The 56418-nt window shown below is 65.5% G+C and carries 55 protein-coding genes and 1 tRNA gene (1 of these 56 only partly in view); 30 read left to right on the top strand and 26 right to left on the bottom strand.

Annotated features, from left to right (window positions below; translation table 11 throughout):
* A protein-coding gene (locus tag G3446_RS13610) for a mannose-1-phosphate guanylyltransferase/mannose-6-phosphate isomerase (protein WP_164453378.1) crosses the window boundary here: on the bottom strand, positions 1-1101 show its 5' portion. The gene continues 402 nt to the left of window position 1, outside the view; 1101 of the gene's 1503 nt are visible here — the first part of the coding sequence; the start codon lies at positions 1099-1101; its stop codon lies beyond the left edge, outside the window.
* 103 nt (positions 1102-1204) lie between these two features.
* On the opposite strand from G3446_RS13610, the gene G3446_RS13605 reads away from it, so the two are divergent.
* From G3446_RS13605 to G3446_RS13595, 3 genes are all read left to right on the top strand, one after another.
* The gene (locus G3446_RS13605; RefSeq protein ID WP_164453377.1) at positions 1205-2023 is read left to right on the top strand and encodes an inositol monophosphatase family protein; all 819 of its coding nucleotides are present in this window, start codon (positions 1205-1207) and stop codon (positions 2021-2023) included.
* Positions 2024-2225: 202 nt separating this feature from the next.
* The gene (locus G3446_RS13600; RefSeq protein WP_164453376.1) at positions 2226-2669 is read left to right on the top strand and encodes a tetratricopeptide repeat protein; all 444 of its coding nucleotides are present in this window, start codon (positions 2226-2228) and stop codon (positions 2667-2669) included.
* Positions 2670-2753: 84 nt separating this feature from the next.
* A tRNA-Leu gene (locus G3446_RS13595) sits at positions 2754-2840 on the top strand.
* 70 nt (positions 2841-2910) lie between these two features.
* Here the strand turns inward: G3446_RS13595 and G3446_RS13590 are convergent.
* From G3446_RS13590 to G3446_RS13580, 3 genes are all read right to left on the bottom strand, one after another.
* On the bottom strand, positions 2911-3621 hold the full coding sequence (locus G3446_RS13590) for a hypothetical protein (RefSeq protein WP_164453375.1): 711 nt from the start codon (positions 3619-3621) through the stop codon (positions 2911-2913).
* Positions 3622-3639: 18 nt separating this feature from the next.
* Positions 3640-4086: a hypothetical protein gene (locus G3446_RS13585; protein ID WP_164453374.1), complete on the bottom strand. Its 447-nt coding sequence runs from the start codon at positions 4084-4086 to the stop codon at positions 3640-3642.
* Between the two features lie 173 nt (positions 4087-4259).
* Positions 4260-5036: a lytic transglycosylase domain-containing protein gene (locus G3446_RS13580; protein WP_245232490.1), complete on the bottom strand. Its 777-nt coding sequence runs from the start codon at positions 5034-5036 to the stop codon at positions 4260-4262.
* Positions 5037-5191: 155 nt separating this feature from the next.
* Here G3446_RS13580 and nth point away from each other — a divergent pair, with 155 nt between their 5' ends.
* From nth to G3446_RS13555, 5 genes are all read left to right on the top strand, one after another.
* Positions 5192-5836, top strand: coding sequence for an endonuclease III (gene nth, locus G3446_RS13575; protein WP_164453372.1), 645 nt, complete (start codon positions 5192-5194; stop codon positions 5834-5836).
* 103 nt (positions 5837-5939) lie between these two features.
* On the top strand, positions 5940-6365 hold the full coding sequence (locus tag G3446_RS13570; RefSeq protein WP_164453371.1) for a DUF1841 family protein: 426 nt from the start codon (positions 5940-5942) through the stop codon (positions 6363-6365).
* 431 nt (positions 6366-6796) lie between these two features.
* Entirely contained in the window at positions 6797-7228 is a 432-nt protein-coding gene (locus tag G3446_RS13565; protein WP_164453370.1) for a host attachment protein, read from the top strand.
* Between the two features lie 331 nt (positions 7229-7559).
* Entirely contained in the window at positions 7560-8957 is a 1398-nt protein-coding gene (gene sthA / locus G3446_RS13560; protein ID WP_164453369.1) for a Si-specific NAD(P)(+) transhydrogenase, read from the top strand.
* Between the two features lie 414 nt (positions 8958-9371).
* Positions 9372-10016, top strand: coding sequence for a hypothetical protein (locus tag G3446_RS13555; RefSeq protein WP_164453368.1), 645 nt, complete (start codon positions 9372-9374; stop codon positions 10014-10016).
* Between the two features lie 369 nt (positions 10017-10385).
* Here G3446_RS13555 and gshA read toward each other — a convergent pair whose 3' ends face one another.
* From gshA to rluD, 6 genes are all read right to left on the bottom strand, one after another.
* On the bottom strand, positions 10386-11990 hold the full coding sequence (gshA, locus tag G3446_RS13550; RefSeq protein ID WP_164453367.1) for a glutamate--cysteine ligase: 1605 nt from the start codon (positions 11988-11990) through the stop codon (positions 10386-10388).
* 2 nt (positions 11991-11992) lie between these two features.
* Positions 11993-14092 (bottom strand): carboxy terminal-processing peptidase, encoded by a 2100-nt coding sequence (locus G3446_RS13545; RefSeq protein WP_164453366.1) that lies wholly within the window; start codon positions 14090-14092, stop codon positions 11993-11995.
* A 186-nt stretch (positions 14093-14278) separates the two neighbouring features.
* The gene (gene def / locus G3446_RS13540) at positions 14279-14782 is read right to left on the bottom strand and encodes a peptide deformylase (RefSeq protein WP_164453365.1); all 504 of its coding nucleotides are present in this window, start codon (positions 14780-14782) and stop codon (positions 14279-14281) included.
* A gap of 3 nt (positions 14783-14785) precedes the next feature.
* Complete coding sequence (locus G3446_RS13535) at positions 14786-15307, bottom strand: glycine cleavage system transcriptional repressor (RefSeq protein ID WP_164453364.1); 522 nt, start codon at positions 15305-15307, stop codon at positions 14786-14788.
* 40 nt (positions 15308-15347) lie between these two features.
* Complete coding sequence (gene pgeF, locus G3446_RS13530) at positions 15348-16079, bottom strand: peptidoglycan editing factor PgeF (RefSeq protein ID WP_164453363.1); 732 nt, start codon at positions 16077-16079, stop codon at positions 15348-15350.
* A complete protein-coding gene (gene rluD / locus G3446_RS13525; RefSeq protein ID WP_164453362.1) occupies positions 16060-17040 on the bottom strand; it encodes a 23S rRNA pseudouridine(1911/1915/1917) synthase RluD in 981 nt (326 codons plus the stop codon). The genes pgeF and rluD overlap by 20 nt, the downstream gene beginning before the upstream one ends.
* Before the next feature lie 166 nt (positions 17041-17206).
* Between rluD and G3446_RS13520 the strand changes: the two genes are divergently transcribed.
* Positions 17207-18034, top strand: coding sequence for an outer membrane protein assembly factor BamD (locus G3446_RS13520; protein ID WP_164453361.1), 828 nt, complete (start codon positions 17207-17209; stop codon positions 18032-18034).
* A 134-nt stretch (positions 18035-18168) separates the two neighbouring features.
* Here the strand turns inward: G3446_RS13520 and G3446_RS13515 are convergent, their stop codons facing one another.
* The 4 genes from G3446_RS13515 to sucC all read right to left on the bottom strand — a co-directional run bounded on the left by G3446_RS13515 (position 18169) and on the right by sucC (position 22350).
* On the bottom strand, positions 18169-18507 hold the full coding sequence (locus tag G3446_RS13515) for a P-II family nitrogen regulator (RefSeq protein WP_164453360.1): 339 nt from the start codon (positions 18505-18507) through the stop codon (positions 18169-18171).
* Between the two features lie 86 nt (positions 18508-18593).
* Entirely contained in the window at positions 18594-20177 is a 1584-nt protein-coding gene (locus tag G3446_RS13510; protein ID WP_245232492.1) for an NAD+ synthase, read from the bottom strand.
* Positions 20178-20290: 113 nt separating this feature from the next.
* Positions 20291-21163, bottom strand: a complete 873-nt coding sequence (gene sucD / locus G3446_RS13505) for a succinate--CoA ligase subunit alpha (protein WP_164453358.1) — start codon at positions 21161-21163, stop codon at positions 20291-20293.
* The gene (gene sucC, locus G3446_RS13500) at positions 21160-22350 is read right to left on the bottom strand and encodes an ADP-forming succinate--CoA ligase subunit beta (RefSeq protein WP_164453357.1); all 1191 of its coding nucleotides are present in this window, start codon (positions 22348-22350) and stop codon (positions 21160-21162) included. Before sucC ends, sucD begins: the two co-directional genes overlap by 4 nt.
* Positions 22351-22766: 416 nt before the next feature.
* Between sucC and G3446_RS13495 the strand changes: the two genes are divergently transcribed.
* The 4 genes from G3446_RS13495 (at position 22767) to G3446_RS13480 (ending at position 31590) form a co-directional block, all read left to right on the top strand.
* A complete protein-coding gene (locus G3446_RS13495) occupies positions 22767-24449 on the top strand; it encodes a sensor histidine kinase (protein ID WP_164453356.1) in 1683 nt (560 codons plus the stop codon).
* 530 nt (positions 24450-24979) lie between these two features.
* A complete protein-coding gene (locus G3446_RS13490; RefSeq protein WP_164453355.1) occupies positions 24980-26347 on the top strand; it encodes a sigma-54-dependent transcriptional regulator in 1368 nt (455 codons plus the stop codon).
* Positions 26348-26617: 270 nt separating this feature from the next.
* Positions 26618-27961 carry an amino-acid N-acetyltransferase gene (argA, locus tag G3446_RS13485; protein ID WP_164453354.1) on the top strand — a complete coding sequence of 448 codons (1344 nt, stop codon included), beginning with the start codon at positions 26618-26620 and terminating at the stop codon, positions 27959-27961.
* Between the two features lie 29 nt (positions 27962-27990).
* Positions 27991-31590 (top strand): mechanosensitive ion channel domain-containing protein, encoded by a 3600-nt coding sequence (locus tag G3446_RS13480; RefSeq protein ID WP_245232489.1) that lies wholly within the window; start codon positions 27991-27993, stop codon positions 31588-31590.
* Positions 31591-31706: 116 nt separating this feature from the next.
* Here the strand turns inward: G3446_RS13480 and G3446_RS13475 are convergent, their stop codons facing one another.
* The gene (locus G3446_RS13475; protein ID WP_164453353.1) at positions 31707-31922 is read right to left on the bottom strand and encodes a PA3496 family putative envelope integrity protein; all 216 of its coding nucleotides are present in this window, start codon (positions 31920-31922) and stop codon (positions 31707-31709) included.
* A 365-nt stretch (positions 31923-32287) separates the two neighbouring features.
* On the opposite strand from G3446_RS13475, the gene G3446_RS13470 reads away from it, so the two are divergent.
* The 5 genes from G3446_RS13470 (at position 32288) to G3446_RS13450 (ending at position 37009) form a co-directional block, all read left to right on the top strand.
* Complete coding sequence (locus G3446_RS13470; RefSeq protein WP_164453352.1) at positions 32288-34066, top strand: DUF1538 domain-containing protein; 1779 nt, start codon at positions 32288-32290, stop codon at positions 34064-34066.
* Positions 34063-34449: a P-II family nitrogen regulator gene (locus tag G3446_RS13465; RefSeq protein WP_164453351.1), complete on the top strand. Its 387-nt coding sequence runs from the start codon at positions 34063-34065 to the stop codon at positions 34447-34449. Before G3446_RS13470 ends, G3446_RS13465 begins: the two co-directional genes overlap by 4 nt.
* A gap of 15 nt (positions 34450-34464) precedes the next feature.
* Complete coding sequence (locus tag G3446_RS13460) at positions 34465-34806, top strand: hypothetical protein (protein WP_164453350.1); 342 nt, start codon at positions 34465-34467, stop codon at positions 34804-34806.
* A 90-nt stretch (positions 34807-34896) separates the two neighbouring features.
* Positions 34897-36417: an exopolyphosphatase gene (ppx, locus tag G3446_RS13455; protein ID WP_164453349.1), complete on the top strand. Its 1521-nt coding sequence runs from the start codon at positions 34897-34899 to the stop codon at positions 36415-36417.
* A 172-nt stretch (positions 36418-36589) separates the two neighbouring features.
* A complete protein-coding gene (locus G3446_RS13450; RefSeq protein ID WP_164453348.1) occupies positions 36590-37009 on the top strand; it encodes an SCP2 sterol-binding domain-containing protein in 420 nt (139 codons plus the stop codon).
* 179 nt (positions 37010-37188) lie between these two features.
* On the opposite strand, the gene G3446_RS13445 is transcribed toward G3446_RS13450, so the two are convergent.
* The 4 genes from G3446_RS13445 to gltS all read right to left on the bottom strand — a co-directional run bounded on the left by G3446_RS13445 (position 37189) and on the right by gltS (position 40560).
* Positions 37189-37956, bottom strand: coding sequence for an SDR family NAD(P)-dependent oxidoreductase (locus tag G3446_RS13445; RefSeq protein WP_164453347.1), 768 nt, complete (start codon positions 37954-37956; stop codon positions 37189-37191).
* On the bottom strand, positions 37953-38654 hold the full coding sequence (locus G3446_RS13440) for an SDR family NAD(P)-dependent oxidoreductase (RefSeq protein WP_164453346.1): 702 nt from the start codon (positions 38652-38654) through the stop codon (positions 37953-37955). The genes G3446_RS13445 and G3446_RS13440 overlap by 4 nt, the downstream gene beginning before the upstream one ends.
* Positions 38651-39145 carry a 6-pyruvoyl trahydropterin synthase family protein gene (locus G3446_RS13435; protein WP_164453345.1) on the bottom strand — a complete coding sequence of 165 codons (495 nt, stop codon included), beginning with the start codon at positions 39143-39145 and terminating at the stop codon, positions 38651-38653. Before G3446_RS13435 ends, G3446_RS13440 begins: the two co-directional genes overlap by 4 nt.
* Positions 39146-39333: 188 nt before the next feature.
* A complete protein-coding gene (gltS, locus tag G3446_RS13430; RefSeq protein WP_164453344.1) occupies positions 39334-40560 on the bottom strand; it encodes a sodium/glutamate symporter in 1227 nt (408 codons plus the stop codon).
* Between the two features lie 171 nt (positions 40561-40731).
* On the opposite strand from gltS, the gene G3446_RS13425 reads away from it, so the two are divergent.
* Positions 40732-42639, top strand: coding sequence for a glycerophosphodiester phosphodiesterase (locus G3446_RS13425; protein WP_164453343.1), 1908 nt, complete (start codon positions 40732-40734; stop codon positions 42637-42639).
* A 22-nt stretch (positions 42640-42661) separates the two neighbouring features.
* Here G3446_RS13425 and G3446_RS13420 read toward each other — a convergent pair whose 3' ends face one another.
* Together G3446_RS13420 and G3446_RS28055 are read right to left on the bottom strand one after the other, a co-directional pair.
* Entirely contained in the window at positions 42662-43789 is a 1128-nt protein-coding gene (locus tag G3446_RS13420; protein ID WP_164453342.1) for a calcium/sodium antiporter, read from the bottom strand.
* A gap of 198 nt (positions 43790-43987) precedes the next feature.
* Positions 43988-44230, bottom strand: coding sequence for a DUF3299 domain-containing protein (locus tag G3446_RS28055; protein WP_245232488.1), 243 nt, complete (start codon positions 44228-44230; stop codon positions 43988-43990).
* A 413-nt stretch (positions 44231-44643) separates the two neighbouring features.
* On the opposite strand from G3446_RS28055, the gene G3446_RS13410 reads away from it, so the two are divergent.
* The 3 genes from G3446_RS13410 to blaOXA all read left to right on the top strand — a co-directional run bounded on the left by G3446_RS13410 (position 44644) and on the right by blaOXA (position 47644).
* Complete coding sequence (locus G3446_RS13410; RefSeq protein ID WP_164453341.1) at positions 44644-45942, top strand: methyl-accepting chemotaxis protein; 1299 nt, start codon at positions 44644-44646, stop codon at positions 45940-45942.
* A 74-nt stretch (positions 45943-46016) separates the two neighbouring features.
* Positions 46017-46553 carry a GNAT family N-acetyltransferase gene (locus G3446_RS13405; RefSeq protein ID WP_164453340.1) on the top strand — a complete coding sequence of 179 codons (537 nt, stop codon included), beginning with the start codon at positions 46017-46019 and terminating at the stop codon, positions 46551-46553.
* A 314-nt stretch (positions 46554-46867) separates the two neighbouring features.
* On the top strand, positions 46868-47644 hold the full coding sequence (blaOXA, locus tag G3446_RS13400) for a class D beta-lactamase (RefSeq protein ID WP_164453339.1): 777 nt from the start codon (positions 46868-46870) through the stop codon (positions 47642-47644).
* 90 nt (positions 47645-47734) lie between these two features.
* On the opposite strand, the gene ilvE is transcribed toward blaOXA, so the two are convergent.
* The gene (ilvE, locus tag G3446_RS13395) at positions 47735-48634 is read right to left on the bottom strand and encodes a branched-chain-amino-acid transaminase (protein WP_164453338.1); all 900 of its coding nucleotides are present in this window, start codon (positions 48632-48634) and stop codon (positions 47735-47737) included.
* A gap of 193 nt (positions 48635-48827) precedes the next feature.
* On the opposite strand from ilvE, the gene G3446_RS13390 reads away from it, so the two are divergent.
* The gene (locus tag G3446_RS13390; protein WP_164453380.1) at positions 48828-50267 is read left to right on the top strand and encodes an aminotransferase class I/II-fold pyridoxal phosphate-dependent enzyme; all 1440 of its coding nucleotides are present in this window, start codon (positions 48828-48830) and stop codon (positions 50265-50267) included.
* Positions 50268-50424: 157 nt separating this feature from the next.
* Here G3446_RS13390 and G3446_RS13385 read toward each other — a convergent pair whose 3' ends face one another.
* The 3 genes from G3446_RS13385 to G3446_RS27475 form a co-directional block, all read right to left on the bottom strand.
* Positions 50425-50649 (bottom strand): hypothetical protein, encoded by a 225-nt coding sequence (locus tag G3446_RS13385; RefSeq protein WP_164453337.1) that lies wholly within the window; start codon positions 50647-50649, stop codon positions 50425-50427.
* Positions 50650-50865: 216 nt separating this feature from the next.
* Positions 50866-51420, bottom strand: coding sequence for a MerR family transcriptional regulator (locus G3446_RS13380; protein WP_164453336.1), 555 nt, complete (start codon positions 51418-51420; stop codon positions 50866-50868).
* Positions 51421-51490: 70 nt separating this feature from the next.
* Positions 51491-51658, bottom strand: coding sequence for a MerR family transcriptional regulator (locus G3446_RS27475; RefSeq protein WP_167757081.1), 168 nt, complete (start codon positions 51656-51658; stop codon positions 51491-51493).
* Between the two features lie 213 nt (positions 51659-51871).
* Between G3446_RS27475 and G3446_RS13375 the strand changes: the two genes are divergently transcribed.
* From G3446_RS13375 to G3446_RS13350, 6 genes are all read left to right on the top strand, one after another.
* Positions 51872-52684 carry a methyltransferase gene (locus G3446_RS13375; protein WP_164453335.1) on the top strand — a complete coding sequence of 271 codons (813 nt, stop codon included), beginning with the start codon at positions 51872-51874 and terminating at the stop codon, positions 52682-52684.
* 139 nt (positions 52685-52823) lie between these two features.
* Entirely contained in the window at positions 52824-53519 is a 696-nt protein-coding gene (locus tag G3446_RS13370; RefSeq protein ID WP_342450113.1) for a helix-turn-helix transcriptional regulator, read from the top strand.
* Positions 53473-53886 (top strand): type II toxin-antitoxin system HicA family toxin, encoded by a 414-nt coding sequence (locus G3446_RS28050; protein WP_245232487.1) that lies wholly within the window; start codon positions 53473-53475, stop codon positions 53884-53886. The genes G3446_RS13370 and G3446_RS28050 overlap by 47 nt, the downstream gene beginning before the upstream one ends.
* Positions 53887-53889: 3 nt before the next feature.
* Positions 53890-54168, top strand: a complete 279-nt coding sequence (locus tag G3446_RS13360; protein ID WP_164453333.1) for a type II toxin-antitoxin system HicB family antitoxin — start codon at positions 53890-53892, stop codon at positions 54166-54168.
* A gap of 84 nt (positions 54169-54252) precedes the next feature.
* The gene (locus G3446_RS13355) at positions 54253-54543 is read left to right on the top strand and encodes a type II toxin-antitoxin system TacA family antitoxin (protein WP_164453332.1); all 291 of its coding nucleotides are present in this window, start codon (positions 54253-54255) and stop codon (positions 54541-54543) included.
* A complete protein-coding gene (locus G3446_RS13350) occupies positions 54540-55052 on the top strand; it encodes a GNAT family N-acetyltransferase (RefSeq protein ID WP_164453331.1) in 513 nt (170 codons plus the stop codon). Before G3446_RS13355 ends, G3446_RS13350 begins: the two co-directional genes overlap by 4 nt.
* Before the next feature lie 128 nt (positions 55053-55180).
* Here G3446_RS13350 and G3446_RS13345 read toward each other — a convergent pair whose 3' ends face one another.
* Positions 55181-55426, bottom strand: coding sequence for a BrnA antitoxin family protein (locus tag G3446_RS13345; protein WP_164453330.1), 246 nt, complete (start codon positions 55424-55426; stop codon positions 55181-55183).
* A 541-nt stretch (positions 55427-55967) separates the two neighbouring features.
* Here G3446_RS13345 and G3446_RS13340 point away from each other — a divergent pair.
* On the top strand, positions 55968-56418 hold a 451-nt coding region (locus G3446_RS13340), incomplete at its 3' end, for a helix-turn-helix domain-containing protein (RefSeq protein WP_209262406.1).

Raw genomic sequence — 56418 nt, 5'->3', positions numbered from 1 at the left:
GGCCTTCACCTCTTGGGCCGCATCCTTGGTCGTCACCAGAACGGCATCGGGCGTTTCGACGACGATGAGGTTGCTGACACCCACGGCAGCCACCATGCGCGACTGCGCGACGATGAGGTTGTCCGCGGCATCATGCACGAAGGCGTCACCATCCAGCACATTGCCGGCCGCATCCTGCTCGCGCACCTCCCACAGTGCCGACCAGGCCCCAACGTCCGACCAGCCGACATCCAGCGGGACGACCACGGCCACGGGCAGCTCTTCCACGCCCCCCGCCTGTCGAGTGCCGGACAGACGCTCCATCACCGAGTAGTCGATGGAATCACTCGGGCAAGCCTCAAAAAGACCTGTGTCCAGGCGCAGGAAGTCGCCATCCAGGGTCGCGCTCGCGAAGGCATTGCGGATCGCGCCAGCGATATCCGGACGGAAACGCTCGATCAAATCCAGCCACACGGACGCCTTGAGCACGAAGATGCCGCTGTTCCAGGCATAGCCTCCGTTCGCCACATAGACCTCCGCCGTGGACGCATCCGGCTTTTCGACGAACTCGTCCAGGACGAACGCCGCATTGGAAAGCTCCGCAGCGGGATAAGCCGCCCCTTGCCGGATGTAGCCATACCCCGTCTCCGGCTTGCTCGGAACGATGCCAAAGGTCACGACCGCGCCCTCGCGGGCGAGCACGCAGGCATCCGCGACCGCGGTGCGAAACGCGGCTTCGTCGCGGATGGTATGGTCTGCGGGCATCACCAGCAGAACGGGGTCCTCTCCCGACTCCGTCGCAACCTGCGCGGCCAGAGTCAGCGCCGGCGCCGTATTGCGACCGCATGGCTCCAGCACGATGCGCGCCGCCCCGCGCCCGAGGCCCCGAAACTGCTCCGCAACCAGGAAGCGGTGCGACTCGTTACAGACCACCAAGGGATCGAGCAGGGCGATCGCCTCGCGCGGATGCTCCTCCGCCAAGCCGTCGAGGCGGCGCACCGTCTCTTGCAGCATGGTGTAATCCCCAGTGAGCGGCAGAAATTGCTTGGGGTAAGCTTGCCGCGACAGCGGCCAGAGGCGTGTTCCAGACCCACCGGAAAGAATGACGGGCTGCAGGGACATGGCGGATTCCTGTTCCAGAGTTGCGTTTCGAGCCCCAGATTAGAGCAACGCGCCCCCCTAGGGTCAAACCGCTAGGGTCAACCGCCAGCGAAGTGAGCCTGACATGAGCATCGATCTGAGCCATCTTGCAGCCTTGTTACGAGAAACCGCCGCGGAAGAGATCCTCCCGCGCTGGCAACAGGTCCAAGCCAGACATAAGGGCGACGGCAGCCTGGTGACGGAGACGGATATCGCCTCCCAGCGGCGGATCGCCGACGCACTGGCGCGCGACTTTCCAGAGATCCCCCTGCTCGGCGAGGAGATGAGCGCCGAGGAGCAAGAACGGGTGATCGCAAACACCCCGGGGAGCTTCTGGGCCCTCGACCCGCTCGATGGCACCAGCAATTACGCCAACGGCTTTCCCTTCTTCGCCATCTCGCTGGCGCTCATCGAGAATGGAGCACCTGTGCTCGGCATCGTGCTCGACCCCACGCGAGACGAATGCTTTTGCGCGGCCAAGGGCCAAGGCGCCACCCTGAACGATCGCCCTTTGCGCGTCAGCGCACAGCAGACGCGCCTGACCGAGTGCATCGCCGTCGTCGACCTCAAGCGCATCCCGACGAGCCGCATTGCCGGACTCTTTCGCCCCGGCGGCTTTGGGTCGCAGCGCAACATCGGCTCAGTCGCGCTGGACTGGTGCTGGCTGGCATCGGGGCGCTTCCAGCTCTATCTGCATGGCGGACAGAAGCTGTGGGACTATGCCGCAGGCAGGCTCGTCGCCGACGAGGCCGGGGCCGCGACCCGACTCTTCGGCAAGGGCGGCACCCAAGCAGAGTCGACCTCCAACCTTGCGCCACGCCTGGCCATTGCCGCGGCAAACCAGGGCCTTCTCGATGCTTGGCTGGCGTTCGTCGACCTCCCCCCGACCGGTGCGGACGGCTGAGCAGAGCCAACGCCCGTCGCGAGGCAACCTACGCCATTGTTAACCGGGGCACCCAACCGCCTGATTCCAGGACGCTGATGGCTGTTCGCTGGCGGCTGGAAGCTCTCTTCAGCTTGAATCGCCCCGCCCAACCCGCAGCTTGGCCCTAGCCTTATCGCCAAGACGTCAAGTCGCGCGATCATCACGAAGAGGAGCAGTCACAATGAGCGAAGACCAGCCCGGTCTCGACATGGATCTCGCGAGCGGCATCGCCGCCTTCGAGTCGAAGCAGTTCTCGCGAGCAACCGGCCTGCTATCCCCGCTCGCAGAGCAAGGCAGCATCGAGGCCCAATACCGGATGGCCATCATGGCCCAAAACGGCCTCGGGATGCTGCCGAGCCCGCTGCTGGCCTACAAGTACATGAAGAACGCCGCCGAGGCCGGCCTTGGACTGGCGCAGCACGGTCTCGCCTTTATGTACATGCAGGGCGAATGCGTCGACCAGAATCCCGCAAAGGCGGTCGCCTGGTTCAAGAAGGCCGCCGACCAGGGTCTAGTCGGATCGCTGACCACGCTGGCCATGATGTACGAAGAGGGCCAGGGCGTCGAAAAAGACCCCGAAGAGGCAAAGCGGCTCTATCGCCTCGCCGGCTTCGAGGACCGCTAGGGCCGAAACGGGCGAATCAGACGAAAAAGGGCCGCAACCTCTACCAATCATTGCCAGGATTTCGCTATACTCCAGGGCCGCGTTGCCGAGGTGGCGAAATTGGTAGACGCATCAGACTCAAAATCTGACGAGGGCAACCTCGTGCCGGTTCGAGTCCGGCCCTCGGTACCAACCCCCTCTCGAGAGATCGACCGGAGCGCAGCTCCGGTCGATCGCCTCCCGCCCGCACGATCAGCTCGGACTAAGAACGAGCGTCCTCATCGCACTCAAGATCCGCTTGACCCTCACGCCGGCATTGCGTCGAGCGCCATAGCAGATAAGCCGCGGCAGCAAAGCAGCCGGCCCCGAAGGTCGTCAGCGTCTGCTCGAGCCAGTGCATCCAGATGGTTGCGGGTCCAGCGATCGCGATCGGTGGAAGCGCGAAGACGACGAGGAGATTGAGCCCGAAGAGCAAGGCGGCGGACCTGCGACGCAGGCGCAGGGAGATGCGGATCAGCTGCAGGCTCAGGATCAGGTTACCCAGACTGACGAACGCCAAGAGCGGCAAGAACCAGCCGCGCGGAATGGATAGCAGCCACTCGCGCACGCCCACTGCGACGGCCATCAGGGCCAGCGCAAGGAGCGCCGCCGACCAACCGAGTCGCGCGGGCCGGCCAAGCACCCGGTCCAAGAGCCCCCAAGCAGCGACGGCGCTTAGCACGAACCCCGGCGCCATGAGCGGAAAGAGCATCATGGCAAGCCAGCCGAGGTCCTGGCCAGTCAGCGCGACGATCAGCTTCCATAGTGCCTTCGCGAAGCCGCCCGAGACGACCAAGACGCCACCCAGCAGCATCATGGGGTAGCAGGCGCGATCGACCGCGCGCGCGACAGCGACGAGCAGCCCAAAGGCCAGACCGATCAGGGCAACGGGGGCGAAGTCGTAGACTGCGAGCGCGACGGAGAAATCAGGCATCGCTGCCTTGCGGCAAGATCAGAGCTCGATGAGATCGGCGATCGACTTGTAGAAGAACTCGAGCCAGGCCTCCGAGCTCGGGAAGTCCATCGCCAGCGGCCGCTGCCCGTGGGTATCCCGAACACAGGAGTACACGGGCGGGGAGCCCGGTTTCATGATGACCTCGAACTGGAGGAAGCCATGTGGAACCGCGATCTTCAGACCGATGGGGGCCTCCTTGGGACCGATCATGTTCACCAGGAGGCCGGCCACCCGGTCGTCCCGGCGATCGAAGTCATAGGGCCAGATCTGACGCATCACGGTGATGCGCACGAATTCGTTCTCGACGTCCCTAAAGGCCTGGATCAGCGGCGCGGCAAGCTCCGCGCAGGAGGCGAAGATCTCACGTTTCTGGACGATGGAGTCCTCGGCGCTGAGGACGCTCTCCTGCGCAAGCTCCCGCAATTTCTGAAGCGTTTGGTTCATGGGTCTCGTTTACCGGTCGCCTCGGACTCTGACATATCTCTCGCAAGCTGCGCGATCGCATGGCGGCGACGCCGAAACCGCCCGATCGACTCGCGCCTCAATGCCTGTAATATAGCGCGTTTGGCGCCCGCACTCGCGATCCGAGATGGCGATTTTGAATGCCGTCACAGCTCTCAAGGAGCGGATTTGGCTTCCAGCTCGAACATCGGCCGACTCTCGGGGCCGACCTCGTGGAGCGACGGACTCAAGAAGCGCGCATCCAGAGTGGGCTTGACCTTCAAGGACAGCAACGACGGATCCAGGAACTTCTTCATGAGACGTCTCGCCTGGCCGGCGCTGCTCACGCGTCTCAAGGCGTAGACCTGGTTGAGCGCCGCCTGGGTCGGGGCCTTGCCGCCATAGCGGCGGTAGTTCTTGATCACGGCCTCGGTATAGTTGAGCGTCTCGCGATAGGTCACGCGGCTGTTGGTGCGGTCGACCACGCCTTCGCCGGCGTTGTAGGCCATGATGACGCGGCCGTAATCGTTACCATACTTTCGCAGCAGCCGCCTGAGATGCCGCGTTCCGGCACGCAGGTTGGTTTCGGCGTCGAACAGCGCCCGCACCGAGCGAACACCATAATCCGCGGCAGTAGCGGGCATCAGCTGCATCAAGCCAACGGCACCTGCATGCGAGACGGCGTGGGCATCATAGCCCGACTCGGCCGCGACGACGGCGCGCACCAGCGCCTCTTCGACGCCGTACTGCCGGGAGACTCGCTTGACCAGGGCGTTGATTTGCCCACGGCTCGGCTTGGGGCTGCTGGGCGGCGCCGGGAACGCCCGGGAGGCCGGAGCATTCGCCGAGGCCGCGTCGCCCGATGGGGACTTGGCTACCGGCTGGCTTGGATCCGTCGTCGCCCAGGCCACTGGCACGAGCAGCAGGGCGAGCGTCCCCACCAATAGTTTCATTGGCATCTATCTACCCTGGCATCTGTCTGGCGTGGAATGGCTTGAGGCGGATTGCCCAAAGTGTCCGGCGGCATCCGCGAAGCCTCGGAGTCGACCACTGAAGCGGCGCACAGGACGTGCCACATCAGACGACAGTCTTGAATACAATGCAAGAGATGAACGCTGAGAAACGCCGGCAGATCTTCGAGAGACTCAAAGACACCAACCCCGAGCCGACCACGGAGCTGGTCTACCACAGCCCCTTCGAGCTGCTCATCGCGGTCATTCTCTCGGCCCAGGCCACCGACAAGAGCGTGAACAAGGCCACCGCCGGGCTCTTTGCCGCCGCCGGCACGCCCGAGGCCATGCTCGCGCTCGGCGAGGAGGGGCTGAAGGCGCACATCCGAACCATCGGACTCTTCAACAGCAAGGCGAAGAACATCATCAAGACCTGCGCCACCCTCGCCTCGCACCACGGCGGCGAGGTGCCGCGCGACCGCAAGGCGCTCGAGGCCTTGCCCGGCGTCGGTCGCAAAACCGCGAACGTGATCCTGAACACCGCGTTCGGCGAGCCGACGATCGCCGTCGATACTCACATCTTTCGTGTCGCCAACCGGACAAGGATCGCCTCGGGACCGACACCCCTTGCCGTCGAGCAGAGGCTGCTGCGGCATGTGCCCAAGGAATTCCGCAAGGACGCACACCATTGGCTCATCCTCCACGGGCGTTATGTCTGCACCGCCCGCAAGCCGCGCTGCGGGTCCTGCCGCATTTCGGACCTGTGCGAATACCCGGGCAAGCGATTGGAGGGTGCTGCCTAGCCGAGATCGGCTCAGAGACAGACTTGCGGCGCAGCCAGGCAGCCGCCTGGCAGCCCAAAGCGCTATAGACCCAGAACACCGAGACCTCGAAAGAACAGCCCCTATGCTCGCCACGAATCGAGAGACCCACCGCCGCATCTTCGTCCAGGCATGGCGCAAAGCCGCCAACGACGAGCCGCTGGAGCCGGTCGAAGCCCAGATCGTCAGCGTGATCCGCCAGCATCCCGAATATCAGCCGATGCTCGAGAGCGGCGAGCAGATCGTCGACAAGGATTTCAGTGCCGAGACCGGGCAGGCCAACCCCTTCTTCCACATGGGACTGCACATCGCGGTTCACGAGCAGCTCAGCATCGACCGCCCGGCGGGAATTCGCACCCTGTTCCAGGCATTGCGCAAACACTGCCCAGATGCGCATACGGCGGAGCATCGCATCATGGAGTGCCTCGCCCAAGCCCTATGGGCGGCCCAGCAAGGCCACCAAGGCTTCGACGAGACCACTTATCTCGACTGCATCAGAAGGGCGACCTAGCCGGGCGTCGCACTCGCCACGCGCCGTGCTCGATGGCCAGGCGCATCTTCATGACACGCCTGTTACACTCGACCAAGGAAGGCGCCGACTGCGGCACCCTCGGCCAAGACGCCCAGACTGCCCGCCGCAAGGACCCCGGGTGCTCGCTGAGTCGGTCGCTTCCATGCTAGACCTTGATCGAGAGCCAGATTGGCATTGAATCAGATCTCGGCTCGAGAGGGCGGTTTCAGGACGAGCCCGTGCTCAGACGCCACCGCCGCGCGAGAACGGCGGGTCTTCCGGGGACGCCTCGGACGCGGATAGAAGCAGACTGCAGGGATATGTGCCTGCGCGTCGAGACGACCGGATCCAGCAGCACTGGGAGCGCCTGATCGAGTCTCACTGCCCGGACACCCGATGCCCAGGCACAACCCACGAGGAAGGTAAGTCTTATGCCGACTTGGATCCTGGTTGCAGACAACAGCCGCGCCCGATTCTTCATCGCCGAAAAGGCCGCGGGCCCCTTAACTGAAGTCAGCTCCATGACCTTCCCTGAAGGCAGACTCCACGAAGGCGACCTCATCACGGACAAGGGTGGTCGCAGCCAAACCCCGGGCGCCGGCGCTCACGGCGTCAATGGTGAAGACGCGCACAAGCAGGAGAACGCCGACCGCTTCGCCAGCCTCATCTGCGAGGACCTCGAGGTAGCGCGCAAGGAAGGCCGCTTCGGCAAGCTCTACATCGTCGCCTCGCCCTCGCTGCTCGGGCTCCTGCGCAAGCACCAATCGAGCTCACTCAAACAGATGATAGCCGCGGAGCTCGACAAGAACTTGACGACCCAGCCGCCCGAGACGATTCGCAAGCACTTACCCGACTTTCTCTAGTCAGGGCACAAGAGGAGCACTGAGGCGATGCCGGCCCGGCATCGCCTCAGTCCGAGAGTGCGTCGGGACCAGCCATCTCGAGGATCGCGGCCCACTGCCAACGCCACCCCCTCGCCCCAGCGACAAGGCACACCATCCCACCAACACCCTCAGTCCTCGCGCCGCCCGCCGCGGAGCGACGCGCAGCATTCGTGATAACCTCTGAGATCTTGTCGGGCAGCCACTGGCGCGCCGCCTCTCAGGCGATCGGGAGACACGGCAGCGCCGTGGCGCGGCTTGCCCCGAGTCGGGCACAGCGGCCGATCCGAAGCAGCCGCGAGATGGAGCAGCGATGACCGCACGCGATTTCGACACCATCGTCATTGGAACCGGACCCGGCGGAGAAGGCGCCGCCATGAAGCTCGCCAAGGCCGGCCAACGACTCGCCGTCGTCGAGGCGCACGGGGCAGTCGGCGGCGGCTGCACCCACTGGGGCACCATCCCAAGCAAGGCCCTGCGTCACTCCATCCAACTGTTGGCCGACTATCGCCGCAATCCGCTCTTCCAGCACACGCAGCATCAGGTCGATATCGAATTCCCGGATTTGCTCCGGGCGGCGGACGGCGTCATCAATGACCAGGTGCGAACGCGCTACCGTTACTACCGACGCAACCGCGTGGATGTCATTTTCGGGCGGGCGCATTTCATCGAGCCCAACCTCATCGAGGTGCGTCGTCCGGGTGGTCTCACGGAAGAGCTGCGCGCGAAGCACTTCGCGATCGCCACGGGCTCGCGCCCCTACCATCCCCCGGATATCGATTTCGACCATCCGCGCATCCGCGACAGCGACTCCGTGCTTGCGCTTCAGCACACGCCGCGCTCCCTGACCATCTACGGGGCAGGTGTGATCGGCTGCGAGTATGCCTCGATCCTGGGCGCGCTCGACGTCAAGGTCAATCTGGTCAACACCAGGGACCGCCTCTTGTCATTCCTGGACGACGAGATCACGGACGCCTTGAGCTACCACCTGCGCCAGCAAGGGGTCGTCATTCGTCACAACGAGACCTATGACCGCGTCGAGACCGATGAGGAGGGGGTCGTTCTGCACTGCAAGTCCGGCAAGAAGTTCAAGACGGACGTCTTGCTCTGGGCCAACGGCCGCACTGGCAACACACAGGACATGGGCCTGGAAGACATCGGCCTGACGCCCAACGCGCGCGGCCAGCTCGATGTGAACGCCAGCTATCAGACGGCCCTGCCGCACATCTACGCTGTTGGCGATGTCGTCGGCCCGCCGGCACTGGCGAGTGCGAGCTATGACCAGGGCCGTTTCGTCGGGGCGCACATCGCCGACGGCGCCTGCGATTGGTCGCTCATCGAAGAGTTTCCCACCGGCATCTATACCGTCCCCGAGATCAGCTCCATCGGCCGCACGGAGCGCGAGCTAACGGCCAGCCACATCCCTTACGAGGTCGCGCAGGCCGACTTCAAGAGCATTGCGCGCGCCCAGATCACAGGGCATACCGTCGGCATGCTCAAGCTGCTGTTCCATCGCGAGACGCTCGAGATCCTGGGCATCCACTGCTTCGGCGAGCAGGCCGCCGAGATCGTGCACATCGGCCAGGCCATCATGTCGCAGCAAGGCGAAGCCAACAACCTACGCTACTTCACCGAGACCACCTTCAACTACCCGACCATGGCCGAGGCCTATCGTGTCGCGGCGCTCAACGGACTGAATCGGCTCTTCTAAGGCGATTTCTGTCAATTCCCATACCATCTGGCTTGTCTTGACGCCCACCTTCTATGTCGCCCCGCCAGTCACAGAGCCCAGCTATGCTCCTGTCGGCGCTCCTTGAAAGCGGACCCCAATCCGGCGCCACCTGGTATAAGAATTTCCGGCAATCGCCTAAGCGCTCGCCGGGCCGATTCCCGCCAACCCGGCGAGGAGCGGTATAGCAGTAGGATTCTCCGACGACCTATTGCTATTTAATCATTTTCTTATATACTCATGCCCTAATTGGCTACCAGCACATCGCTGGAAGCCAGTTGAGCGCGGCGTCCGCAGGCGCTCAGCACAGGAATACAAAGAACGGACACAGGACGTCACACGGCTTATTGCTCGGCCTATCTCAATCTTCTTCCAAAAACGATTTAGGTGTGTTTCATGTCGAAAATGATCAAAGCGGCCTCGGCCATCGCACTCGCAGCAGCAACCTCTTCTGTCTTCGCCTGGTATGCAGCCCCCTATCAGCCGCCTGTCATGACTCAAGAGCAGCAACAGGCCATGGTCGAGCAGCAGCAGGCCTTCATGGAGCAGCAGACCAAGGCCATGCAGGAGGCCTTCGAGGCTCAGAAGAAGGCCGCCGAGGAGCGAATGGCGAAGCTACAGGATATGCAGGGGCAGTACCCCACGGCGCCTGGCTTCGAGCCCTTCGCCTTCCCGGCAGCACCCGCCTTCCCGGAGATGCCCCAGGTCCCCGCGCTCGGCGAGTACCCGGCCATGCCCGAGATGCCGGCATTCCCCGAGATCGGCCGATTCCCCGCGGCCCCCGCAATGCCTGAGCTCGCCGCCCCCGCGCTGCCTAGCTCGATCCAGGACCGCATGAAGGAGATGGATGCCTACCGTGCCGAGTCGCAGAAGCGGATGGAAGCACGTCGCGCGGCCTTAAAGGCGATGAGCGAGCAGCGCCGCGCCATGCGGGCGAATCGCCCCTTCCCCTATCCGACTTACGGCACAGCCCCCGGCATGATGCCAGCGCCTCAGCAGCAGGCGGCAGCCCCGCAGGACACCCAGACCAGCACCGAGTAAGTGCCTATGGCGGGCGGCCCTGCCGTCCGCCGCGGAGCCTGCATCAGCGGCCCCGATCGCGAGCGCGATCGGGGCCGCTGTGCGTTTGGAGGCTGGCCGCCCGAGTCTGGCCGCTCACCGCCCTATCTACCTAGATCCGGCGGTTGGACGGCCTCCAGGGTGCGTCCAGCATGGTGTCCGGCAAGGCGAAACGAGGCGTCGTAGTGGTTCTACGACAACGCGTTGCAACGCAGCCAGGCGCCCGCGCGGGGCGTACACTGGGGGCCATAGCGGGCTTCACCCGGCGGGTGAGCCAGCAGAAAGCCCCGATCTTGAAAGTGGTCAAGGCGTTGCTTGAAGCACGAAGCGGTCAACTGCCGGATCTAGGATCTAGGCTTGCGGAGAGACAGGCCTTTCCGACTGCGCGGCATAGGCCCGCAGGAAGTCGTCGAAGGTCTGATCATCGGCGGCCTCGATCTCGCGCTGACGATCGATGGAGACGCGGGCCCACTGGTCGAGCGCTTGCGCGCCCCCCTCGTCCAGGCCTTGCTGCTTAAAGTACTCCTGATGCTCGCAGGAGCGGCGCCGCGCCATCGCGAAGAAGCCCTCGCGGCGCTCCCGCATCTCGCTCAGCATCATGGCCGAGGGTGTCAGCTCCGAGTCCGCGACCTTGGCCGACTGCCGACGCAGGCTTTGGCGATGCGAGCCATCCGAAGCCCCGTCGAGCAGTGCAGCGACGGCCTGCATGTCCTCGATGACCTCCTCGGCCCACTGCTTCAGCGTCACCGCGGAGCGATTCCGCGCGAGCTTCAGACCTGGCTCGCGACCGCGATGCGCCGTCAGGACCTCGTTCTCGTCGATGTCACGCCGCTCGCGGCTGCCGATGCGCGGACTCTCCTGCAGCAGGCAATACAGCATCAGCGTCTCGAGAAAATCCAGCTGCTCGCGACCGACACCAACGGGCTCGAACAGATTCACGTCGAGCGAGCGCAGCTCCACGTAGCCGACACCCCGCCGACGCAGGGCGAGCGAGGGCTTCTCCATCCATTCGGTGATCTGCTTCGGTCGGACCGTGCTGTAGTACTCGTTCTCGATCTGCAGGACATTGGCGCTCAGCTGCTCGTAGCGATCGCCGATCTTGACACCGATGGTCTCGTACTGCGGACAAGGGGTCTCGATCGCCCAGGTCAGGCTCCGCACGTAGGCGTCCAGGCTGTCGTAGCAGGCCTTCATGCCGGTGCCTTCTTCCTGCTTGTTCTGGTAGCCGATATCGCCCATCCGCAGGGAGGTGGCGTGGGGATAGTAAAGCGTGGTCTCGTCGAAGCGCTCCAGATCCGTCTCCTGCCCCTGCACGAAGCTCGCGCAGACGGCAGGCGAGGCACCGAAGAGGTAGGGTATGAGCCAGCCGAGCCGCTGCAGGTTGCGGATCATGCCCATCTGGGACTCGGAGCGAAACCCCCCCCTGTCATCGCCCGAGGATCGCACATCCTGATAGAGCGACCAGAAGGTGTCGGCAAAGGAGAAATTGAAGTGCACCCCGGCAATGACCTGCATGGTCCGTCCGTAGCGATTGCCGAGTCCGCGCCTGTAGACGGTCTTCATGGTGGCCGCGTTGGAGGTGCCGTAATAGGCTAGGGGAATCCGCGCGCCGCCTTCGAGCACACAGGGCATGCTGGTCGCCCACAGCAGCTCGTCGCCCAGGTGACGGTAGACATAGGTGTGGACGTCGTGCAGGAAGCCGAGCACCGCCTCCGGCTCGGTCAGCGCCGGCGTGATGAGCTCGAGCAGGGCTTCCGAGAAATCAGTGGTGATGTAGGGGTGCGTCAGGGCGGACCCCAAGGCCGCGGGATGTGGCGACTCGGCGATCCGCCCGCCGCAGGAGACACGCAGCCCTTCCTTTTCGAGACCGATTCGATTGTCTTGGAGCGCGCGCGCCGCGCCCGCGTCCTCGAGACGGACGACACGCCGCTCGAGGGTCTCTGCGAAAAACGTCAAGCTCAGTCCCTCATGACCGCCCGAGGGCTGCTGCCACGCTCCAGCTGGATGGCGTCGACCAGGATGCGCGCCGCCTCCTCGACCTCGATCCGGGCGATAGCGTCACGCTGGGCGTCCAAGGCGTCTTCGTCGACCTGATCGGCATCCTCGTCGACCGGGGTCATCCCCTTGGACCTCAGGAAGAGATCGCGCTCCGCCTTGAACCTATGGTCGCGCTGGTCTTCATTAACGCGCCGCTCGCGCTCACGCAGGGACACCTGCTTCTGCTCCTCGACATCCCGCATCAGCTTGCTGCGCTCCTCGAGCATCTTGAATCCGAGATTCTTCGCGGTCCGCGCATCCGATTTCATCTTCAAGATATCGAAGCTCAAGGCTCCTGCCTTGGTGAACTTCGCCGGATCGATGCGCGTCCAGGGCAGTGCGTTGTCGAGCGAGCGCTCACCGTGCTCGGTCATGTAGCGCGCGCTGGGGAAGCTGATATCCGGCTCGACGCCGCGCAGCTGCGTACTGCCACCGCTGATCCGGAAGAACTCGGCCATGGTCAGGCGCAGACGACCAAGGTCAGCGTGATCGCCTGGCACATAACGGTTGAGGTCGATCAGCGTCTGCACCGTGCCCTTGCCGAAGGTCGGCTCGCCGATGATCAGGCCGCGCCCGTAGTCCTGTATGGCCGCGGCGAAGATCTCCGAGGCCGAGGCGCTCTCGCGATCGACCAGGACGGCGAGCGGCCCGGTATAGGCGACGCCTGGGTCGGTATCGGCCTCGACATCCACCTTGCCGAAGGCGTCCTTGACTTGGACCACCGGCCCCTTATCAATGAAGAGCCCGGTCAAGGAGGTCGCCTCCGCCAGCGAGCCACCGCCATTGCCGCGCAGGTCGATCACAATGCCATTGACGCCGCGCATGACGAGGTCGTTGATCAGCTTGCGCACGTCACGGGTGGTGCTGCGGAAGTCGCGATCGCCCGCACCTTCGGCCTCGAAGTCGCGATAGAAGGCGGGGATCTCGATGACGCCGATCTTCATGCCGGGAGCCTTGCCGAGATCCTCGACCACGGAGCTCTTGGCCGCCTGGTCTTCGAGCTTGATCTCATTGCGCACCAGCGAGATCTCGCGGGCGTGCCCGGTCGAGCCCGACGTCTTCGGCATGATCTGCAGCCGCACCACCGAGCCCTTGGGACCACGGATCTTCTCGACCACGTCCTCAAGACGCCAGCCGACGACATCCTCCATCGCCCCATCGAGCCCTTGGGCAACGCCCACGATCTGATCCCCCGCGTGGATCTGCCCGGACTCGCGCGCCGGTCCGCCCGGCACCGTGCTCTGCACCAGGGTGTACTCGTTGTCCGCCCGCAAGACGGCGCCGATCCCCTCGAGCGAGAGCTTCATGCTGATGTCGAAGTTCTCCGAGGTGCTCGGCGACATGTAGCTGGTATGCGGCTCGATCGACTCCGTGTAGGCATTCGTGAAGGCCTGGAAGACGTCGTCGCCGTTGAACTGATGGATGCGCCGTGCGAGACCTTCGTAGCGCTTGCGGAGGCGGTCGCGGATCTCGTCGTCGCTCTTGTCGGCCAGCCGCAGGGTCAAGAAGTCGTTCTTGACACGCCTGCGCCAGCGCTCGTCGAGCTGGCCGCTGTCCTTCGCCCAGCCCACCTGCTCGGCATCGAAGGTAAAGGTCTCCGAGACGTCGAAATCGAATCGCCCGTCGAGGAGCTTGAGTGCGTAGGCAACGCGCTCGTCGACGCGCATGCGGTAGACGCGGAAGACATCGAAGGCGATGTCGAGCTCGCCGCGGCGCAGACTCTCGTCGAGATTCCGCGACCCGGTCTCGAAACGATCGACATCACGCGCCAGAAAGAAGGAACGGTTCGGATCCAGCTCTTCGAGATACTTGTCCAGGACTTGCTTGGCGAAGGCGCGATTGAGCGTGACCTTGCGGTAGTGATAACGCTCCAGCACCTTGTTGATGACGATCGCGGCCTTGGTCTGCCCAGGGCTCGGAAAGAGCTCGGAAAGCGGGACCGGGTGCGGCTTGGCAAGGGCCGTGACCGTGACCAGCATCAGCAGAAGGACGAGCTGGAATTGGTACAGGCGCTGTCTCATGGGTATCACTCTATATTTCGATGCTCGTCCATTGAGAGACAAGGACTGTCAGCGGTGGTTTCCGTCAACCGGTCGGATGGACCCGGCTGCGCCTAGGCACTCTCCCTGGCCCGCTGCGCTCCGCTCAACCAGCAAGGCGCCCGCCCAGACGGCTGGCAGGGATTGTTGCAAAAAATTGGCCCACTTTCAGGACTTGTAAACCTTGCGGCGATAAAGATCCGTGCGCCGGCTCACGACACGGTCGACGAAGAGGAGGCCGTCTAGGTGATCGATCTCGTGCTGAGCGGCGCGCGCCTCGAAGCCCTCCATCGCGTAGTCCTGGACACGCCCCTCCGGATCTTGCGCCTTCAGGCGGATCTGCGTGGCGCGAATCACGTTGCCAGTGTAGTCGGGAACCGAGAGACAGCCTTCCCTGCCCATCGCATAGCCTTCCCAATGGACGATCTCCGGGTTGATCAGGACCAGGTAGCCATTGTTCGGCGTCTTGGGTCGTGTCGAAACGTCGAGAATCACGATGCGCTGAAAGCGGCCGACCTGCGGCGCCGCGATGCCGACGGCCGCCGGACCGGCCTGGCGCGTCTCCTCGAGGTCGGCGATGAAGTCGCCCAGCTCCCGATCGAAGGACTCGACCGGCTCGGAGGACTGCTTCAAGCGCTCGTCTGGGAGCTTGAGGATGTCGAGAACTGCCATTGCTCAGCCGATGAGGACGTCCACGGGAGAGACATCCACGGAGACCCCGCGCTCGGCCAAGGGGGCGAGCGCGCCGTCCAGCGCCTCCAGCGTCTCCCCGCAATAGCCCTGGATGTTCATGATGTAGATGGGGCGGTCGCGCTCGCCCGCAACGTCCGATTCCAGCTCCAGGATATTGAACCCTCGCGTGGCCAGAATCTCGGTCACGTCGGCGACGATCCCCGCGCGGTCGGCGCCCACCACGCGCACCTGATAGTTCGGAGCCAGGTGGTGGTGCAGCCCACCGTGGGACGGGTCCAGATGGACCCTGAGATCCATCTCCTCGACGACCGGGGCCAAGGCGGCGAGCACCGCATCATCCGGCTTCGCGCCGCTCACCATCATCATGATGGTGAAATTGCCACCCAAGCGGATCATGGAGGCCTCGCCCAGATTGCAGCCCAGCCCGCAGAGCAGGCGCGTCACGCGCGCCACGATCCCGGGGCGGTCAGCCCCCACAAGCGTCAACAGATTCCACTCAGCCATGCTTTGCCATCTCGATTGATCGTCTTCCAACAGACCGTTTTCATTGCGTCGCGATCCAGATCAGACTCGCCATGCGTCCGGTCACACCGTCGCGACGGTAGGAAAAAAAGCGCTCCGGCTGGGAATAGGTGCAATCGCCGCCGCCGTAGACACGTTCGACCCCTAGGCGCCCCAGCCGCAGGCGCGCCAGCGTGAAGATGTCCGCCAGCCACCTGTCGCCGCTCGGCCGGAAGGCAGCGGCCGCCCCCGGATCCGCGGCGATGAATTGGTCGCGGACCTCCACGCCGACCTCGAAGGCGGACGGCCCGATCGCTGGGCCGAGCCAGGCCAGCAGCCGTCCCGCCTCGGCGGCCATCGCCATCAAGGCGCGGTCGACCACACCATTCGCCAGGCCACGCCAGCCTGCGTGCACGGCGGCCACTTCCTGCCCCCGCTCGTCGCAGATCAGGATAGGCAGGCAATCCGCCGTCATCACCACGCACACCTCATCAGGTGTCGCCGCAATCGCGCCATCGGCCTCGGCGCCGGAGTGGCCGGCACCTGGGGCGAGGATGTCACAGCCATGGACCTGACGCAGCCAGCGCGGACTGGCCGGCAAATCGAGGTGGACCTCGAGCCGGTCGCGATTAAGAGCGACTCGCGCGGGATCGTCGCCGACATGATCGCCCAGGTTCAGACTGGCATAGGGCCCCTCGCTGACGCCGCCCAGGCGGGTCGTCGAGCAGGCCCGCACCTGAGCTGGCGCCGGCCAGTCAGGGGTGAGAATCTGCATGTCCGGCCTCCTGTCTGAAGAGACCGAGCAAGGCGTCGAGATCCCGCGCCATCGGCACCTCCCAGGCCATCGGCTCGCCACTCTCCGGGTGAATCAGCCCCAGCCGGATCGCGTGCAGCGCCTGACGGGGAAACTGCTGAAGCGCCGCCCTGAGCTGTGGCGAGCAGCCTTGCGGCGGCCTCGGCCGGCCGCCGTAGACGGGATCGCCGACCAGCGAATGGCGAATGTGCGCCATATGGACCCGGATCTGATGCGTGCGCCCCGTCTCGAGCTCGACCGACAACAGCGTATGCCCCGCGAAAGACTCCAACACCCGGTAGTGGGTCACCGCCTCGCGCCCATTACGCACCACCGCCATCTTGATCCGGTTTGTCGGATGCCGCCCAATGGGCGCGTCCAGGCTGCCACCGGCCACCAAGCCGCCCTGCACCAGCGCCCGGTATTCGCGGTGTACCGCGCGCGCCTGGAGCTGACCGACCAGCGCGCTGTGCGCCTCCAGCGTCTTGGCGACCACCAGGAGGCCGCTCGTGTCCTTGTCCAGCCGGTGCACGATACCGGCGCGCGGAATTGCCGCAAGCGCCGGCTCGTGGTGCAGCAGCGCGTTCTGAAGGGTCCCGTCTGGGTTCCCGGCGGCGGGATGGACGACCAGCCCCGCGGGCTTGTCCACAACCAGGAGGTGGTCATCCTCGTAGACGAGATCGAGCGCAATGGCTTGCGCAAGACAATCGCCTTGGGCCTCCAGCTCGGCCTGCACCCGGATCAGCTCCCCCCCCCAGACCTTGTCGCGGCTGCGGCGCGGGCTGTCATCGACGAGCACCTGGCCCGAATCGATCCACTGCTGGAGCCGACTGCGCGAGAACTCGGGCATCAGGGCGGCGAGGGCTTGATCGAGCCGACGACCGGCCAAGCCCGCGTCAACCTGCAGATGCCGCTGCACCTGCTCTCTCGGGAGGCCGGTCATCGAGCCTGGCAATGGCGACGATGCAGCCCTGCGCCAACATCGAGACTCATCGCCTCAGCGGCCCCGCTTACGCAATGAGCGGCTTGAGCCGATGACCTCGCGGCCGCGCCTCGTGCTCCGGCGTTCGGGTATACTGCCCAGGATTTGAAACGGATGCTGACTCGACATGCGACGAACGTTATCACGATTGCCAGTGCTACTGCTCGTGGCCGCGCTCGCCGGCTGCGGGGTCTTCGGCAAGAAGATCGACCCGACAGAGGGCTGGAGCGCGTCGAAGCTCTATTCGGAGGCCGCCGCCGAGCTGGACTCGGGCAACTACAAGCGTGCCGTCGAGCTCTACGAGAAGCTCGAGGCACGCTACCCATTCGGCCGCTACGCCATGCAGTCCCAGCTCGACGTCGCCTACGCGCACTACAAGGCCGATGAGCCGGAGGACGCCATCGCGGCCGCGGATCGCTTCATCAAGCTCTACCCGCGGAATCCCTACGTCGACTATGCCTACTATCTCAAGGGCATCGTCAACTACAACCGCAGCGTCGGCTTCCTGGATCGGTTCATCCCGACCGACGCGTCGCAGCGCGATCCCGGATCGGCATTGGACGCCTTCAACGACTTTTCCGTCCTGGTCGAGCGGTTTCCCAACAGCAAATACGCCCAGGACGCGCGCCAGCGGATGGTCTATCTGCGCAGCAATTTGGCGAAGAACGAGGTCAATGTCGCGCGCTACTATATGAAGCGCGGGGCCTATGTCGCCGCCGCCAACCGGGCCAATTATGTCATCGAGCGCTTTCAGCGCACCAGCGCCGTGGACGATGCCTTGGAGGTGCTCGCCGACGCCTACGAGGCGCTCGGCAAGGACGACCTGGCCGCGGACGCCCGGCGCGTGCTCGAGGTGAACCGGCAAGCGGGGCGCTTCATCGCGGACGAGACCCAGCCCGAAGACGCGGATTTCGCACGCAAGCTCTGGGACTATCTCAAGCTCGACGAGAACTGAGCGCCGACCGGCGCCGGCACCACAACCACCAGAATCGTGCCGCCTGGCGTGATCGACCGCCTAGCGGCAGGGTCGATCGCTGCCTTTGCGGCAGCCGGCACACGCCGGGACAGGCGCCCGGCAGGCCAGGTCCATCAGATCGCCGATTCGTTCTCCTCGCCGGTACGAATGCGCACCACGCGAGACACGTCCGACACGAAGATCTTGCCGTCACCGATCTTGCCGGTGCGAGCCGCCGTGGTGATGGCGTTGATGCAGCTCTCGACCTGATCGTCGGCAAGCACCAGCTCGATCTTCACCTTGGGCAGGAAGTCCACCACGTACTCGGCGCCGCGGTAGAGCTCGGTATGGCCCTTTTGGCGACCGAAGCCCTTGACCTCGATGGCGGTCATTCCCGTGATGCCGGCTGCGGACAATGCCTCGCGGACATCGTCCAGCTTGAAGGGCTTGATGATCGCTTCGACCTTTTTCATTCAATCTCTCCGTATAAGGGTCAGGGCTGAGCTTAGCCCGGAAGTATATGATTGGGATAGGGTCATGAACAGCAGGGGCGCAAGCCTCAAAACCCATTCGTCAGCGGGTAGCGACGGTCTCGACCGAAGGCCCGCTCGGAGATGCGAACACCAGGCGGGGCCTGGCGTCGCTTGTACTCGTTGCGGTCGACCAGGCGCGCGACGCGACGCACCATCTCCAACGAATAGCCCTTGGCCGCGATGGCGTCGATGCCCTCGTCACCCTCGATATAGAGGCGAAGGATGGCGTCCAATACCTCGTAAGGAGGGAGGCTGTCTTGGTCGACCTGGTCCGGACGCAGCTCGGCCGAGGGCGCGCGGTCGATCACCCGCTGCGGAATCACCTGCGAGCGCTGGTTACGGCAATTGGCGAGCCGGTACACCAAGGTCTTGGGCACGTCCTTGATGGGGGCGAAGCCGCCCGCCATGTCGCCATAGAGGGTTGCATAGCCAACCGCCATCTCGCTCTTGTTGCCCGTCGTCAGCAGGATACGGCCGCTCTTGTTGCTGATCGCCATGAGGATGATCCCGCGACAGCGGGCCTGGATATTCTCCTCGGTGACATCCACGGCCTTCCCGGCAAAGGCGGGCGCCAGCATCTCCAAGAAGGTCTCGAATGCCGGCTCGATCGAGATACTCTGGGCTTCAACGCCGAGCAGACGCGCCTCCTCGAGCGCATCTTCGTTACTCATGTCGGCGGTATAGCGCGAAGGCATGAGCACTGCCTCCACGGCGTCCGGCCCCAGCGCATCGGCAGCAATCGCGAGCGTCAGGGCCGAATCGATCCCGCCCGACAGCCCCAAGACGGCGCCGCTGAAGCCGTTCTTGCGGACGTAATCGCGCACGCCCAGGACCAAGGCATCGTAGATCGTCTCATCGTCGCTCGCTGGCGCGGCGGCGGCCGGTGCCGACGCCGGCAAGGCGCGGGCTGCGTCATCGAAGGCCTGCGGGAAGGACAGCTCGCTGAAGGCGGGCGCGCGCTGGACGACCGCGCCGCCGGCGTCGACCACGAAGGAGGCGCCATCGAACACCAGCTCGTCCTGCCCCCCCACGAGGTTGGCATAGACGATCGCCATGCCAGTGTCGCGCGCCAGGCGCGAGACCAAGGCCTCTCGCTCACGGCGCTTGCCTGCATGAAAGGGCGAGGCGTTGATGTTGACCAGGATCTGCGCGCCCGCGGCCGCCGCCTGCTGGGTCGGCCCGTCCTGCCAAATATCTTCGCAGACGCTCAAGCCGATGCGCAGCCCCTGGTGCTCGAAGACCCTTGGCGTCGCACCCGGCTGGAAGTAGCGCTTCTCGTCGAAGACGCTGTAATTCGGCAACTGCTGCTTGGCATACTCGGCGACCACCTCGCCGTCGCGAATCGCACCCGCCACGTTGAAGAGCCCCCCAACCGAGCGCCTGGGATAGCCGATGATCAGCGTAATGCCCTGGACCTCGGCCTGGATCCGCGCCAGGGCGGTCTCGACACGGGCGTGCAGCTCCGGGCGCAGCAGCAAGTCCTCTGGCGGATAGCCCGTCAGCACCAGCTCCGGGCAAACAGCCATGTCCGCCCCCCCCTCACGGGCACGCACGGCCTCAGCGATGACGCGCTCGGCATTGCCGGCGACATCCCCCACCAGGGGATTCATCTGGACGATCTGGATGCGACAAGCCAAGTCAGCGTTCTCCGGCAGGGGCCTCAAGATTCAATGCCAGCCGATCCCGAATCGGCAGCCGCGGCGCAAGGGCGCTCGCCACGGGGTCAGCGCCCCAAGAGCTCGGCCACGCGCGCCCCCATCTCGGCGGGCGAGCGCACGGTCACGACGCCGGCCTGGTCGAGCGCGGCGAACTTGTCCTCCGCGGTGCCCTTGCCGCCCGTCACAATGGCCCCGGCGTGGCCCATGCGCTTGCCAGGCGGCGCGGTGACGCCCGCGATGTAGGCGACCACGGGCTTGGTCATCCGCGGCCGGATGAATTCCGCGGCCGCCTCCTCGGCGCTGCCGCCGATCTCACCGACCATGATGACGGCATCCGTCTCCGGATCGGCCTCGAAGCGCGCCAGACAATCGACGAAATTCAGCCCCTGGATGGGGTCGCCGCCGATGCCGATACAGGTGCTCTGCCCCAGCCCCGCTTGCGTCGTCTGAAAGACAGCTTCGTAGGTCAGCGTACCTGAGCGCGACACGATCCCGACACGGCCCGGACGGTGGATGTTGCCGGGCATGATACCGATCTTGCAGGCGCCAGGCGTGATGACGCCCGGACAGTTCGGCCCGATGAGCACGGCGTCGGAGTCAGCCAGCGCCGCCTTCACCTTGAGCATGTCCAGGACCGGAATGCCCTCGGTGATGCAGACGATGACGCGAATCCCGGCGTCGGCCGCTTCCAGGATGGCGTCCGCGGCGTAGGTCGCCGGCACGTAGATCATGGTCGCATCCGCCCCGGTCGCCGCCACGGCTTGGTGGACGGTATCGAAGACCGGACGCTCCAGGTGCGTCTGACCGCCCTTTCCAGGCGTCACGCCACCAACCAGTTTGGTGCCATAGGCGATCGCCTGCTCGCTGTGGAAGGTGCCCTGCTTGCCGGTGAATCCTTGACAGATGAGACGGGTGTCGGAATCGACCAAGACGCTCATTCGCTGCTCCCCTTAGATGCCGCTCCCGAGGCGGCCGCCGCGACCACCTTGTCCGCCGCCTCGGTCAAGCTCGAGGCCGTCTCGACCGCAAGGTCGCTGTCCGCCAGCATCTTCAGCCCCTGCTCCGCATTCGTCCCCTCCAGCCTGACAACGATAGGGACGGCCACCTCGACCTCCCGCACCGCCTGCATGATGCCCTCGGCGATCAGATCGCAGCGGACGATGCCGCCGAAGATGTTGACCAGAACCGCCCTCACCTTGGCGTCGGAGAGGATTAGCTTGAAGGCCTCGGCGACCCGAGCCGCCGTCGCCCCGCCGCCGACATCGAGGAAATTCGCCGGCGCGCCGCCGTGCAGCTTGACGAGATCCATGGTCGCCATGGCCAGCCCGGCCCCGTTGACCATGCAGCCGATATCCCCGTCGAGGCTGATGTAGTTGAGCTCGTGTGCCTTGGCCTCCGCCTCGCGCGCATCCTCTTGATCCGGGTCGCGCAGGGCCTGCAGATGAAGATGCCGGCCCAGCGCGTTGTCGTCCAGATTCACCTTGGCGTCGAGCGCTAGCAGCTCGCCGGCCTCAGTCACCACCAAGGGATTGACCTCGACCAGGCTTGCGTCGCACGTCGTGAAGAGCCGATAGAGCCCGCTCAAGATGCCTCCGAGGGACTTGATCTGACCACCCTCCAGGCCGAGCCCGAAGGCGAGGCGGCGGACGTGGAAAGGCTGGAGTCCAGCGGCCGGATGGACATGGACCTGGATGATGCGCTCAGGCGTCTGCGCCGCGACCTGCTCGATGTCCATGCCGCCGGCGGCCGAGGCCATGATCAAGACCCGCTCGGCGGCACGATCCACGAGCAGGCTCAGGTAGAGCTCACGCGCGATCGCGGTCGGCTGCTCGACGAGCACCTGCCCGACCGGCAGACCTGCCGGCCCACTCTGATGGGTGGCCAGGCGCGAGCCGAGCAGGCGGCCCGCCACGTCGACCACCTCAGTCGCGTCCTCCGCCAGGACGACGCCACCTGCCTTGCCGCGACCGCCGGCGTGGATCTGCGCCTTGACCACCCAGCGCGAGCCGCCAAGCTCGGCACAAGCGGTCTTCGCGTCCTCCGGCGTCCCCGCCACCCGCCCCTCGGGGACGGCAACGCCGAAGTCACGGAACAGCTGCTTGGATTGAAACTCATGTAAATTCATGCACTTCCCCGATATCCTTGCCGCCAGCACAGGATGCACCTAGAAGGACTCATCCAACCGCCAGCGACAGGGTACACAAGTGGCTTGGTCGCCCCTGAGACGACCTGAAGCCTCGAACCAAATCCTTTGGCGGCGCCTGTTCTCTCGCTCGGCCACGCCATCCCATCGTTCGGCTGCGCCAATTCTGGTCTAATTCGGTGCATCATGCCAAAGTCTGAGAAGCGGCCAAGGCATGGCATCCCCCGCCGAGCCCATGGATGCCCCGCAGACTCGAGACTCTCGGTTATTGACAATACCACCATTCAGAAACCGCCAGCGCGACTCGCGCGCCGACTTAGCGCAGCGCGCGCATCCCGGCAAGAAGGGCATCTCAGCAGCCACTTTCTTCAGAATCGCCGCAGATCCGACCCCTGAGGATGGACACCCAAAGCTCACCGACCGACCACGCCCTCGCTTCCGCCAACGACAGCGTCGCTGCCGACCGAGGCACCCCAGGCGTTGGCGACCGTCCCCGCCGCCTCCCGCTCGACGCCACCCACTATCCCACGCGCGGCGCCCTGCGCTGGCTGTTTCTCTTTCGCCTCCTCATGGTGGTCGGCCTGGTACTCGCCTTTTCGCCCACTGTCGTCGAGCCCGCGGTCGGGCGCTACGAGACCGAGCTGGCGTGGAACATTCTCGTCGCCTATGCCGTTCTGGTGCTCATCAGCGGCTTGGGGCTCTCACTGGGAAGACCGCGACGGTCGACCCAGGTCCAGCTCGCCATCTTCATCGACATCGCCACCTTCACGGCTCTCATGCACGCCGCCGGCGGCATCTCCAGCGGCCTCGGCATCCTGCTCGCCGTGTCGGTGGCCGCGGGCGCCCTAATGATGGAGGGGCGTCTATCACTCTTCTTCGCGGCCGTGGCCGCGCTGGCCATCATAAGCCAGCAGATCTACGCGAGCTTCCTCGGCGCAGACATCCGCACCTCCTTCACGCAGGCCGGATTCCTGGGGCTGCTCTATTTCGCCGTCGCCCTGCTCTCCCATGTGCTCTACCGCCGCATCCGCTCGGCCGAGGCCCTGGCCGCGCGGCGCAAGGTCGACATCGACGACCTGGCCAAGCTGAGCGAGTTCGTCATCCATAGCATCGGCACCGGAATCCTGGTTGCGGATGGCGAGCGCCGGCTGCGTCTGGTCAACGAGGCCGCACTGGACCTGATGGCCGCGGAGCGCGTGAGCCCTGGGGTCTCCCTCAACGAGCTCTCGCCGGAGCTCTGCGACTGGCTTGCCGACCAGGTCCAATCACCGCACCCCAAGGACGGACTGATTCGGATCGGGGAGCGCGAGATCTGGGCCTCGATCCGCCTGCTCGGGGACTTCCGCGCCAGCGGTGTCATCATCTATCTGCGCGACAATCAGGAGGCCATCGAAGAGGCCCAACAGATCAAGCTGGCCTCGCTTGGCACCTTGACGGCGAGCATCGCCCACAATATCCGCAATCCGCTGAGTAGCATCAGCCATGCCGCCCAGCTGTTGGCGGAGAGCAGTCACCTCGACGCAGACGACCAGCACCTGATCGAGATCGTCCGCCGCAACAGCGGGCGCATCGAAGAAACCGTGGAGAGCGTGCTAGAGCTCTCGCGACGCAACCAGATCGACCCGCAGGAGATCGACCTCAAGCACTGGCTGCAGTCCTTCGCGCATGAGCTTCGCGAGAGCAAGGCGCTTGCGGAGACGGCGCTCCTCGTCGACCTCGACTCGGCGCCGACCCAGATCCAGGTCGATACCAGGCACCTGCACCAGATCCTCGCCAACCTGTGCGAGAACGCCCTGGCGCACGGCGGGATCGACGGGCAAGACGTCAGCGTCCAGATCCGCCTCGAGCGCCGCGAGGAGCGCGGCGAGGCCTGGCTGGAGGTGCGCGACAGAGGGCCGGGCATCGCCCCCGGCATCGTCAAGGAGATCTTCAGCCCCTTCTTCACGACCAAGAGTCAGGGCACCGGACTCGGGCTCTACATCGCTCGCGAGCTTGCGGAATCCAATGGCCTGAGGCTCGTCTACGAGCCCGTGCGGCCGACCGGCAGCTGTTTCAGACTCATCATCCCTGCCGCAGACTAGCCTCGGCGCGGCAGGAACTGGAGCGCCAGGGATCCCCCCATCTCTCCGGCAGCGCAAAGCGGTGAGTGTTGCCCGGATCGCTTTCCGCCTTTAGGCGGGGCGCGCTATGCTTTGCCGATCGCGTTAGGATGACGGAAGCCCGATGGAGAGCCAGCGAAGCGGCCTTCGCTCGCGCCTGGCCTTGGTCATCCGTTGGGCCGCTAGGTTGGACGAGCGCGAGCGAAGTCCACCGAATTCCGCGCCGGCGTTGGTGGACTGAGCTGCGAGACTGTGAAGAAATTCTGCGTAGGTTGGGCTGAGGTACGAAGCCCAACATGGCGGCTAGCCTAACGCTTCGATTGTTGGGCCTCCTGCGTCGGCCCAACCTACACCAATCTGCGATCTTCGCGGTGCGCTTGGATTACTCTCACAGTCTCTGCGCTTGTCCACCAACTAGAGGAGACGACTGACAGGAGACGACTGGCCGAAACGATGATCCACGCCCGCGCGCCGCGATCAAGCCGAAACACGCAGAGTTCGAGCAAGCACCCATGAGCAAGGCCCAAGCACTGGTCGTCGATGACGAGACCGACATCCTGGATCTGATCAAGATCACACTGGGGCGGATGGACGTCCAGGCATCCACGGCCCTGACCGTCGCCGATGCCAAACGCCAGCTCCAGCGCGGCCGGTTCGACCTCTGCCTCACCGACATGAACCTCCCGGACGGCTCAGGGATCGATTTTCTGCAGCACCTCAGCGAGCGTTATCCAAGCATCCCGGTCGCCATGATCACGGCCCACGGCAGTACCGAGTCCGCGGTCGCCGCCATGAAGGCCGGTGCCTTCGACTTCGTCGCCAAGCCGGTCGATCTCAAGCTGCTGCGCAATCTCGTGGAATCCGCACTCAAGCTGCGCGGCGCCGCCGCGCCGAGCGACGAGGCGGGCGGATCTGGCGTGCGCCTGCTCGGCGATTCCCCGGCCATGGAGCAGATCCGTCACCTCATCGCCAAGCTGGCACGCAACCAGGCGCCCGTGTTCGTCACCGGCGAGAGCGGCACGGGCAAGGAGCTCGCCGCACGGCTCATCCACGCCCAAGGCCCGCGGCACGAGGGGCCCTTCGTGGCGGTCAACTGCGGCGCCATCCCGCAAGAGCTGGTCGAGAGCGAGCTCTTCGGCCACAGGAAGGGCAGCTTCACCGGTGCCGTCGGCGACAAGGAGGGGCTGTTCCAGGCCGCGGAGGGCGGCACCCTCTTCCTCGACGAGGTCGCGGACCTGCCGCTGCTGGCCCAGGTCAAGCTGCTCCGCGCCATCCAGGAGAAATCCGTGCGGCCGGTCGGGGCGCAGCAGGAGGTCCCGGTCAATGTCCGCATCATCAGCGCCAGCCATCGCGACCTCAACGCCGAGGTGGAGCAGGGCAACTTTCGCCAAGACCTCTTCTACCGCATCAACGTCATCGAGCTACGCATGCCCGCGCTGCGCGAGCGCCCCGAGGACATCGCCCTGCTTGCCGAGCAGATCCTGAGCCGGCTCTCCCAAGCCCAGGGGAGCGGGACGAACGCCTCGCCCTGGCGATTGACCGCCAAGGCCATCGAGGCACTCAAGCGACACCCCTTCCCCGGCAACGTCCGCGAGCTCGAGAACGCGCTCGAGCGCGCAACCGCCCTCGCCGACGGCGATGTGATCGAGGTCGAGGATCTCTACCTCGCCAAATGCGAATCCAAGCAAGCGCGCGCGCCATCCGCCAGTCCCGGACTCGACGACAGCCAGCCCCTGGAAGACTATCTGAGCGAGGTCGAAAAGCAGGCCATTTTGAGCGCGCTCGACGAGACGCACTGGAACCGGACGGCGGCCGCCAGGAAGCTCGGCATGACGCTCCGCTCTTTGCGCTATCGACTCGCCAAGCTCGGCATCGAATAGGGTCCCCACAGCCACCGAGGCCGAGCGGCGCGCGCATCTTGCACCATTCTTCACAGCGACCACCCTAGCGAGTCTCCCGAGACTTCCTGCAGAATCCCGCTCTTCGAGCAAATGACGTCCGGCTTCCGTCAGGAGACGCCGAGCTCGACCGGAGGCCTTAGCGCTCTCCAGCATCGCGCGCTGCTCGTCGGGCGCCGAGGAGACTCGGGCGCAAGGCGCGCGCAGGCCGAAGCCGCCGGGGCCGAGCCACAAACCATGAGGTAGCCAAGATTGTCGGATTCCGACCCGCGCCCCAGCCCCCAGGCTCAGGGCCAGGACCCCTTCGTCGACTGGGTGCGACAAGCGACGCCCTATATCCACGCGCACCGTGGACGCACCTTCGTCATCGCGTTCGGCGGCGAGGCCGTGGCCGATCCGCGCTTCCCCGACCTGGTGCATGACATCGCCCTGCTGCACGGACTCGGGATCCGACTGGTCCTGGTGCATGGCGCCCGGCCGCAGATCGAGAACCGGCTGCAGGACCAAGGGGCGGAGCTGCGCTATGTGAACGGCCTCAGGGTAACGGACGACAAGGCACTCGCCTGCGTCAAGGAGGCCGCCGGCATGGTGCGCGTCGAGATCGAGGCACTGCTCTCGCTCGGCTTGGCCAACTCGCCCATGGCCGGGGTGCGCATACCCGTGGTGTCGGGCAACTTCGTAACGGCGCGTCCGCTCGGCGTCATCGACGGCGTCGACTACCTCCACACCGGGTCCGTGCGGCGCGTCGAGCACCGCACGCTCCGGCGCCTGCTGGATCAAGGCGCCGTCGCCCTCATGCCGCCGCTCGGCTACTCGCCGACCGGGGAGGTCTTCAACCTCAGCGCCGCGGACGTCGCCCGCAGCGCCGCGATCGCGCTCGGCGCGGACAAGCTCGTCTTTCTGCTCGAAGACCCGCGCCTGACCGAGCCGGGCTTGGTCCCGCCCAATCTGCTGGCGCCCGAGGTGGACAGGCTGCTTGCAGCCCAGCCAGAGCTGTCCGACGAGATCGCGAGCTGCCTGCGCGCCGGGGCATCGGCCTGCCGCAACGGCATCCCGCGCGTCCATCTCGTCGGCCGCGACCGCGACGGCGCCCTGCTGCGCGAGCTCTTCACCCGCGACGGCAGCGGCACCCTCATCTCGGCGGAGCCCTACGAAGATCTGCGCCCGGCGCGCATCGACGACGTCACCGGCATCCTCGAGCTGCTGAGACCCCTCGAGCAGGGCGGCGTGCTGGTGCGCCGCTCGCGCGAACGGCTGGAGACAGAGATCGAGCGCTTCTTCATCGTCGAGCGCGACGGGATGGTGACTGCCTGCGCGGCACTCTACCCTTACGCCGAAGACGGCATGGCAGAGCTGGCCTGCCTCGCCGTGCACCCGGACTACCGGGGCGATCGGCGCGGCGACCGCCTGCTCGAGCATCTCGAGGGACTCGCCAGATCCCAGCAGATCCAGCAGCTCTTCGTACTCACCACGCAGACCGCTCATTGGTTCCAGGAGCGCGGCTTCCAGCCCTCCGGCCTGGAGATCCTGCCCATGGAAAAACAAGCGCTCTACAACTTCCGCCGCGGCTCCAAGGTGTTCGTCAAGTCCCTTTGAAAGCCCGCGCGATCGCCTCGACCCCACTCATGAAGCAAGAACAAGCCCCCGCCACGCGCATCCTTGTCGCCTTTGCAGCGCCCATCGCCCTGCCGAGACAGGTGCCTGCCTCGCCGCGCCGCAAGCAAGCGACATCGCCTGGCCGCGTGTCCGCGTGCCGAGCCAGCCCCTCCCCCTGGCTCGCGTCCGCGCTCGGCATCGCACTCATGCTCACCACGACGCTCGGCATGAGCCAGACCCCGGAGACGGCCCCGCCGCCGAATCCGGCCGCGAGCACGGCGACCACCATGCCCCTGCCGACCGCAGAGCAGCTCGAAGGCAAGCTGACGGACCTGGAATCCGCGGGTGGCATGGACGAGTCGCTCAAGCTATCGCTGAGCGAGCTCTACAGACGCGCCCAATCCAGCCTGCAAGAAGCCGCCAACTTTCGCACCCAAACGCAAGAGCTCGGCAAGTTCATCGAAAGCGCCCCCACGGAGATCGCGGCGATTCAGCGCGAGCTCGATGCCGGCCAAGCCAGCGGCAAGCAAGAAGACCCCGTACAGGTGCCAGACCATCTCACCGCGGAGACGGTCAGCCAACGGCTGAGCCAGATCATGGCCGACGTCGCGGCCCAGGAAACGCGCGTCAGCGAATTGGAGAAGCTCCTCGACGAAAGCCCCGACCGTCCGGCGAGCAGCCGCAACCGGCTCATCGCGGTCAAGCAAGCGCTCGACGAGATCGGCGATAGCCTGAACAAGCCACCGGCACCTGGCGAGGCGCCGGAGGTGATCGAGGCCAAGCGCTGGGAGCTCGAGGCCCAGCGACAAGCACGCTGGGCCGAGTCGGGGATGCTCGAGCAGGACCTGCGCAGCCAATCCTTGCGCGAGTCCTACTACAAGGCAAAGCGTGACGAGGCGGCGCTCCAGGTCGACCGGCTCAAGGCGGAGCAGCACGCCCTGGAGAAGCGGCTCGGCACGCTGCGCGAGCGGCAGGCCTCCGACGCCCAACAGGCCTCGGAGCAGGCCACGCGGGACGCGGAGAGCAAGCCAGAGCTGGTGCGCGCACTCATTCGGGAGAACGCCGAGATCACCGACACCTTGGCGAAGACCGCCGATCAGCTCCAAGGCTTCAGCGCCGAGCTGGCGGCAATCGATGCCGAGCGCGAGCGCGTCGAGGACGACTTCAGGGGTGCGAAGCAGCGCATCGAGGCCGTCGGACTCAGCAAGGCGCTCGGCCAGGTTCTGCTCGATCGACGCAGCCAGCTCCCGGACCTCGAGCGCTATCGCAGCCAGATCGCCGAGCGCGAGGACGCCATTGCCGACGCGACGCTGCGGCAGATCCGCTATCGCGAAGAAGAGCTCGACCTGCGCGATCTCCAGCGCGATGCCGATGAGCGGATCGCCGCGGCGCAGGAGCCCGCCCCTGAGCCGGGACTGCGCGCCGAGGTCATCGACGCGCTCAAGCAGCGCAAGGCGCTGATCACCCAGGCGATGCGCATCGACGATGACTACATCCGCCAGCTCGGCGAGCTGAACTACGCCTCCGAGCGCGTCATCCAGGTCGCCGAGAGCTATGACACCTTCCTCGCCGAGCGGCTCCTGTGGGTTCGCAGCGCCCCCCAAGTCAATCTCGAGACCCTCAAGGCGCTGCCCAATGCCGTCGGGTGGCTCATCTCGCCGGAGGGCTGGATCAACCTTGCGGCCACGCTGAGCGAGCGCATTCGAAGCTCCCCCGGCTTCTGGCTCGGGCTCTTGGTCTCCGGCGTTCTGGTTTGGAAGCTCTCCGCGCTACGCCGCGCCATTCGCGCCAATGCCGAGCCGTTGCGACGGGTGCGGACCGACCGTATTCGCTTCACCCTCCAAGCCATCGGCCTCACGCTGGTGGCAGCGCTGCCGCTGCCGCTGCTGCTATGGCTCCTTGGCTGGCAGATCCAGGCCTCGTCCACCGCGAACGCCTTCTCACTTGCATTGGGCGGGGCCTTTTCGAAGGTGGCGCTCGGTCTCTACTACCTGCTTTCGTTTCGCATGATCTGCATCACCGGAGGCGTCGCGGACCGCCACTTCCGCTGGAGCACTGAGGTGCTCAAACGACTCAGGAAGGGCTTCGACTGGTTCGCGATCTACGCCGTGCCGACCTCGCTCCTCACCATCACCCTTTACCAGAGCACGGACCCGGCCCATGTCGCGAGTCTCGCCAGACTGGCGCTCATCGCCAACTTGCTCGGCTTCGCGACCCTCTTCTATCTGCTGCTCAGATCGAGCAAGGGCGTCCTCACCGAGTTTCAGGCGGATCACCCGAGCAGCTGGCTCAGTCGCCTGCGCCGGCTCTGGTTTCCGATCATCGTCGGCGCCCCACTGTCGCTCGCCGTCCTCGCCGTCCTCGGATACGTCTACACCGCTGGAACCCTCTTCCAGTCGCTCGTGTATCAGATGTGGCTGGTGCTCGGCCTCATCGTCCTGCATCAAACCATCGTCCGCTGGCTGATCGTGACGCGCAGACGCCTGGCGCTGCAGGCCGCGCTGGACCGTCAGGCCGCGCGGCGCGCTCAGAGCGAGGGCGAAAAGCGCGACGCGGCAACCACCTCCGAAGTGGTCACGATCGAGGAGCCCGAGCCCGATCTCGCCACCCTGGACGAGCAGACGCGGCGGCTGATCAACGCCTCCGTCTTCATCGGCGGCATCGTCGGCCTCTGGCTGACCTGGTCGGACGTCTTGCCGGCCTTCACCTTCTTCGAGCATGTCGCGCTCTGGCATTACAGCGGCGTCGTCGATGGGACGGAGCAAATGGTCCCAATGACCGCGGCAGACGTCGGCCTGGTGCTGGTCATCATCTTCGTGGGGACCATCGCGGCGAAGAATCTCCCCGCGCTGCTCGAGATCGTGCTGCTCCAAAGCGCTTCCGTGTCGGCGGGGGCACGCTATGCCGCCAAGACGCTGGCCAGCTATCTGATCACGGCGGTCGCGGCACTGCTCACCTTCAGCACACTCGGGCTGAGCTGGGGACAGGTGCAGTGGCTGGTGGCCGCATTGGGCGTCGGCATCGGCTTCGGCCTGCAGGAGATCGTCGCCAACTTCATCAGCGGCATCATCATCCTGTTCGAGCGCCCTGTGCGCGTCGGTGACATCGTCACCATCGGGGACACCACGGGCGTGGTGAGCAATATCAGCATCCGCGCCACGACCATCCGCAACTGGGACAAGCAAGAGCTGCTGGTGCCGAACAAGGAGTTCATCACCGGGCGGCTGCTCAACTGGACCCTGACCGATCAGCAGAATCGCATCACCATCCCGGTCGGCATCGAGTACGGCAGCGACACCAAGAAGGCGCTCGCACTCCTCGCTCAGGTCGCCGAGCAGCACGAGAGCGTTCTCAAGGACCCCGCGCCCCTGATCAGCTTCGAGGCCTTCGGCGACAACGCGCTGACGGTGATCTTGAGGTGCTACCTGAGCTCGCTGGATGGACGCATCGGCGTCATCACGGATCTGCACCAGGCCATCTACGACAGCTTCAACGCGCATGGCATCCAGATCGCCTTCCCGCAGCGCGATGTGCGGCTCTTCACCAAGAAGCCCCTGGATCTGAGGATCAGCCGTGGCGAGCGAGGTCTGGCCGGCCCAAGAATCGGCGAGGACGGCGGCGCCGACTAGACGCCCGCTGTCTTCGTCGCGGTGGGACGAGAGGCGAGAAGCCCGAAGGGTAGGAAGGGTGCTGGGGCAGCACGGCGGAGGCGAGGCTCCGCCGTGGCTCGAAAACGCTGGTCAGCCTAGCCCAGCTCGTCGAAGGACGGATCCTCGAGCAGCTCGCGCAGCCGCCTCAGCTCTCGGATATGCTCGATGCGCCGGCGGACATCGAAGCTACCCAACTGCTCAGGCGACGCCTTGTGCTCAAAAAACGCTTTGTGCTCAGACAAGGCTTTGGACATGGGTGGCGGGACGGGCTCACCACCTTCGTCGCTGTCGCTAATATCGGAATCCAGCATCTCCTCTACCTCGGATCAAGCAAGATAACGCTATGGTTACGGAAGCGCCCGTATAACCGAAATTGGGTAGGGAGATGAAGTCTTTTTTTCGATCTTGAGAATCGCGTTTCGCGAGCCGCGCGACCGCATGCCGCTGACCTGCCCGCAGCCGCTCCCAAGCACCGCAACAGGGGCCTTAGACGCCGCCAGCAGAAACGACTTGACAGGCCAGCTCCGCACGCCCGGCACGCATCGCGGGCGCGGAGTCTGTATCATGCCTTAGGAGATTCCTGGGCGAGCAGCGCTCTGTTTCGATGAGCCCAACGACCGACCCTGTTACGTCCGATCCAGTCACGGCCAGCGCGGTTGAGCAGCAAAGACGACAGATGCCGACAGAGATCCGTTTCGGAGCCTTCGTGCGAGAGATCACGGTCCAGCAGGACCGCATCTCGTACAACAACATCACCCCCAAGATCTGGCGCGACGCCGAGGGAGCCGAGATCCCCTATCGGGCGCCGCGCATCCGGCTGCGCGCCATCGACGCCTATCGGCTCATCAAGCCCTATGTCAGCGTCCGCTTCATGGAGCAGATCCGCGCGGTCGTGCCCCTGGCCGTCTATCTGATGCTCTTCCAGTGGCTCATCCTGCAGCAGGAGATCCTCGACGCGGGGATCATCACGGCCGGCCTGGTCGCCGTCATCATCGGCCTCATGCTCTTCATGGAAGGGCTCAAGGTCGGACTCATGCCCTTCGGCGAGACGCTGGGCACCATCCTGCCGGCCAAGGCCCATTTGAATGTCGTGCTCCTGATCGCCTTCATCCTGGGCATCGGCGTGACCTTCGCCGAGCCGGCGATCGGCGCGCTCAAGGCCGCGGGACAGATCGTGCGCGTGGAGTCGGCGCCCTATCTCTACGCCCTGCTGAACGACTGGTCAGAGGTCCTGGTGCTGGGTGTCGGCCTTGGCGTCGGCGTGGCCGCCGTGCTTGGAACCCTCAGATTCCTCTACGGCTGGAGCCTCAAGCCGCTCATCTATCTAACCTTGGTGCCCACGCTCGGACTCACCCTCTATCTCACGACCGATCCTGAGCTGCACAAGACGCTGGGCTTGGCCTGGGACTGCGGCGCCGTCACCACGGGCCCGGTCACGGTGCCGCTGGTCCTCTCGCTCGGCATCGGCATCGCCGCGGCGGCCGGCAAGGGCCAGAGCTCGCTGTCGGGCTTCGGCATCGTCACCCTGGCCTCGCTCTTCCCGATCATCGGTGTCCAGCTGCTCGCGATCTACGTCTCCTTCGCAACCACTCCGGAGGCCATCATCGCGGGTGCCGAGCACAGCGCCGCACTGGCCACAGTCCCGGCGTGGTATGAGCAAACACCCTGGGTCGAGATCATCTCCGGTCTCCGCGCCATCGTGCCGCTGGTGGTTTTCCTCTTTCTGGTGATGCGGGTTCTGCTCAAGGAGCGCTTCAAGCACCCGGGAAACATCGCCTATGGCATCACCCTGACCGTCCTGGGCATGATCGTCTTCAATCTCGGCCTGACCTATGGACTGTCGAAGCTGGGCGCGCAATCGGGCAGTCTGGTGCCCGCCTCCTTCATGGACATCGCGGCCGTCGATAACGATCCGCTCTTCTCGCTCGCACTTGGGCTCGCCATCGCGCTCGGCTTCGCCTGGATCCTCGGCTTCGGCGCCACGCTGGCGGAGCCGGCGCTCAATGCGCTCGGCCTGACGGTGGAGAACCTCACCAATGGCGCCTTCCCAAAGCAGGTTCTCATCTACGCAGTCTCGCTCGGGGTCGGTTTCGGGCTCGCGCTGGGGGTCGCCAAGATCGTCTTCGACTTCTCGCTCGCCTGGCTGCTGATCCCCGGCTATGCGCTCGCGATCCTGCTCACCATCTTTTCGACCGAGGAGTACGTCAATATCGCTTGGGACAGCGCCGGCGTGACGACCGGGCCGGTGACGGTTCCCCTGGTGCTCGCCATGGGCCTGGGCTTCGGCGACGCCATGCAGGCCATCGAGGGCTTCGGAATCCTCGCCATGGCCTCGATCGGCCCGATCCTCTCAGTCCTATCGACAGGGCTCTGGATTCAGTGGAAGGTACGGCGCAAGCACCGCCGCTATGATGAGTCCATGCATGTGTCCGAGACCGAGGAGGCAGCCGCGTGAGCAAGCAAGAGATCGTCGTCCTGACCGACGTCGCCCTGATCACCGCCAGCGTTCAGCGCGGCATGGCCGACGAGATCGTCAAGGCCGCCCAGGAGGCCGGCGCACAGGGCGCGAGCATCCACTATGCCCACGGGCGCGGCGTGCGCGAGCGCCTCGGCATCTGGGGGCTGGCTGTCGAGGCCGAGAAGGAGGTGATCAACATTGTCGTCTCGAGCGACCAGGTCGACCGCGTCTTCGAGAAGATGTACGTCGCCGGCAAGATGGACACCCCAGGCATGGGCTTCATGTGGGTCACGCCGCTCGAAAAGGCGGCCACCTTCGTGCCGCCTGAGATCATCGAGCGTCTGGCCTCCAGCCAGACGCCGGGGCGCAGAAAGGGCTGATACCCGAGCGAGCAGATGGACGCCAAAGACTCCCAAAAGATCATCACCTGCATCCTGCCGATGGGAAAGGCCATGCCGCTGGTCCGCACCCTGGCGACCGAGCATGGCCTGAGCGCGGTCGACGTCAACTATGCGCGCGGGGTGGGCCGCATCACCCCACTGCGACACCGTGGCATCGGCGAGGCGTCCGAGCGTGCGATCCTGACCGTCGCCGTCCCCGCGAGCGAGGCGGACCACTACTTCGAGCTCATCTACGAGATCGCCGAGATCAACCGCCCCCACGGCGGTCTGATGTACATGCACGGCACCAACATGGCGACCGGCTTCACCCTGCCCGACCTGCCCGAGGAGCACTAGCGCTGCCGCAACGCTCGGCAGGCACCTGCGCTGCTTGACCTCCCACCGGATTCTGCGAAGATTTCACGCTCGCCACAGCTGGACGCCCCCATGCCTGAAGCAGCCGACCAGGCCACCGACGCACCGGCCGAAAAGACCGTTGCCGCCGTCGATCTTGGCTCCAACAGTTTCCACATGATTGTCGCCCGCATCGATGACGGCCACGTCCAGGTCATCGATCGGCTCAAGGAGATGGTGCGCCTTGGGGAGGGACTGCAGGACGACAAGACCATTTCGCCCGAGGTCGCGGAGCGCGCCCTCGCCTGCCTGGAGCGCTTCGGACAGCGCTTGCGCGGCTTCGAGCCGGGAACCGTGCGCGCCGTCGGCACCAATACGCTGCGTCAGGTGCCCGCCGAGCTCGGCTTCATCGCCCAGGCCGAGGCGGCCCTGGGCCATCCCATCGACGTCATCGCCGGCCGGGAAGAGGCCCGCCTGATCTACCTCGGCGTCGCCTACGGCCTCGCGGCGGGCGCGGACCGGCGCCTGGTCGTGGACATCGGCGGCGGCAGCACCGAGATCATCATCGGCATGGGCTTCTCGCCGCGACTGCGCGAGAGCCTGCACATGGGCTGCGTGAGCATGTCGCGGCGCCACTTCGCCGACGGGCGGATCACCGCCAAGGCCATGCAGCGCGCGGAGCTGACCGGCGCCCTCGAGGTACGCCCGGTGCGCGAGCTCTTCCGCCGCGCCCGCTGGCAAACGGCCGTCGGCAGCTCCGGCACCATTCGCGCCATCGCATCCGTGGTCAGGGCCCAGGGCTGGTGCGAGGACGGCATCTCGGCGGAATCCTTGACGCAGCTCAGGGACACGCTGATCGACGCCGGCAAAGTCTCCGCGCTCGACCTCAAGGGCCTGGCCGAAGAGCGCCAGCCGGTCTTTGCCGGCGGCGTCGCCGTGCTGCGTGCCGTCTTCGAGTCGCTCGGCATTCAGCACATGCAGGTCTCGGACTATGCCCTGCGCGAGGGACTCATCTACGAGCTGGTCGGGCGCGACCAGCATGGCGACGTGCGCGAGCGCACCGTGGCCAAGCTCTGCCGCCAGTTCAGGATCGACCAGGAGCACGGCCAGCGCGTCCAGACCACCGCCCAGACCCTCTATCGCCAGCTTGCCGGCCCCTGGTCACTGACCAATCCGGAGCACCAGCGGATGCTCGCCTGGGCCGCCCGGCTGCATGAGACCGGCGTCATGGTGGCCCACAGCCAGTATCAGAAGCATGGCGCCTACCTGCTGCGCAATGCGGACCTGCCCGGCTTCACCCGTCAGGAGCAGATGGTCCTGTCGACCTTGGTGCTGGGCCATCGGCGCAAGTTTCCGACCCAGGAGTTCGCCAACCTCCCCGCCGGCTTCCAAGCCTGCGCACGCCGACTCTGCGTGATCCTGCGCCTGGCCGTGCTCATGCATCGCGGACGCTCGGCGGACGCCAAGCCCAACCCAACCCTGGAGGCCGATGGGGACGGACTGAGGCTCAGTTTCCCGGACGATTGGCTCGCCACCCATCCCCTGACCCAGCTCGAGCTGGAGCAGGAGGCGGAGCGCCTGGCGAGCGCCGGGATCCAGCTCAGCTTCGGCTGACACCCATCCACTCCCCGGACACGATCGGGCAGGGCGAGAAGCCCAAAATCTTCACGCTATCCTGCTAGAATCCCGACACGCGGGCACCGCCCGCGTTGCTACGAAGAAATCCAATTGGCCGCCGCGCCTCGTCGCGCCGGCCCTTAGCTGCTCACTCCGGAGGTTTAGAAGAATGGCCGCACTCTTTTCCGATGAGTGGATGAAACAACTGAAGGACGCCTGGAACAACGAGCCAGAGGTCAAAAACAAGCTGGCCGAGATCGATTTCGATTCGGTCATCACCTGTGGGTTCAAGAACGAAGACAGCCCCCGCGGTGTCTTCGTCGTCGAGAAGGGTGAGTGTGTCCGTGCCGGCAGCTGGTCCGACAGCGACCCGGCCCCGAACTGGGACATGCGCGCCGACATCAAGGACTGGCTCAAGTGGGTCGAGAACGGCATCGGCATGACCGGCATGGGCGCCGCATTCATGACCGGCAAGCTCAAGTTCAAGGAAGGCGACTACAAGGCCATCATCAAGGACCCGCGCATGGCCAACCCCTTCGTCAAGAGCTTCGGCCTCATGCAGCAGCTCGACACCGACGAGGTGAAGTGATCGGCTGACCGGCCGCCATCACGCAGAAAGCCCGCCATCGCGCGGGCTTTTTGTTGCCAGCGACCAGGGTCGCAGGCTGAACAAGCGCAGCGCAGTCCACCAGAGCCGGCGCGGAATTCGGTGGACTTCGCTCGCTCTCGTCCACACTACGCGGCGCGCGCGGCCGGGCCCGCAGTCGATTAGCCCAGGGTATAGCCGGCATCCACGCTCAGCGTCGTCCCGGTCACCAATCGGGCGCGCGACGAGGCGAGAAAGAGGACGGCCTCGGCCACGTCGGCGGGCTTGACGACCGCCTGGCTCAAGACATGGCGCTTGGCGGTGATCTCCCGCATGAGGTCGGTGGCGCCGCCCCACATCTCGGAATCGACCACGCCAGGCGCAACGCCGTTGACGCGGATGCCCTTGGGGCCGAGCGCGAGCGCCAGCCGGCGCGTCAGCATGTCGAGTCCGGCCTTGCTGACCGAGTAGCTGGTGGAGGTGCAGGTCGCGAAGGGATGCTGGGCACAGGCCGAGGAGATGTTCAGCACCACGGGGGCCTCACTGAGCCCCAGCAAGTCGGCAAAGACCTGCGTCAGCGCAAAGGGGGCGACGAGATTGACCTCCAGGGTCGCCCGCCACTGCTCCAGGCCCTCCTCCAGCGTCCCGGCACCGAGGATGACCCCGGCGTTGTTCACCAAGACGTCCAACCGTCCGGCATCCGACGCGATCCGCTCAGAGAGACGCGCGAGGAAGACCGCGTCGGTAACGTCGCCTCGCAGGAGGACGAGGGAGCCTTGCGCGACCGCCTCCGGCCAGCGCCCCTCGAGCCGCCGCAGCTTTTCGGCATCGCGACTGAAGCTGTAGACCCGATCGCCCTCGGCCAGGAAGGCCTGGACCAGCGCGGCACCGATTCCCGAGGTGCCGCCGCTGATACAAACGACGCGCCGCGTCTCCGACTCCGCACTCATCGCTCGCGCTGACCCAAGTTGGCGTGGATGAGGGCACCGTTCAGCACGGGCGCATGGGACGCGAAGGCCACCGTCTCAGCGATCTCCTCGGGCTCGATCAGCCGATCGAAGGCGCTCATGGCAGTGATGGCGGCCAGGGTCTCCGTGTTGTCACCGATCAGACCCCGCAGCTGCTCGGTGTCCGTGAAGCCGGGGCAGATCATGCAGGTGTGGATGCCGCGCCCGGCCAAATCCTGGCAAGTCGCCCGCATCATGCCGGCCAGGGCGTGCTTGGCGATCACATAGCTGGCAACGCCAGGCACTGCCTTTTCGGCCAGCGTCGAGCCGATGTAGAGGATGCTAGAGCCCGGGCCCATTGATGGAGCGGCGAGGCGATTCAGGGCATTTGCGGAGAGGATATTGAGCTGCAGCACCTCCTGCAGGTCCGCGCTCGCCAGGCCGTCGATGCGATCGGAGCGCATGACGGAGGCGTTGTGGACCAAGCAGATTCGGTCGGCCTCGGCGAGACGCTCGGACAGCGCGCCTTCCAGGGACTCCAAGGCACCCGGCTCGGCGAGATCGCAGAGCAGGCTGTCCACGCCGGCCTCCGGACAGGGGCGGCGCGCGATGCTGAGCACATTCCAGCCATCGACTAGGAAACGGTTGGCGATCGCCCGCCCGATCCCGGAGCTGGCGCCTGTGACGACGAGAAGATTCATGCCGACTCCCAAGTTGCGACGGCCCACTGACCGGCCCCCGAAGACACACCAAGCTCGATGGCGTGAAAGCCCATTCCCGCAAGCTCCGGACGGTCCCGCAAGCGCGCGAGCAGCAGGGGCGCTAGCTCCTCGATGGTCACGTTGCGAATCGGCAGCAGCAAGACATCACGCTCCAGGAAGGTCATGCGCTGCTCCGCGAAGAGCACGACGACTTGCCCCTCCTGCCGCTCCAGGCGCAGAAAGGGCGACAGCTCCGGCAGCAAGAGCCGCTCATCGAAGGTATCGCACAGCGCCTTGAGCACCCGCTTCAGGTCGACATAGTCGAAGGCGAGACCGTTCGGACCGATCGCCGCGGTAACCGCACAGCGGACGTGAAAGTTATGGCCGTGAAGATTCTCGCGCTCGGTCGCGGAGAAGATCGTGAAATGACCAGCACTGAAGTTGAGGTACTCCTTGCTGATCTCGATGCGCGTCAGGGTTTGCTCAGCCAAGCCGAATCTCCGTTCATGTCCGCCACCGCGCCGGCGCGGATTCACACACCTCCTCGAGACGAGCCTGCTCGTCCTCCGCCTCGACAGGAGATGTGGGCCCGCCGATTGGATCAAACCCTCCCCCCCTGCCGAGCCACAGGCCACAAGCCCCTCGGCCTCATCCCATCGCGTGCCCGCATCGCTCCCGCTCAGAAGGTCCGCAAGAAGAAGGGGATAAGCAGGGCGTTCACCAGGTCGATGAAGAAGGCACAGACCAGGGGCACGATGATGAAGGCCAGGTGGGAGGCCCCATAGCGCTGCGTGACCGCCGCCATATTCGCCATCGCGGTCGGTGTCGACCCCAGCGAGATTCCGCCGAATCCGGAGCAGACCACAGCCGCATCATAATCGCGCCCCATGGCGCGGAAGACGATGAAGATATTGACCAGCACCGCCAGCGCGAACTGCGCCGCGAGGATCGTGAAGATGGGGCCGGCCAGATCGACGAGGGTCCAGAGCTGCATGCTCATGAGCGACATCGCCAGAAAGGTGCCCAGAGCGATGTCCGCGATCAGGGCCATCGCCGGCGTCCGCGTCGGCCAGCGCCGTCCGCTCAGCCGCGGGAAGCTCCTGGGGACCAGGTTCGTGAGGATGATCCCGGCGAAGAGGCAGGTGACGAACAGCGGCAGCTGCAGCCCCAGGTCCGCAAGGATATCGTTCAAGACAAGTCCAAGGATGGCGCTCACGTGGATCGCCAGCACCGCATCCAAGAAATCCAGGTGGTCGATGCCCCTGTCCGCTTGCTGCCGACTGACACCCACGTCCTGCGGCTCCTGCACGGTCGGCCTCAGGCCGTGGCGGCTGATGAGAAACTTGGCGATCGGGCCACCCATGAGGCTCGCGAGGATGAGACCAAAGGTCGCGCAGGCGATTCCGATCTCCATCGCGTTGGCCACCCCGAAGTCCTCCGAGATCTGTGGCGCCCAGGCGATGGCCGTGCCATGGCCGCCGATGAGCGAGACCGTGCCACCGAGCATCCCGACCGCGGCCGGCAGATCGAAGAGCGCCGCCACCGAGATCCCCGTGAGATTCTGAGCCAGCATATAGCCGATGGTGATCGCGAGCAGAATCAGCAGGGGCTTTCCCCCCGCGCGCAGGTCTGCCAAGCTGGCATTGATGCCGATGGTCGTGAAGAAGTACACGAGCAGCACATCGCGCGCCGCAAGGTCGAAGTCGATCGACACACCCGTGCCCCAGTAGAGCAGGCCGAGCAGGATCGAGATCAGCAGACCGCCCGTCACGGGCTCGGGGATGCTCAGCTCCCGCAGCAGGCCCAGCTGGTCGTTGAGACGCTTGCCGATGAAGAGGACGACGATGCCGACCGTGACGGTGAGAAAGGATCCAAACTGCGCCGTGCCTTCGTGTATCTCGATCATCTTCGGGATGCTCCGGTTGCAGGCTAGGGATGGGCATGACTTGGAGATGTCGGGCGCTGAAGACGCCAAGGCGACGGGGGGTGCCCTCCTCGACGACAGCTGCACGAGCCGACGAGAGTATGCCCGACTTCGCGCCACGCAACGAGCGCTTGCCCGCGTCGGCCAGACATCATGCATGAGCCCATCGAGGTCCGCGTGTCCGGAAACATGACGATTCAGCCCTCGTCCTTCCTCGCCGCCCAGATCGAAAGACTCCGTAGCGACTGGCGTCCGCTGCTCCTCATCCACGCCCTCTACACGGCAGCGGGTATCGCACTGCTCGCCCCCTTGACGGGCCTCATCCTCCGCGTGCTCATCGGGCTCTCCGGCCAGCCGGCGCTCGCGGATCAGGATATCCTCTACTTTCTGCTCAGACCGGTCGGCATGGCAGCGCTGATCCTCATGGCCGGTGTCCTCATCGCCGTCATGGCCCTGGAGCAGGCCTCGCTCATGGCGGTTGGCGCAACGCGCGCGGCCGGAATCCGGGGCCGGACGCTGGCGGCAATCCTCTTCGCCGTGCGGCGTGCCCCGAGGGTCTTCGTCTTCTGTCTTTGGCTGGTCGCGCGCCTGCTCCTGCTCGCCCTGCCCTTTCTCGCCATCGCCGGCGCCATCGCCTGGCTCCTGCTGACCGACTACGACATCAATTACTACCTGCAGGCTCGCCCTCCAGCATTCTGGACCGCCGCCAGCCTGATCGGCGTCGTCCTCACCGCCATGGCCGCCCTGCTGATCCAGCGCTTGATCGCCTGGTCGCTGACGCTGCCACTCGTCCTCTTTCAGGACGTCTCGCCCAGGTCCTCCTTCCGTGAAAGCAGCCGGCTAACCCTGGGCAGGCGTCGGCGGATCCTCTGGCTCCTCGCCATCTGGGCCTCAGCCGCCCTTGGGCTCGGGGCCTTGGCCACGGCCGCGATCGGCGGACTCGGACACTGGATCGCGCCGCCCTTCTTCGACCAGCTGCCGCTCCTGGTCCTGATCTTGGGCGGGCTCGTGGGACTCTGGCTGCTCGCGAATTGGCTGGTCGGCGCCGTCAATGCGAGCGCCTTCGCCCTCATCGTGCTCGGACTCGCGGAACGCCTCGCGCCCGGCTTCGAGCACGCCGAGCCCAAGGCCATCGGGGCCGAGACCGGCTCGCCCGGCTGGCGCCGCACCGCGCGCTGGATGACGGCCGCGCTGCTCGGCGGCGCGCTGATGGCCGTGCTGGCCGGCGCCTGGCTGATCGATGGCATGGTGATTCGCGACGACATCACCATCGTCGCCCATCGCGGCGCCGCCGGGAAGGCCCCCGAGAACACCCTGAGCGCCGTCGAGCTGGCGATCCAAGACGGCACGGACTGGGTCGAGATCGACGTTCAGGAGACGGCCGACGGCGAGGTGGTCGTGATTCACGACAGCGACTTCATGAAGCTCGCGAACGTCGACCTCAAGATCTGGAATGCCTCGCTCGAGGATCTGGACCGGATCGACGTCGGCTCCTGGCTGTCTCCCGAGTTCGCCGATGCCCGGGTCCCCACACTGCGTCAGGTGCTCGAGGCCGCCCGCGGAGAGGCGGGCGTCGTGATCGAGCTCAAGTACTACGGCCATGATGAGGACCTGGAGCGAAGGGTCGTCGAGATCGTCGAGGCCACGGGCATGGCCGGCAAGGTCGCCGTCATGTCGCTCGACTACACAGGCATCCAGAAGATTCGCGCCCTGCGGCCGGACTGGACCATCGGACTCCTGTCAGCCAAGGGTATCGGAGACATGACCCGGCTCGACGCGGACTTCCTCGCGGTCAACATGGGGATGGCGACGCCCGGATTCGTCCAGCGCACCCAGGCGTCCGGCAAGCAGCTCTTCGTCTGGACGGTCAACGACCCAGTCTCCATGTCGCGCATGATGTCGCTGGGCGTCGACGGCATCATCACCGACGAGCCGGCCATGGCGCGGGAGGTCTTGGCGCAGCGCGCCGAGCTCAGCCCTGTGGAGCGCTTGTTGGTCCATACCGCCGTGCTGCTCGGAAGGCCGGCACCCCAGCGTACCTATCGCGACAACTCGCCCTGAGCCGTCCCGCCGAGCGTTCGGCTCACTCCTCGGCCGCGGCGGGCGACCGCGCCTGCCGCTCGGCCAGACGCCTGACCCGACACTGCCAGAGGCTGAAGCCCAATGCGATCAGGGTCAGCGGGATCACGAAGCCGAGCATGGCCACCTCGAAGCGCGCCAGGTAGGGGGCATGGGTGGCGCGCATCACCACATAGGCGATGTAGGCGACGAAGTAGAGGACGAAGACCGCGCCCTCGCGACGGTCGATCCGCATCCCGGTGAAGAAGACGGGCAGGCAGGCGACGGCGGTCGCCAGCATGATCGGCATGTCGATGGCGAGGGCCTCAGGAGAGACCGGGATGCCGCGCGGCGAGACCAGGGCGCCCAGCCCAATCACCGCCAGGATGTTGAAGAGATTGCTGCCGACGACATTGCCCACGGCGATGTCGCCTTTGCCGCGCAAGCTGGCGAGGATGCAGGTCACCACCTCAGGCAACGAGGTTCCGATCGCCACCACCGTGAGGCCGATCACCAGCTCGCTGACGCCGAAGACGCGCGCAAGATCCACCGCCCCCATCACCAAGAGGCGCGCGCCGACCGCCAGCAGCAGAAGGCCGGCCAGCAGCAGGCCGATCTGCCGGATCAGGTAGTGCCCCTTGCGCAGCCCTTCGAGATGAAGGACCTCGACCAGCTCGTCCTGGACCTCCCGCGCCTCGCGCTTTCCCTGACGCACCGACCACACCAGATAGGCGAGCAAGGCGCCGCTGAGCAGGCTGCCGTCGATCCACCCCAGGCGCCCGTTCGACGCCAGGACCCAGAGCGCCGCCGAGGCGAGGATCACCAGGGGCACGTCGATCCGCACCACCCGGCTATGCACTGCCAGCGGCGCCACCAAGGCGGCGACGCCGAGCACCAAGAGGACATTGGCGATGTTGCTGCCGATCACGTTGCCGACCGCCAGATCCGTCGCCCCCGACCAGGAGGACTGCAGCGTCACGGCCAGCTCCGGCGCGCTGGTCCCGAAGGCGACCACCGTCAGGCCGATGACCAGCGGACTGATGCGCATGATGGCGGCCAGCGCGGAGGCCGAGCGGACCAGAGAGTCGCCGCCACCGATGAGGCCAGCGAAACCGAGTAGGACGAAGAGCAAAGAGACGATCCAATCTGGCATGAGAGATCCGCCTGGACAGGGCAAAAAAGGAGCGCGATCGACGGAGCGCCGGCCAAGCTGGGAGGGGCCGACTTCAGGCCGACCAGCAGGACACTCCGGGTCGTTCCGCCGCTCGCGGCCGGGAATCAGCGGGAAACCAAGGACGCCGGCGACTTAACGGCGGTCGCGGCGCAAAGCCTCCCAAGCCCGGCTCCGAGCTCAGGGCCTTTCCAGCTCGCCCTCGTAAGGCGTGACCCGCTCGGCATCGATGCGATAGCCAGCGGCGGCCAAGGCGCTGCGATCAGTCAGCGCGTGAATGGTACCAGTGACCCAAACCGTATCGAAGAGACCGCCCTGGTAGGGCTCGCCCGCAGGCATGACGACATAGACGGTCTGGCTCGCCGGTGGCGGCGGCGTATGGATGCAGGCGCCGAAATAGGGCACCAGGAGAAAGCCCGGCATCTCCTGGCACCTGGTCCGCACAGCGGACCCGACTCGACCTCTCGGCATGTCCGGCCTGGCGCTGTTACACCCGGCCTTCTTCCCCTTCGCCATCCTCTTAGACGATATAAGCCGAAGATCCCGAATCTGTTTCGAGTCGGGCCACGCCTTTTCTCTATGCTCAGCGGAGGCCCCCGTGGTTTCATGTCGGGCCTTCCTCGCGCGTGAATGGGGTCGAGAGATCGCCGTCCGTTCGGTTCCAAGACCGGGCATTGTTGCCAATGAGCGGCGTCCCCATCTGCTGTTTCGCGCTGAATTCACCCGCTCAGGGACAATGCCGCCCACGAGGACGGCTCGGACGCATTCCATCCGTTCTTCGATTCCGAGGACATTGTTTTCACCCCCTGTGCTCATCCCTTTCTCGAGGATCGACGATGGCTATCGACCATGATTCCGTGCCTTCGGCATTGCATGCGTTGCGAGGCGACATGGCGCGTCTGGGGCGCCTGCTGATCATCGCTTTCCTGTGCATGGCGCTGCTCAGGGCCCTGCTCTGGCAGCTCTCCGGCGACTGGATCTGGCCGCTGGGCGTACTGATCGGACTCGCGGCCGCATGGTATCTCAGGGCGCGCATGCCCCGGCATATCGAGACTCTCGATAGGCTGCAGCGCGAGCGCGAGCGCTTCTTCATGGGCGTCCTGGATGCCTGCGAGCAGCCCTGCTCCGTCACCGCGATCGGTGAGGCGGGGGACAAGGAATGGCGCTGGCTCTACGTGAACGGCCCGGTTCAGACGGCGTTCGGCAAGCCTTTGAGCGAGTTCCTCGGCAAGCCCTGCCATCAGTGGGGTGCCAATATCTGCCGGACCGCCGACTGCGGCAGGGAATGTCTGAGCCGAGGACAGACGGACTCGCGGTTCGCGCAAGACTTCGGCGCCGGGCTCGGCCATTTCCGGGTCTACACCAAGACCATCGAAGACCTCTCCGGTCAGCCGGCCTATGTCGTGGAATGGGTCGATCCCCAAGAGGAGCTGAGATTCCAGATGGTGCGCGCCAGCGACCGCGTCAACGACCTCTCCACGAACACCGTCCAGTCGATCCAAGAGGTTTCGGGCAACATCAAGAGCGTTGCCACCGCCGCCGAGGAGCTCTCCTACTCGACCCTGGAGATCAGCCGCTCGGCCGAGACCGCCGTCGTCACGGTGGGCGACGTCGAGAGGATCACGCAACAGGTTGGGGGCGAGGCGCAGGGAGCGGCCGACGCGATACGCACCCTGGCGGCCATCGGCGAGCAGATCTCAAGCATGAGCACCGTCATTCGAGAGATCGCCAATCAAACCGATCTGCTGGCCCTGAACGCCTCCATCGAGTCGGCCCGCGCCGGGGAGCACGGGCGTGGCTTCGCCGTCGTGGCGAACGAGGTCAAGCAGCTGGCCCAAAAGACCCAGGAAGCCACGCAGCAGATCGCCGACAAGACCGAGGAGACCCGCCAGCAGATCGACGACAATGTCGCGCGCATCGTCAATCTCGCGGAGCGCGTGGTCGAGGCGAGCCTCCGGGTCGCCGAGGTGAGGTCCGAGATGCAGTCGGTCGCGGCCAGCGTCACCGAGCAGAATGCCGCGGTGGAAGAGATCGCCCGCAATGCGGCAGAGGCGGCGCAAGCCACCGACGAGGCGTCCAGTATCCTGGACAGCGTTCTCGAAGCGGCCAAGGAGTTGCGCGACAAGGTGAATTAGAGAACTGGCGCCGACGACCCGGGGGCTGGCCAGAGGGCCGTCCGGACATCAATCGATTCGAGGGTCGGCAGTCTATGGCCACCAGTATCCGAGTCGCATCAGAGCTCGATCGCGACGCCGTTCGCGAAGTCCATCTGAGCGCCTTCACCGAGGCCGAGAATCAGGTCGTCGCCATGCTCGCGGCGCGTCTGCTGAGCGAACAGACGCACCCGGAAACCATCAATCTGGTCGCCGAAATGGACGGCGGAATCGTCGGCCACATCGCCTTCAGCCCCGTCACGGCCGATGCCGACACGAACTGGCTGGGCTACATCCTGGCACCGCTCGGCGTGAGGCCCGAATATCAAAGGGGCGGTATCGCATCGAGGCTCATCGAGAGCGGTATGAAGCGGCTATCGGAGACTGGCGTCGATGCCGTGCTCGTCTACGGCGATCCGAAATTCTACGGGAGGCTCGGATTCAGCGCCGAAACGGCCATGGGCTATCGGCCTCCCTACGCACTCCAGTATCCCTTCGGATGGCAGGCGGCCCTGCTGCGCGAACAGAGCTCCGATACGCGAGCTATCGAGATAGCGTGCGTCGAGGCATTGAGGGATCCGGCGCTCTGGTAACCGGGCCGGCTCGGGTCTCTGTCGACGAGCGCCGCTGTCGATGGTCCGGGCGAGGTCGACTCGCCGACATTGCCATCGGTCGCTCGATCCCTCGTCCGCTAACCGGTTCCTGGAACTGCACTTCGGCGTCGATCATCGTTTCGGCCAGTTGTCCAAGCTCCTTCTCAAGCCCTGGAAACAGAACATACAAGGGTGGACAAGCGCAGCGCAGTCCACCAACGCCGGCGTGGGATTCGGTGGACTTCGCTCTCGCTCGTCCACCCTATCGGCCCGGCTGATGACCAAGGCCTGCACTTCTCACTCGGATTGCTCTCATGCATCGTCTCGTTCCGATTCTGGCCGTTCTTCTCCTGTCCTGCCCCGTCTTGGCCGAGGATGCGGATCTCGCGTCACTCTTCACCCAGGCCGACCGCGAGGGCACGCTGGTGCTCTCCTCGCTGCGCACGGGCGAGACTATCGTCCACGACGACGCACGCGCGCAGCGCCGTTTTTCCCCGGCGTCGACCTTCAAGATCTTCAATACCCTGATCGCCCTCGACGCCAAGGCGATCGCCGGCGCGGACGATCGTTTCATCTGGGACGGCCGGCACCATGACATCCCGGATTGGAACCGGGACCAGACACTCGCCAGCGCCTTCAAGGTGTCCTGCGTCTGGTGTTATCAGGTCCTGGCGCAGCGCGTGGGTGCCGAGACCTATCGGGAGGCGATCCGTCGCGCCGGTTACGGCACCCTCTCCGAGCCCTTCGCGCTGACCGAGCTCTGGTTGGACGGATCGCTGCGGATCGGCGCCATCGAGCAGATCGACTTCATCAAACAGGTGGTGCGCCGCACGCTGCCCCTCAGTTCCCACGCCTATGACACCCTGGGCGACATCATGGTCGTCGAGCAGACCCCGGACTGGACGCTGCGCGCCAAGACCGGCTGGTCGGTGCGTTCGACCCCGTCGGTCGGCTGGTACGTCGGCTATGTCGAGACGCACGACGACACCTGGATCTTCGCGATGAATCTCGCCCTGAAGGATCGAGCGGATCTGCCGCTGCGGGCGGCGCTGACACGAGATGCCTTGCGGGTCAAGGGCATCATCGACTGAAGGACAGGTGGATCTATTCTGCGACGGGGCCGGGTTATGGACCCCGTGTGTGCAGGGTGATCCGCTGGTGCGGGAACCCTTGGGCCGAGTCTAATGATTGGCCCGAGGCTCAGCTGCGATGGGCCCGGTCTCCCGTTCCACCAGTTCCGCGAAGCGGTCCTGCAGACTCAGAAAGATCTGACCCGGGCACTGGGTCATGGGCCGGCCGCCGATGTCCCGGACCGGAATCAGCTCGGCGGCGGTTCCGGTGAGGAAACATTCGTCTGCCGTGTAGAGATCGTAGGGGGCGAGCGGGCATTCGCTCACCGGAATTCCGGCCTCCAGCGCCAGCTCGATGATGCATTGCCGGGTGATGCCGTCGAGTGCCCCTTCGATCGTCGGCGGGGTCAGCAGCGTGTCACCGCGCACGACGAAGAGGTTCTCCGCGGTGCCTTCCGCCACCCGTCCCTCACCGTTCAGCAGTACCGCCTCGTCGACGCCGGCATGATTGGCCTCGATGCGGGCGAGGATGTGATTCAGATAGTTGAGGCTCTCGATCCGCGGATCGAGACCGTTCGGGGGCAGTCGCCGGGTGGCGGCGATGATGAGACGCGCGCCCTCTTCCCCGACCGACCTGCTCGTCAGGCTCAGCTGGTCGGCGACGATGAAGAGGGTCGCGGGACCGCAACCGCGCGGATCGAGTCCCATGGGGCCGACCCCGCGCGTCACCACCAGCCGCAGATAGCCGTCGGGCTCCTCGAAGGCCGCGATCGTCCGGGTGATCGCCTCGATCAGCGCATCCCTCCCGTACGGGATCTGCAGCGCAATCGCCCGTGCCGACAGCTCCAGTCTGTCGAGGTGGGCGTCGAGCCGAAAGGCGTGGCGGTTGTAGAACCGGATGCCCTCGAAGATGCCGTCGCCGTACAGCAGGCCGTGATCCAGTACGGATAGGGTTGCCTGAGCCGCGGGCAGCAGCTCCCCGTTCAACCAACAGATGGCATGTCGATGCACAGAATCTCTCCTCTCGTGTCTTGAAGTCCGGCATGGGCCGGCCGAACGGGATCCGGACGATCGCCGCGCCGACGGATCCTCCTGTCGACCTTGACTCTAGAGAGCGGGAGGTGAACATTACAGATGCAAATTTCTGTTTTTGTTTCGGTACAAATGAGGCTGTCGGGCGTCTGTATCGCTCCCAAGGCGTCCGATCTGTCGTGGTGATCCTAGGGCCTTCCTCTACGAACGACTGGCATCCGAGATCGCGGAACAGATCGAGCAGGACCTCTATCGGGCCGGCGAGCGGCTTCCCGGCGTGCGCGTCTTCAGCGGCCAGCGCAATATCAGCGCCGCAACCGCAGTCGCGGTGTACCGCCGACTCGAGGAAGATGGCTTCATCGAGGCCAGGCCCCGCTCGGGCTTCTACGTCCGCTCCCGCCCCAGGATCCGGATCCCGGAGCCGGACATCTCCCGACCCAGCGTGCGACCCCGGGCGATCTCGGGTCAGCAGCTGGCGATGCAGCTCAGCAAGGCGACCAATGAGCCGCACACCGTGCAGCTGGGCGCGGCGGTTCCGGGGCCCGGCTTCCTCCCCGAGCGCGCGGTGGAGCGGGCGCTGTCCAGCGCCGCCAGGCTGCACCGCCAGCGCGTCATCGGCTACGCCTTTCCGCCCGGCGCCCCGGAGCTCCGCCAGCAGCTCGCACGCCGTATGGCGGAATGCGGATGCCACACCCCGGCAGACGAGATCATCGTCACCAGCGGCTGTCAGGAGGCGATGGTGCTGGCCCTGCGCGCCGTCACCGAGCCCGGCGACGTGGTGGCGATCGAATCGCCGACCTTCTATGGTCTGCTGCAGGCGATCGACGCCCTGGGACTGAAGGCGCTGGAGATCCCGACCCACCCGCGAGACGGTCTGTCGCTGGAGGCGCTGCAGCTCGCCCTGGAGCAGTGGCGGGTCAAGGCCTGCATCCTAGTGCCCAACTACAGCAACCCGCTCGGCTATCTGATGCCGGATGAGCGCAAGCAGCGCCTGGTCGCCTTGCTCGCCAGACACCAGGCCGCCCTGATCGAGGACGACGTCTACGGCGACATCGGCTTTTCGCAACGCAGGCCATCCGTATGCAAGGCTTATGACGAGGAAGGCATGGTGCTCTACTGCGCCTCCTTCTCGAAAACGCTGTCACCCGGGCTGCGCGTCGGCTGGATCGCCCCCGGCCGCTATCACGAGAAGATCGAGTATCTGAAATACGTGAGCAACATGGCCACGGCGACTGCGCCCCAGATCGCCGTGGCCGAGCTGCTGCGTAGCGGTGCCTACGAGCGGCATCTGCGCAAGGCGCGCGGCAGATATGCGCGTGCGGTCGAGCGCATGGTCGAGGCGGTGGATCGGCATTTCCCCGAGGGGACCCGGGTCACGCGTCCCCAGGGCGGCTTCGTCGTCTGGGTCGAGCTGGGCGAGCCGATCGACACCTTCGAGCTGAGCCAGCACCTGCTCGATCGGCAGATCAGCATCGCCCCGGGGCCGATCTTCTCCGCCTCTCAGAAATACCGGAACTGCATGCGGCTGTCGTGTGCCTGCGAGTGGGACGACCGGGTCGAGCGGGCCTTGGCGACCATTGCTGGATTGATTCGGGAAGGCGCGTCCAGCTGACCGGAGGGCCGTCCGGTGCACTCGGTCGCGCCAGATGCTGACACTCGATCGGATCAGTCGATCATCCCTCCGTGCACCCAATCGACTGCAGCGTGAATTGGCCCGCATCCAAGGACCCTCCGCTAGACTGAGTGAGCGGCCGGGAGAGGCGGCCGGCTCACTGGCTTCCGTTGAGGATGATGACCAGCAGGTCGATCGGGCGCTTGCCGTTGGCGTCGGCCAGGTCGCGAATGCCGTCGTCGGGGGCGGCCTCGATGCCCACGCTCGCCAGCCGCTCCTGCCCGGTCCGGACGTCCAGCCCGACCATCTCGCAGACCTCGGAGAGACGTTTGCGGCCGAGACCGGTTCCCGCGAAGCGTGCCTCGATCTCCTCGGGCGTCATTTTCTCGGCCGTGGATGCTTGGGCCGGCTGCGGCCGGGGATGCCTCCTCGGCTTGACCGAAGGGCGGTTCGAGCGCGGGCTCGGTGCCCCAGGCATTCTTGATGTCCGAGCTCAGCCGGATGATCCAGCTGGCCGGTGGCAGGTCGAGCGCCGAGAGGACGACCAGGACCAGGACGAGCGGTTCGGTTTGCCCGAGACACGAGGAGGGGCAGTCATTCAATCCGGCGTCTGGGGATCGGGATCGCTCGACCAGGCCCGGATAGCGGCAATCTCGTCCGCCGCGATCCCGAGCGAGACGAGGAAGACCTCATGCGCCTCCGGCGCCTGGCGTTCGAAGGCGCGATGCCAGCGCCGCATACCCTCCTCGTCGAGCCCGGCGGCGCGGAGCATCGAGACCCACAGCGCCTTGTCGACCAGGGGGGCATCCAGCCCCTGAGCGTCGGTCTGGAGCAGGCGCAGGATGAGCCTCTGCTGGTCGCGCAGCTGTTCGATCTCCTGATGGATGGCGAAGAGTCTGTCCTCGAGTATCGGCCGCAGTCCCTCGCCCTCGTGCCGCAGCAGCTCGGCGATGGTCTCCAGTGCCAGACCGGTCGACCGGTAGGCGCGGATCTTTTCGAGCCGTTCGAGATCGCGCCCCGAATAGAGCCGATAGCGGGCGGCGCTGCGTCCGCTCGGGACCAGCAGCCCGATGGCGTCGTAGTGGAGGAGGGTGCTGCGCGCCAGGCCGAAGCGGCGGGCGACCTGTCCGATGGTCCAGGTTCTAGCGGTCATGATGCGGTTCCGGGAAGGACTCCAAGCGAGCGGCCGAGCGCGTGGCTCGGCCGCTCGCGCCTTGGCGCGATCAGCCCGCGCGGATGCGGCGGATCTCGTCGGGCGGGATGTTCAGCCATTCGAGGAAGGACTGGTGCCCGTCCGGATAGCGGGTCTCGAAGCAGCGATGCCAGCGCTGCATGCTGTCTTCATCGAGCCCGATCTCCTGGAACAGCTCGATCCACTGGTCTTTGGTCATCTCGATTCTCCGTGTGTGGGTTGCAGGACGCGCGCCCGATCGGCGGCGTCGGGGACGAGCATGGACCCTGAGGTCGTCGTCGGGTCAAGGTCTTCGAACGCCATTCGGTTTCGCGCCGCATGCCATCCGTTCCGCAGGCTGCAAGAGTCTTCAAGACGAAGGTGTCCGCACCGGCTACCGTCTCTGCACTGCGAAACGGAGATGGGTGAAACCATGGGCTACATTCACGGTTATTCGGGGCGCGAGGCCGAGCGTCTCTCGGATCAGGCGGTGATCCTGCGTCCCTTCCTGCACCGCGACCTCCGCTTCCCGGCCGGCAGCCGGGTGCTGGAGCCGGGGTGCGGCAGTGGTCGGCAGAGCCTGGCCCTGTTGGAGGACAACCCCGGCATCCATCTGACCTGTCTGGACGTCGATGCCGGTCAGCTGGATCTGGCACGAGCGCGTCTCGCCGGATGGGAGCGCAGCCTTCGCTTCGTCCATGGCGATCTGGGCCGGGATCCCTTGACGGGCGAGGTCTTCGATCATGTCTTCGTCTGTTTCCTGCTGGAGCATCTGAAACGGCCAGAGACGGCGCTCGCCCGACTGCGCGGCATGCTGCGCGTGGGCGGGACCCTGACCCTGATCGAGGGCGATCACGGTTCCTTCCGCTTTCAGCCGGAGACGCCGGCGTCGCGGGCCGTCTGGGACGCCCTGATCGCCGAGCAGCGCCGGCTCGGGGGCGATCCCATGATCGGGCGGCGACTGCGGGGGCTCCTGACGGCGGCCGGATTCTCGGAGGTGGGCGTCGCTCCGATACTGATTTATGCCGATGCGGGCGATCCGGTGCTGCGCGAGGGCTTCATGCGGCGCATCATCGTTCCCATGGTCGATGGCGTACGAGCCAGGGCGTTGGCGGGAGGTTTCGACGCGCGGCTCTGGGAGCGCGGCATCGAGGATCTCCTGGCGGCGGACAGTGGCGATGGGAGCTGTTATTACCTCTTCTTCGAGGCGGTCGGCACCAAGGGAACGCAAGGCGAGAGTGGCTGAATTCGAATCCCGAACGGGGACGCATACCCGGTGCTGGCGCATCCAGGACCGGGACGAGATTCTGTGGGTGCGGCGGGCCGACGTCCGTCATCTGGCCTTTCCGCGTCATTTCCACGACGACTAGACGGTCGGGCTGGTGGTGCGCGGCGCCAACCGATTCGTCTACCGGCGCCGGAGCCTGGTCGCCCCGGCCGGCACCCTCTGTCTCGCCGATCCGGGCGAGATCCATACCGGCGAGGCCGATCGGGATGGCTGGACCTATTGGACCCTGCAGATCCCGGCCGGGATGCTGACGCGGTTGCGCGGCGACCTGGACGAGGGGCGCGAGGGTCCGCCGGACTTTCCCCTCGGCGTGATCGAGGATCCGCGGGCGGTCGCGCGGCTCGCCGCCTTCTTTCGGGTCTTTCGGGCGGCCGATCCCCTGGAGCGGGAGAGTCGGCTGCTCGCGGCCCTCGGCCATCTCGTCCAGGTCCATGGTGCGGAACGCGCAAGAAATCGGCCTCACGCCGTCGAGCCCGGCCTGGCCCGGTCGGTGCGCGACTTTCTCGCCGATCATCTGGCCGAGGCCGTGACCCTGGTCGATCTCGAGCAGGCGACGGGTACCGGACGCTATCGTCTGCTGCGGGCCTTCGCTCGCGCCTACGGTCTTCCGCCGCATGCCTGGCTGGTCCAGGCCCGTCTGGAACGGGCGCATGCGCTCATCGCCCACGGGGTCGGGATCGTCGAGGCGGCGGCCGAGACCGGGTTCGCCGACCAGCCCCATCTGACCCGCCTCTTCAAGCGAGCCTATGGCTACACGCCGGGCGTGCTGGCGCGCTCGCCGCGGATCCCCTGAGCCCGACAGCCGTCGAGCACCGGGCGGGATCCGCTTCGCCGTCAAGCGCGGGATCCAGTGGGAGCCGCTGCCGCATCATCGCTGTCCGCATGCAGGCCGCCGCCGAGGGCCTTGTACAGCGCGACCCGGTTGGCGACTTCCGCGCGGCGCAGATCCAGCAGCGGTTAGACTACCTACCATTAAAAACGCAGACGTGATCAATCGGTTGCAGGCGGACGGCTGGGAACTGGCTCGGGTGAAGGGCTCCCATCACCAGTTTCGGCGACCCGGCCAACCTGGCTTGGTGACGGTTCCGCATCCGAAAGCCGATATTCCGCTGCCGACCTTGCGCAGCATCGACCGTCAGGCCGTTAGGCCTTGGAAGTGATTCGTGCGATTCGTCTTGGCGCTGCACACCGATGATGGCGTGGCCTACGGGGTCACCGTGCCAGACCTGCCCGGATGCTTCTCGGCCGGGGAGACGCTGGACCAGGCCATCGAGAATGCCTACGAGGCGATCGACGCCCATGTCGAACTGCTGATGGATGAGGGGGAGTCGCTGCCGGAACTTCGCCCGCTGGCGATTCACCAGGCAAATCCGGATCTGTCCGGGGCGGTGTGGGTGGTGATCGAGGTGGCGGTCGAGCGCTATTTGTCCCACCGAAAATAAATGTGTCCCCTTTCGTCCCCATTTTTCGGTTTGTCATGACAATGTCTGGCGGATATCATGAGCTCTACTCAACCGGAGACGCGCATGCCAACCCCTCAAGCACGAAGCTCGAAGCTCGATCTGCGGCTCACGCCCGAGGCGAAGGCGCGGCTCAGTGCCGCAGCCCGGGAGCGCCACCAGTCGGTGAGCCAGTTCGTGTTGAGCAGTGCACTGGAGCGCGCCGACGAGACCTTGGCCGATCGGCAGCACTTTAGGCTCGATGCCGAGCGCTGGAGCGCCTTCATGGCCGCGCTCGATAGCCCACCCCGCGCGCTGCCACGCCTCGAGCGTCTCTTACGTGAGCCGACGTCCTTCGATCCGCCCGACTCGGCATGACGGCCGGCTTTCGGATCGAGAAGCTGCGGCGCGACCATCCGCTCGATGGGTTCTCGAGCGGCAGCGGGGCGCTCGATCGTTTCCTCCTACGCCATGCCTTCACCAATCAGCAGGCAAACGCCTCGCAGACCTATCTCGGTCTGCATGACGATGAGGTGATCGGCTTCTACACCCTCGTAGTCGGCGGGGTCGCCTATGACGATGCTCCGGAGCGACTGACCAAGGGGCTCGCCCGCCATCCCGTGCCCATCATGCTGCTCGCCCGGCTCGCAGTCGCCGTCACCTGGCAGCGTCGTGGTATCGGCGCGGGCTTGCTCAAAGACGCCATGCTCCGCACGCTTCAGGCCGCCGAGATTGGCGGTATCCGCACCTTCGCGGTCCACGCCAAGGACGAGGACGCCCGAAGCTTCTACGCCCACTTTGGTTTTGTGCCCTCCCCAACCGATCCACTTCACCTATTTCTCCTCGTCAAAGACCTGCGTCCGCTACTCCCGATCACGGGTCTCTGATTCCGTCATGAACAGCTTGACCCGCTCGGCCTTTCTGGTCCAGGCGGCGAGCGAGGCGATGCGGAAGGATGGGTAACGCGGAGCGCGCGAGATCGCGGCGATTGCTGGGCCGCCAGACGCCTGGGGTTTCAGCCTGCTTGCTTCAGCTCCTCGCGAACGACGCGGCGCAAGAGACCCTCGAGGTCGGTACCCTGTCTGCGTTGGATGTGCTCCTGCAGCGCCTCGTTGATGAGCGTCTGATAATTGCCCCCGCCGGCAACCTGATCCCGAAACCATTGGATGACTTCGGGATCGAGCCGGATGGTGATCCGCTCCTTGCTGCTTTTCACGACTGGGCCGCTCTCGGCCTGGGAAAAATCGTACTCGTCTCGCATGTCGGTCACCTTTGTGCGTATGCTCGACGCTCCGAGGGTGTCGCGGGGCGTGCGGAGATGATGCTGATGGCGTTATCGTCTGGTTGTCCGCGTCGGCAGAAAGGGCCAGGGTCATGAGTGTGGACGGCCAACACGTCCAATTCTTGATCGAAAATAAATGCGTCCCCTTTTTCTTTTTTTTTGAGAATCCGTTTGAGTAACCATGACGACGAAGATACTCACGCAAGGCGCGACTGAGGCGGATCTAGAAGCAGAAATTCATGCGGCGTTGCGTAAGGCATTTCCGTGGCTACCTGCTGACGCGCTGACGCACCAGACACAGTTTTCATTCACCATCGGACGAACCTCGGTCCAAGTTAATGGCACGGGCTCGGCCCGAGGTCGCACAGATATACCTCGTATAGGCACAGATTGCGCCCTCTTAACCTAGCTCTGAGTAAGCCTCGTTAACCTGCTGTATTTATTTTATGCTTATCGCTACCGTAAAGCCGCCGTGTACCTTGATGTGCCGATGATCAGTATCGAGTTTACTGAGCAAGACTTGAAAAGAATTAAGCGCTTGCGCTACGAGCATGAGCACCCGAGAGTGCGCCTGCGCATGGAGGTTCTGTGGTTGAAGAGCCAGGATCTTGAGCACCAGGAGATTTGTCGGCTCGCTGGCGTTTCAAGCAACACCCTTCGAAAGTACCTCAGGCTGTTTCAGGAGGGAGGGATCGAGAAACTCTCCGAGCTCAACTTCTACGGCCCGACAAGCGAGCTGGAGCGCCACCGCTTTCGACTTGAGGCCTATTTCCGCAAGCATCCGCCAGCAACACTCAACGAGGCGGCCGCCAAGATCGAGGAGCTGACCGGACTCAAGCGTAGCCCGAGCGCCGTCGGCAGATTCCTCAACGCGCTCGGCATGGCGCCGAGACGCGTCGGAACGATCCCTTCGAAGGCCGACCCGGAGAAGCAAGAGACTTTTCGCGTCAATGAGTTAGAGCCACGGCTCG

This window comes from Thiorhodococcus minor, assembly GCF_010820565.1.
GTDB classification, from domain to species: domain Bacteria; phylum Pseudomonadota; class Gammaproteobacteria; order Chromatiales; family Chromatiaceae; genus Thiorhodococcus; species Thiorhodococcus minor.
The sequence above is the reverse complement of the archived record's forward strand: the minus strand, read 5'-3'. Positions and strand labels throughout refer to the sequence as shown.

Coding starts and splice junctions, on each gene's coding strand:
- G3446_RS13605 (WP_164453377.1), top strand. CDS start 1,205: ATGAGCATCGATCTGAGCCATCTTGCAGCCTTGTTACGAGAAACCGCC.
- G3446_RS13600 (WP_164453376.1), top strand. CDS start 2,226: ATGAGCGAAGACCAGCCCGGTCTCGACATGGATCTCGCGAGCGGCATC.
- G3446_RS13590 (WP_164453375.1), bottom strand. CDS start 3,621: ATGCCTGATTTCTCCGTCGCGCTCGCAGTCTACGACTTCGCCCCCGTT.
- G3446_RS13585 (WP_164453374.1), bottom strand. CDS start 4,086: ATGAACCAAACGCTTCAGAAATTGCGGGAGCTTGCGCAGGAGAGCGTC.
- G3446_RS13580 (WP_245232490.1), bottom strand. CDS start 5,036: ATGAAACTATTGGTGGGGACGCTCGCCCTGCTGCTCGTGCCAGTGGCC.
- nth (WP_164453372.1), top strand. CDS start 5,192: ATGAACGCTGAGAAACGCCGGCAGATCTTCGAGAGACTCAAAGACACC.
- G3446_RS13570 (WP_164453371.1), top strand. CDS start 5,940: ATGCTCGCCACGAATCGAGAGACCCACCGCCGCATCTTCGTCCAGGCA.
- G3446_RS13565 (WP_164453370.1), top strand. CDS start 6,797: ATGCCGACTTGGATCCTGGTTGCAGACAACAGCCGCGCCCGATTCTTC.
- sthA (WP_164453369.1), top strand. CDS start 7,560: ATGACCGCACGCGATTTCGACACCATCGTCATTGGAACCGGACCCGGC.
- G3446_RS13555 (WP_164453368.1), top strand. CDS start 9,372: ATGTCGAAAATGATCAAAGCGGCCTCGGCCATCGCACTCGCAGCAGCA.
- G3446_RS13545 (WP_164453366.1), bottom strand. CDS start 14,092: ATGAGACAGCGCCTGTACCAATTCCAGCTCGTCCTTCTGCTGATGCTG.
- def (WP_164453365.1), bottom strand. CDS start 14,782: ATGGCAGTTCTCGACATCCTCAAGCTCCCAGACGAGCGCTTGAAGCAG.
- G3446_RS13535 (WP_164453364.1), bottom strand. CDS start 15,307: ATGGCTGAGTGGAATCTGTTGACGCTTGTGGGGGCTGACCGCCCCGGG.
- pgeF (WP_164453363.1), bottom strand. CDS start 16,079: ATGCAGATTCTCACCCCTGACTGGCCGGCGCCAGCTCAGGTGCGGGCC.
- rluD (WP_164453362.1), bottom strand. CDS start 17,040: ATGACCGGCCTCCCGAGAGAGCAGGTGCAGCGGCATCTGCAGGTTGAC.
- G3446_RS13520 (WP_164453361.1), top strand. CDS start 17,207: ATGCGACGAACGTTATCACGATTGCCAGTGCTACTGCTCGTGGCCGCG.
- G3446_RS13515 (WP_164453360.1), bottom strand. CDS start 18,507: ATGAAAAAGGTCGAAGCGATCATCAAGCCCTTCAAGCTGGACGATGTC.
- G3446_RS13510 (WP_245232492.1), bottom strand. CDS start 20,177: ATGAATCCCCTGGTGGGGGATGTCGCCGGCAATGCCGAGCGCGTCATC.
- sucD (WP_164453358.1), bottom strand. CDS start 21,163: ATGAGCGTCTTGGTCGATTCCGACACCCGTCTCATCTGTCAAGGATTC.
- sucC (WP_164453357.1), bottom strand. CDS start 22,350: ATGAATTTACATGAGTTTCAATCCAAGCAGCTGTTCCGTGACTTCGGC.
- G3446_RS13495 (WP_164453356.1), top strand. CDS start 22,767: ATGGACACCCAAAGCTCACCGACCGACCACGCCCTCGCTTCCGCCAAC.
- G3446_RS13490 (WP_164453355.1), top strand. CDS start 24,980: ATGAGCAAGGCCCAAGCACTGGTCGTCGATGACGAGACCGACATCCTG.
- G3446_RS13480 (WP_245232489.1), top strand. CDS start 27,991: ATGAAGCAAGAACAAGCCCCCGCCACGCGCATCCTTGTCGCCTTTGCA.
- G3446_RS13475 (WP_164453353.1), bottom strand. CDS start 31,922: ATGCTGGATTCCGATATTAGCGACAGCGACGAAGGTGGTGAGCCCGTC.
- G3446_RS13470 (WP_164453352.1), top strand. CDS start 32,288: ATGCCGACAGAGATCCGTTTCGGAGCCTTCGTGCGAGAGATCACGGTC.
- G3446_RS13460 (WP_164453350.1), top strand. CDS start 34,465: ATGGACGCCAAAGACTCCCAAAAGATCATCACCTGCATCCTGCCGATG.
- ppx (WP_164453349.1), top strand. CDS start 34,897: ATGCCTGAAGCAGCCGACCAGGCCACCGACGCACCGGCCGAAAAGACC.
- G3446_RS13450 (WP_164453348.1), top strand. CDS start 36,590: ATGGCCGCACTCTTTTCCGATGAGTGGATGAAACAACTGAAGGACGCC.
- G3446_RS13445 (WP_164453347.1), bottom strand. CDS start 37,956: ATGAGTGCGGAGTCGGAGACGCGGCGCGTCGTTTGTATCAGCGGCGGC.
- G3446_RS13440 (WP_164453346.1), bottom strand. CDS start 38,654: ATGAATCTTCTCGTCGTCACAGGCGCCAGCTCCGGGATCGGGCGGGCG.
- gltS (WP_164453344.1), bottom strand. CDS start 40,560: ATGATCGAGATACACGAAGGCACGGCGCAGTTTGGATCCTTTCTCACC.
- G3446_RS13425 (WP_164453343.1), top strand. CDS start 40,732: ATGCATGAGCCCATCGAGGTCCGCGTGTCCGGAAACATGACGATTCAG.
- G3446_RS13420 (WP_164453342.1), bottom strand. CDS start 43,789: ATGCCAGATTGGATCGTCTCTTTGCTCTTCGTCCTACTCGGTTTCGCT.
- G3446_RS28055 (WP_245232488.1), bottom strand. CDS start 44,230: ATGCCGGGCTTTCTCCTGGTGCCCTATTTCGGCGCCTGCATCCATACG.
- G3446_RS13410 (WP_164453341.1), top strand. CDS start 44,644: ATGGCTATCGACCATGATTCCGTGCCTTCGGCATTGCATGCGTTGCGA.
- G3446_RS13405 (WP_164453340.1), top strand. CDS start 46,017: ATGGCCACCAGTATCCGAGTCGCATCAGAGCTCGATCGCGACGCCGTT.
- blaOXA (WP_164453339.1), top strand. CDS start 46,868: ATGCATCGTCTCGTTCCGATTCTGGCCGTTCTTCTCCTGTCCTGCCCC.
- G3446_RS13385 (WP_164453337.1), bottom strand. CDS start 50,649: ATGACGCCCGAGGAGATCGAGGCACGCTTCGCGGGAACCGGTCTCGGC.
- G3446_RS13380 (WP_164453336.1), bottom strand. CDS start 51,420: ATGACCGCTAGAACCTGGACCATCGGACAGGTCGCCCGCCGCTTCGGC.
- G3446_RS27475 (WP_167757081.1), bottom strand. CDS start 51,658: ATGACCAAAGACCAGTGGATCGAGCTGTTCCAGGAGATCGGGCTCGAT.
- G3446_RS13375 (WP_164453335.1), top strand. CDS start 51,872: ATGGGCTACATTCACGGTTATTCGGGGCGCGAGGCCGAGCGTCTCTCG.
- G3446_RS28050 (WP_245232487.1), top strand. CDS start 53,473: ATGGCTACACGCCGGGCGTGCTGGCGCGCTCGCCGCGGATCCCCTGAG.
- G3446_RS13355 (WP_164453332.1), top strand. CDS start 54,253: ATGCCAACCCCTCAAGCACGAAGCTCGAAGCTCGATCTGCGGCTCACG.
- G3446_RS13350 (WP_164453331.1), top strand. CDS start 54,540: ATGACGGCCGGCTTTCGGATCGAGAAGCTGCGGCGCGACCATCCGCTC.
- G3446_RS13345 (WP_164453330.1), bottom strand. CDS start 55,426: ATGCGAGACGAGTACGATTTTTCCCAGGCCGAGAGCGGCCCAGTCGTG.